Origin of the sequence: Porphyromonas levii, assembly GCF_018206105.1 — a bacterium.
GTDB classification, from domain to species: Bacteria; Bacteroidota; Bacteroidia; order Bacteroidales; family Porphyromonadaceae; genus Porphyromonas_A; species Porphyromonas_A levii.
This window is the reverse complement of record NZ_JADRGN010000009.1, coordinates 1-57671: the sequence shown is the minus strand read 5'-3', so window position 1 is coordinate 57671 and position 57671 is coordinate 1. Positions and strand designations below refer to the sequence as shown.

At 45.9% G+C, this 57671-nt stretch carries 38 protein-coding genes and 1 tRNA gene (1 of these 39 running past the window's edge); 26 read left to right on the top strand and 13 right to left on the bottom strand.

Translation table 11 applies throughout. The annotated features are described in order from the left end of the window. Nucleotides 1–568: the 3' portion of a CPBP family intramembrane glutamic endopeptidase gene (locus IX315_RS03345; RefSeq protein WP_026215527.1), read on the top strand. It extends 158 nt beyond the left edge of the window; 568 of the gene's 726 nt are visible here — the last part of the coding sequence; its start codon lies beyond the left edge, outside the window; it ends in the stop codon at nucleotides 566–568. A 287-nt stretch (nucleotides 569–855) separates the two neighbouring features. Here the strand turns inward: IX315_RS03345 and IX315_RS03340 are convergent, their stop codons facing one another. The 7 genes from IX315_RS03340 to IX315_RS03305 all read right to left on the bottom strand — a co-directional run bounded on the left by IX315_RS03340 (nucleotide 856) and on the right by IX315_RS03305 (nucleotide 13114). Next, the gene (locus IX315_RS03340; RefSeq protein WP_026215565.1) at nucleotides 856–1800 is read right to left on the bottom strand and encodes a PorV/PorQ family protein; all 945 of its coding nucleotides are present in this window, start codon (nucleotides 1798–1800) and stop codon (nucleotides 856–858) included. Between the two features lie 7 nt (nucleotides 1801–1807). Next, the gene (locus IX315_RS03335) at nucleotides 1808–4618 is read right to left on the bottom strand and encodes a S8 family serine peptidase (protein WP_211642381.1); all 2811 of its coding nucleotides are present in this window, start codon (nucleotides 4616–4618) and stop codon (nucleotides 1808–1810) included. 23 nt (nucleotides 4619–4641) lie between these two features. Beyond that, the gene (locus IX315_RS03330; RefSeq protein WP_211837153.1) at nucleotides 4642–6390 is read right to left on the bottom strand and encodes a BACON domain-containing protein; all 1749 of its coding nucleotides are present in this window, start codon (nucleotides 6388–6390) and stop codon (nucleotides 4642–4644) included. A gap of 7 nt (nucleotides 6391–6397) precedes the next feature. Continuing rightward, nucleotides 6398–8005 carry a RagB/SusD family nutrient uptake outer membrane protein gene (locus tag IX315_RS03325; protein WP_211642384.1) on the bottom strand — a complete coding sequence of 536 codons (1608 nt, stop codon included), beginning with the start codon at nucleotides 8003–8005 and terminating at the stop codon, nucleotides 6398–6400. A gap of 45 nt (nucleotides 8006–8050) precedes the next feature. Then, the gene (locus IX315_RS03320) at nucleotides 8051–11050 is read right to left on the bottom strand and encodes a SusC/RagA family TonB-linked outer membrane protein (protein WP_018357797.1); all 3000 of its coding nucleotides are present in this window, start codon (nucleotides 11048–11050) and stop codon (nucleotides 8051–8053) included. A gap of 1002 nt (nucleotides 11051–12052) precedes the next feature. Beyond that, entirely contained in the window at nucleotides 12053–12541 is a 489-nt protein-coding gene (locus IX315_RS03310) for a BT0820 family HAD-type phosphatase (protein ID WP_244973079.1), read from the bottom strand. 390 nt (nucleotides 12542–12931) lie between these two features. Beyond that, nucleotides 12932–13114 (bottom strand): PspC domain-containing protein, encoded by a 183-nt coding sequence (locus IX315_RS03305; protein WP_018357795.1) that lies wholly within the window; start codon nucleotides 13112–13114, stop codon nucleotides 12932–12934. A gap of 326 nt (nucleotides 13115–13440) precedes the next feature. On the opposite strand from IX315_RS03305, the gene IX315_RS03300 reads away from it, so the two are divergent. The 12 genes from IX315_RS03300 to rd all read left to right on the top strand — a co-directional run bounded on the left by IX315_RS03300 (nucleotide 13441) and on the right by rd (nucleotide 31494). Further along, on the top strand, nucleotides 13441–16764 hold the full coding sequence (locus IX315_RS03300) for a SusC/RagA family TonB-linked outer membrane protein (RefSeq protein ID WP_244973078.1): 3324 nt from the start codon (nucleotides 13441–13443) through the stop codon (nucleotides 16762–16764). An 18-nt stretch (nucleotides 16765–16782) separates the two neighbouring features. Continuing rightward, on the top strand, nucleotides 16783–18393 hold the full coding sequence (locus tag IX315_RS03295; RefSeq protein WP_211642385.1) for a RagB/SusD family nutrient uptake outer membrane protein: 1611 nt from the start codon (nucleotides 16783–16785) through the stop codon (nucleotides 18391–18393). 97 nt (nucleotides 18394–18490) lie between these two features. Beyond that, nucleotides 18491–19387: a pseudouridine synthase gene (locus IX315_RS03290; RefSeq protein WP_211640669.1), complete on the top strand. Its 897-nt coding sequence runs from the start codon at nucleotides 18491–18493 to the stop codon at nucleotides 19385–19387. Nucleotides 19388–19397: 10 nt separating this feature from the next. Further along, nucleotides 19398–21392 carry a protein-disulfide reductase DsbD family protein gene (locus IX315_RS03285; protein ID WP_018357791.1) on the top strand — a complete coding sequence of 665 codons (1995 nt, stop codon included), beginning with the start codon at nucleotides 19398–19400 and terminating at the stop codon, nucleotides 21390–21392. A gap of 705 nt (nucleotides 21393–22097) precedes the next feature. Next, nucleotides 22098–22340 (top strand): TIGR04149 family rSAM-modified RiPP, encoded by a 243-nt coding sequence (locus tag IX315_RS09860; protein ID WP_211640879.1) that lies wholly within the window; start codon nucleotides 22098–22100, stop codon nucleotides 22338–22340. Between the two features lie 116 nt (nucleotides 22341–22456). Then, entirely contained in the window at nucleotides 22457–23320 is an 864-nt protein-coding gene (locus tag IX315_RS03275) for a GLPGLI family protein (RefSeq protein ID WP_280527309.1), read from the top strand. Nucleotides 23321–23411: 91 nt separating this feature from the next. Continuing rightward, entirely contained in the window at nucleotides 23412–25931 is a 2520-nt protein-coding gene (locus IX315_RS03270; RefSeq protein ID WP_211642386.1) for a TonB-dependent receptor, read from the top strand. Between the two features lie 10 nt (nucleotides 25932–25941). Further along, nucleotides 25942–27177: a radical SAM peptide maturase gene (locus tag IX315_RS03265; protein WP_211642387.1), complete on the top strand. Its 1236-nt coding sequence runs from the start codon at nucleotides 25942–25944 to the stop codon at nucleotides 27175–27177. Between the two features lie 4 nt (nucleotides 27178–27181). Then, nucleotides 27182–28420 carry a TIGR04150 pseudo-rSAM protein gene (locus IX315_RS03260; protein WP_211642388.1) on the top strand — a complete coding sequence of 413 codons (1239 nt, stop codon included), beginning with the start codon at nucleotides 27182–27184 and terminating at the stop codon, nucleotides 28418–28420. A gap of 10 nt (nucleotides 28421–28430) precedes the next feature. Beyond that, complete coding sequence (locus IX315_RS03255; protein WP_211642389.1) at nucleotides 28431–30638, top strand: peptidase domain-containing ABC transporter; 2208 nt, start codon at nucleotides 28431–28433, stop codon at nucleotides 30636–30638. Between the two features lies 1 nt (nucleotide 30639). Further along, on the top strand, nucleotides 30640–31122 hold the full coding sequence (locus tag IX315_RS03250; RefSeq protein WP_211642391.1) for a hypothetical protein: 483 nt from the start codon (nucleotides 30640–30642) through the stop codon (nucleotides 31120–31122). 204 nt (nucleotides 31123–31326) lie between these two features. After that, nucleotides 31327–31494 (top strand): rubredoxin, encoded by a 168-nt coding sequence (gene rd / locus IX315_RS03245; protein WP_018357789.1) that lies wholly within the window; start codon nucleotides 31327–31329, stop codon nucleotides 31492–31494. An 85-nt stretch (nucleotides 31495–31579) separates the two neighbouring features. On the opposite strand, the gene IX315_RS03240 is transcribed toward rd, so the two are convergent. The 5 genes from IX315_RS03240 to IX315_RS03220 are packed head-to-tail and all read right to left on the bottom strand — an operon-like array spanning nucleotide 31580 to nucleotide 36477. After that, nucleotides 31580–32794, bottom strand: a complete 1215-nt coding sequence (locus IX315_RS03240) for a TPM domain-containing protein (protein WP_018357788.1) — start codon at nucleotides 32792–32794, stop codon at nucleotides 31580–31582. A 4-nt stretch (nucleotides 32795–32798) separates the two neighbouring features. Then, on the bottom strand, nucleotides 32799–33392 hold the full coding sequence (locus IX315_RS03235) for a LemA family protein (RefSeq protein ID WP_018357787.1): 594 nt from the start codon (nucleotides 33390–33392) through the stop codon (nucleotides 32799–32801). A 7-nt stretch (nucleotides 33393–33399) separates the two neighbouring features. Continuing rightward, complete coding sequence (pyrI, locus tag IX315_RS03230) at nucleotides 33400–33867, bottom strand: aspartate carbamoyltransferase regulatory subunit (RefSeq protein ID WP_018357786.1); 468 nt, start codon at nucleotides 33865–33867, stop codon at nucleotides 33400–33402. Between the two features lie 6 nt (nucleotides 33868–33873). Further along, nucleotides 33874–34794 carry an aspartate carbamoyltransferase gene (gene pyrB / locus IX315_RS03225; protein WP_018357785.1) on the bottom strand — a complete coding sequence of 307 codons (921 nt, stop codon included), beginning with the start codon at nucleotides 34792–34794 and terminating at the stop codon, nucleotides 33874–33876. A gap of 3 nt (nucleotides 34795–34797) precedes the next feature. Beyond that, nucleotides 34798–36477 (bottom strand): putative transporter, encoded by a 1680-nt coding sequence (locus IX315_RS03220; protein ID WP_211637146.1) that lies wholly within the window; start codon nucleotides 36475–36477, stop codon nucleotides 34798–34800. A 208-nt stretch (nucleotides 36478–36685) separates the two neighbouring features. On the opposite strand from IX315_RS03220, the gene IX315_RS03215 reads away from it, so the two are divergent. The 13 genes from IX315_RS03215 (at nucleotide 36686) to IX315_RS03155 (ending at nucleotide 56855) form a co-directional block, all read left to right on the top strand. Further along, complete coding sequence (locus IX315_RS03215) at nucleotides 36686–37192, top strand: N-acetylmuramoyl-L-alanine amidase (RefSeq protein ID WP_018357783.1); 507 nt, start codon at nucleotides 36686–36688, stop codon at nucleotides 37190–37192. A gap of 10 nt (nucleotides 37193–37202) precedes the next feature. Then, the gene (locus IX315_RS03210) at nucleotides 37203–37388 is read left to right on the top strand and encodes a hypothetical protein (protein WP_018357782.1); all 186 of its coding nucleotides are present in this window, start codon (nucleotides 37203–37205) and stop codon (nucleotides 37386–37388) included. Then, complete coding sequence (locus IX315_RS03205; protein ID WP_211837152.1) at nucleotides 37357–37854, top strand: hypothetical protein; 498 nt, start codon at nucleotides 37357–37359, stop codon at nucleotides 37852–37854. Before IX315_RS03210 ends, IX315_RS03205 begins: the two co-directional genes overlap by 32 nt. A gap of 20 nt (nucleotides 37855–37874) precedes the next feature. Then, nucleotides 37875–38363 (top strand): HU family DNA-binding protein, encoded by a 489-nt coding sequence (locus tag IX315_RS03200; protein WP_134849721.1) that lies wholly within the window; start codon nucleotides 37875–37877, stop codon nucleotides 38361–38363. Between the two features lie 326 nt (nucleotides 38364–38689). Further along, the gene (locus IX315_RS03195) at nucleotides 38690–40243 is read left to right on the top strand and encodes a PL29 family lyase N-terminal domain-containing protein (protein WP_211837151.1); all 1554 of its coding nucleotides are present in this window, start codon (nucleotides 38690–38692) and stop codon (nucleotides 40241–40243) included. Between the two features lie 8 nt (nucleotides 40244–40251). Next, a complete protein-coding gene (locus IX315_RS03190; RefSeq protein ID WP_167620624.1) occupies nucleotides 40252–41871 on the top strand; it encodes a PL29 family lyase N-terminal domain-containing protein in 1620 nt (539 codons plus the stop codon). A gap of 16 nt (nucleotides 41872–41887) precedes the next feature. Beyond that, entirely contained in the window at nucleotides 41888–43522 is a 1635-nt protein-coding gene (locus tag IX315_RS03185) for a PL29 family lyase N-terminal domain-containing protein (protein ID WP_211837150.1), read from the top strand. 586 nt (nucleotides 43523–44108) lie between these two features. Continuing rightward, complete coding sequence (locus tag IX315_RS03180) at nucleotides 44109–47336, top strand: SusC/RagA family TonB-linked outer membrane protein (protein ID WP_244973077.1); 3228 nt, start codon at nucleotides 44109–44111, stop codon at nucleotides 47334–47336. 18 nt (nucleotides 47337–47354) lie between these two features. Then, on the top strand, nucleotides 47355–48926 hold the full coding sequence (locus IX315_RS03175; protein WP_211837149.1) for a RagB/SusD family nutrient uptake outer membrane protein: 1572 nt from the start codon (nucleotides 47355–47357) through the stop codon (nucleotides 48924–48926). A gap of 191 nt (nucleotides 48927–49117) precedes the next feature. Beyond that, nucleotides 49118–51340 carry a heavy metal translocating P-type ATPase gene (locus IX315_RS03170; RefSeq protein WP_211837148.1) on the top strand — a complete coding sequence of 741 codons (2223 nt, stop codon included), beginning with the start codon at nucleotides 49118–49120 and terminating at the stop codon, nucleotides 51338–51340. Between the two features lie 144 nt (nucleotides 51341–51484). Further along, nucleotides 51485–53233 carry a phospho-sugar mutase gene (locus IX315_RS03165; RefSeq protein ID WP_211837147.1) on the top strand — a complete coding sequence of 583 codons (1749 nt, stop codon included), beginning with the start codon at nucleotides 51485–51487 and terminating at the stop codon, nucleotides 53231–53233. A 79-nt stretch (nucleotides 53234–53312) separates the two neighbouring features. Continuing rightward, entirely contained in the window at nucleotides 53313–55097 is a 1785-nt protein-coding gene (locus IX315_RS03160; RefSeq protein ID WP_134849218.1) for a DNA topoisomerase 3, read from the top strand. 63 nt (nucleotides 55098–55160) lie between these two features. Further along, a complete protein-coding gene (locus IX315_RS03155; protein ID WP_211837146.1) occupies nucleotides 55161–56855 on the top strand; it encodes a tetratricopeptide repeat protein in 1695 nt (564 codons plus the stop codon). Between the two features lie 199 nt (nucleotides 56856–57054). Here the strand turns inward: IX315_RS03155 and IX315_RS03150 are convergent. Then, nucleotides 57055–57131, bottom strand: a tRNA-Ala gene (locus IX315_RS03150). Nucleotides 57132–57671: the final 540 nt, after the last annotated feature.

The window sequence follows — 57671 nt, the reverse complement described above, 5'->3', positions numbered from 1 at the left end:
AAATATCTTTTCTATTGTTTTGGAACTATCCTTTCTCTCTGTAGCAGGGTTGTACTTATGGTGGAGAAGATTCGATTTCTCAGCCCTTAGTTTTTCTGTGAAGTGGTATACTCTTCCCCTTATGCTTCTCCTTATAATAGTTGGAGGAGGTATTCTCGATGTTTGTCTTTACGGGTCTTATTGGATTAAGCATGGTGTCAATCCTCTGAAATACTTCCCTATTTGGTATTCTGATCCCAATGTTGATTACTTCGCTCACATAAATATTTGGCTAGTGCTATTTGCTCTACTTAATGGTTTTTTCGAAGAACTATTCTTTATGGGGCTTACATTTGCAGTAAATGCACAATATAGACTTGTTGCGATCATAGCAAGCATATTTATTCGATTTGGGTTTCATCTTTACCAGGGGGTACTTTCAGCATTCGGGATTGCACTTATGGGGGTTGTCTTTATCTGCATACGCCAAAAATTCACTTCTTTGGTTCCTTTTGTCCTAGTTCACTCTATTTTTGACATTTTTGGAACAGGTATATTACTATGGATATACTTGATTTTCTTTCGTTGAATAAAGGTATAATAGAGCTTGCTGAACCGATCTCAATAACCTTTCACACAATGAACTGAAGTTCTCTCAGTAAACAGCACGAGGGTGTGCCAAAAAATGTACTGGCACACCCTCGTTGTTGAATAATACTTCTTAAATTGTCACATCACCCTTGAGTGCTAACCCTTAGGCACAAAACAGCCTTTCATAAGACTCATTTAATGAGAATGTTGCACGAAGTGCCCATTCTCTTAATGGAGTTGGTTCCACAAAGGCTTGCTACATATCTTTGACAATGGACTATAAATTTAGAATGAGTATCCCACTCCTACAGTGAGTGCATCGACCCCTGCCAATTTAGATAGTCCATACTGATAACTAATGTCCGCTCGGATTCCTTTATAAAACCCTCCAATACCACAAGACAACTGGTTCAAATCTTTCTGTCCATAACGGTAGCCAATACGGGCAGAGATAAGGTTGTTAAAAGAATATTCAATACCACTGCTCACCAGCAGTAGTTGGGCATTCTTAGGAGTGAAATAGCGAGCACTTAAAGCCCAAGCTACCTGATGCTTAGGAGACAATGCCAACTGCCAGTCCCCTCCAAATTGGACTGAAGTAGGTAAGCTGTAAGGGATACCAGTATCACCATATTTAATGGGCTTACCTACGTCTTGTAGTCTTAAGCCTAAGGTAAGCAGCGTAGAAGTCTGGTTAATCTTAAATAGTTTTTGGTATCCTGCTCCCACAGAAAACCCAATTCCACTGGTGCTTCGTCCCATATCGCTTTTAAAGTAAGTGGTAGTGGCGTATGCAACTACCGATGGGATTACCTTAAACGCATATCCAAGATCTAAAGTCCACTCGAAAGGACGCACTACTCCCGCATCACCAGTAGTAGCAGTGATTGGGATCGTCTGTCCTCCTCTCCACCTACTTCCAAAGAGCAAAACACGATTCGGATCAAGTTCAATATTCGTGCCTAAGTTGAACTGCATTATCCTGCCTACCTCTACCGCTGGGAATATCTGGCTACTCAAGTCTATGCTCATCCTTTCATCCGAAAATACTGCAGCCGCAGGATTAGAATAAATATGCATCTGCTTTGTATCACCCAACATTGCTCCCCCTAGGGCTGTACTGCGAACATCCGGTGTAGACTCAAGAATGGGAAGTATACGCCCTTGAGAAAAGGCAAGAGTACTCGAAATGAAGGCTACGAAAACTGCTGATAATAATCTTATTCTCATGGTGTAATTAGTTCTTAATAAATGTACGATAATCCTTTGAACGACTGGTCTCTACTATCAGATTGTATACTCCAGTCACTAACTTATCCAACTCTAAAGTTGCCTCGTGCGTCATAGGATTGACCTTTAGTTTATCCTCTATCAGCTTCTCTCCTGTAGAAGATGTAACAATAACATTGATAGTTTCATCGTCAGACTTCACGAGTATTTTCAGATAGCTATGTGCAGGCATAGGATAGAGAGCCTGGATTTCAGAGGCTTCAGCTTTAGTCACCCGGACAATGAAAGTAGTAGAAGACTTCCTATAACCATCATTACCATAGACAATAATCGTTGCTACCCCCACCTCGTGAGGTGTAACTATAAGCTGATGATCGCGTACCTCAGCGGTCACTACAGACTTATTATTGCTCTCAGCCTTGAAAGAAATATCTGTAAGCCCTGCTGCCAGTTTAAAAGCAGAACTAAGGTCTATTGTCTGTGCCTGCCCATTCTCCATCAAGAAGAGGTTCTTTATCTTCTGATTTGAAATAGGGGCGGAGTGATCTACCACTGAGAATGGAATGACATACTTTGACTTGCCGTTAAATTGGTCTTCAAGCTCGAGGGTAAATGAGTACTCACCCCTTAAGCCTTGTACAATCACCGACATCTTGAGGTCATCACCAACCCGCTCTACTGTTACTCCTTCTGGAAGATCACTGGTCTTGTAAGACCACGTATGTTTATCTTCATCTTTTATTTTGAATGAGTGAACGAAGTACGGACTCGTATTGAGTATCACTAAGGGTTCAGTAGGTAGGTTAGCTATCACTGGAGAATGGTTAAGATCAGTCTTGAATGTGCCATGTTGAACCTTAGACGTATTTCCAAATCTATCGCATGCGACAATAGCTACATGGTAAGTTTTCCCAGTCTCCAGTCCTTTGAATGCAAAAGACAATTCCTCTCCCAGTTTCTTCTCATGGTTATACACTTCAGCAGCAGGCTTCGTGAGATCCTTAATTTCATTCGGGCTTAGATATATTCGGTATGAAAATGCCACTTTGGTATGTGCATCCTTGTCTTCAGGTACTTTCCATGACACCTCAGCATCGTAATAACCAACCTCCTTAACATCTATCTTATCAACCTGTGCAGGAGCTTCTTTTTCAGGATCACTCAGTGCCAACGCTGCATCTATATAGCCTACACCCATCTTTCCTTTGTAAGAAGGTTTTTGAGACTCATGATCACGAGGCTTAACGGCAGCAAGAAGTCTTTTCTGAAGTTCCTTATTGGTCAAATTACCTGACTTCCCAAAGTGGGAAACCATCAACGCAGCTATACCAGTAACGTGTGGAGTAGCCATAGAGGTACCCATAAAATAAGCATAAAGCCCCTGTTCTGAGTCTAATCCATTATATATTAAGATAGATCCAGGATCATTCCCCACTTTAATCTGCGGAAAGTGCCTAGGCACGGTACTCAATATTCCTCGGTTGATACTAACTCTAGTATCTCCACCAGGAGCCAATATATCGACCCATTTTCCACAACTAGAATAAGAAGACAGCTTAAAATCAGGATTGAATGCCGCAACAGCAATAACAGAAGGATCATAAGCCGGTATAATGTCCACATCCACACTGCTGTCATTTCCTGAAGCGAAAATCACCACCCCGCCGGACATCATAGTCCCTGGCTTAGGCTTACCGTCGGGATCATTTCCTGCATACTTGATAAAGTAGTCAATACCCTCTTGAATAATTGCACCTGCATCAGCATGTTTCTGCTTATAGTACTCGGAATTTATATCTTCTTTTTTTCTAAACTCGAATCCCCATGAGCAATTGGCAATAAGTGCCCCATGATTAGCCGCCCAAATAAAAGCTTTTGCATGTTGATCGTTCGTAGCAGCTTTAAAATGTGGTAAATCCGCACTAAACACCTGACAGCTCATCAGACGAACGCCGCTATCTTTGGTGCCATCTCCTCCTGCCACTCCTGCAACCCCAATATTATTATTGTTTCGTGCAGCCACGGTACCAGCCACATGAGTCCCGTGAAAACCAGGGTCAATAACAAAACTATCATTGAAGAAGTTTTTTCCGTGAATACCCCCTTCACCCGTCCACATAGACTCCTTGAGATCTGGATGATCAACGTCAACGCCTGAGTCAATAATCGCCACAATGACCTTAGGGTCACCGGTAGTTGTTTCCCATGCTTTAAAGAGATTGATATCAGCATCACGCACAAAGCCATCAGTCAGCCCTTCATTGAAGTAGTGCCACTGCTTCCTCAGTAGAGGGTCCGGCGTTTTGAAAGCAGGATAACCATGGTTGGTATCCGGAAAATCACGTGAACGCAGAGGAGTAAATTGGGCATCGGCTTGCTTTAATCTGATTTCTCCATGCACTATCTCCACTGTCTTCTCTGCTCGGAGGTCATCAATAACTTCCTGGACATCAATGCTATCATCAAAGACAACCTTGTACCATCTATCCAAGCCCTCTCGAATCATTGCTGGGGCATATTCGCCACTGATGTCAAAGACTTGTTCTAGCCTTACGCCAGAGGTCGCACTACGAAGAGAAGATGTCCTCAGACTCTGAGAGATATTCTCTCTTGCTTTAGCATCGCCACCTTTTGAGAGTTTAAGATAGACTATACCTGGCTCCCAAACGATAGATTCTTCAGCAGAGGAGTCGTTTCTTTGTTCCGGAGCCTCTGAAAGAATTTCCGAATCAATTTCTCTTTGGCAACCTATCGCTACACTACTAACTATTAGTAACGCCAGTATTGCTACTACAGCTGATAATGTCTTATTTTTCATGATAAAATAATTTCGTTAGTTGATTAATTTTTAGGGAAGTTATCCACATAGCTCTTATTCTTATAGTACTGGAATACCACTTCCCCTTCACCCTTAGGATAAATGTCTACAAGCTCATCTATCCCTCGGTAATAAGTTGTGTAACCACTTCCGTGGTCTGTTCGACCCAATACATATCCTTTTTTCCCGGCGGGGTAATGTAAAGAATTTTTCAGAGAAAAATCAGAACCATATTCTGGGAAGTATGGATTCCCTGGTGTCACTCGGTAAATATAATCTAAGCCTTCATACACGTCCTGTCGCTGTCCCACAGTACCCTTGAGTTTCGAATCTCGGGTAATCTTACCATTCAAATCAGGATATTGATCAAGCGCTTCAATACAATTAAACACATAGTGTACCATTTTTAGTGCACCCTTCTTATTATCCTGTACTTTAGGGATAAACACTAAGGAGTAATATTGTATCTCTGGGTCAGAAGAAGGAATAGACAAATCATGAGTGTAGTCTGGCAGAAATCCCTGAGATGCTTCATACTCCATCACCTCTTTTAGCTTGAATTTTATGTCATGGAGCCTATGAGCTGTACGAGTAGGAAATGTTTCCACATCTTTTCCATTATTTTGAAGCGAAAGATAGTTGCTCGTTTCATTATACTGCATATAGGCGCCATTATAATCGAATGCTGGAATAATTCTAGAATTCTCTGAGTTATGCACTTCAAAATAGCCAGTAACATCATCTTTGGCACGGAAGAATCGCGATGTACTCTTTTCCATCCTCTCCATCCTCGCACTTGGAGTATAACCATTGAACGCCATCCACGAACGAAGGTCTTCTTCCTCAAAACGTTGATTTTCCTTAGCTTTAAGGAAAATATCTCCTGTAGCAAGCTGATAGACTGGTTCTACTTCTCCACGGTCAAATCTATAAATTATCAGTGGAGACTGTTCTGCATCTGTAGAGAAAGCCATATCCCTTTTATCCACATCACCTTTTGGAAATTCGTATCTGAGTTCGTATTCTCTATTGCGCTCATACCCTCTCTCTTTCTCTTGCTCTATGATTTCACTTCGCTTTGCGTGAAATGGAATACTTAGAGGATCAGCGAACTGTATCCACCCTCTTTGAATAATATCCATTCTGAGGTGTTCGGTATCATTGGATATAAACAGAATGCCCTTACGACTTCTTTTCGAATCAGGGTCATCTTTACTAAAATCCTCCACACTAAGTGTCAGCGAGTTATCTTCGTTCTTAACCCAAGATAACCATGGGATTTCGCCGAATGAGCGAACTTTCCAATGCGACGAATTAGAAACTACTTTGATCGTTTTGCTTTCTTTCTCTCGGTCGAATCGAACTTCGGTCAAACCATCTTTTATCTCTATCGAAGGCTTGGTTCCAACCTGAGAGATAGAGAAACTGAACTTACTGCCTAGCAAATCAACAGTCAATGGCGAAGTTCTCATTTCGACTTCAGTATTTTCTTCGGCAGTCACAATAATTCTATTCCCCTCTCTATGCACCTTTAGCCACTTATCCAAAGAGGCCTCATCAATGCTCCAGCTAGAAGAGCTGGCAGAGGTAATAGATATTTCTTTTGTGCCACCAGGCTGCTCAAAGACTAAGCTCTGAGTGTCACTCATAAGAAAGTGTTCAATAGGGTCTCCACTCCTATTGTTGCGGCATCCCATGAGTAATAATGGTAGGATGACCAGTATGTATCGTAATACGTAATTTGTTTTCATCATAAAATCACTATACTTCATTCAATTATTATTCCCATCCTTCATTTTGCTTGACTAGCTTATTGATTTGGTTTACTTCATCCTTTGGGAAGCCCCAAATGAATTTCTTATGATGTGGTTCAATGCCTTCACCCAAGTCAAAGCCGTCAGCAAAGAAAGAACTTGGAACTCTGTGCTCCTTCCTGAGTCCCTGTCGTTCACGCTGCTTAATAGGGAGTCCCCATCTCGACAAGTCCCAAAGCCTGAATCCTTCAAATGCAAGTTCTCTACTACGCTCATCTCTAATAGCCTTCTGTAGTAGCTCTCCCTCCTCTGCTACGGCAGCCAAGCCTCTGGATGCTCTCAGGTCATTCAGCATAGTCTTCGCCACTTCCATGTCACCGACCTCGTATGCTGCTTCTGCAGCGATCAGGTACTGCTCTGCTATCCTGAATGGCTTTGGCGAACAAATCCCATTAGGTACATATCCTCCCCATTGTGGGTTATCTAATGTGCGATACTTAGGATTACCCTTGAATTTTGATATAACACACAACTGCTCTGGAGCATTCTTATCGGTTACAGTAGAGTACACCCACTCAAAATACGCTGGCACACGTCTATCTCTGTCAGTGAAAAGATCATATACCACGGTTCCTGATGGGAGATAAGAGGGTTTATTGAAGTTTCTGTGATCATTTGGGTCTTTAGACTGCCAGTACTTCCAAGTCTCCAAATCAGCTCCATAGAGATTGATGGTGGTTGCAACTTCGTTTTGCTTATCCACAAAGGGCTGCCATATCTGCTCCTTGCCACTATCGTGGTGCCACATCTGGATGAATGGGTTATTCTCTCCTTCTGCGTCTTTGTGCTCTCCTGTAATAGGTGCGATTAGTGGATACTTTCCATTATCAATGAGTTTCTTCGCCTCGATTAGAGCTTCAGGCATCTTATTCATATAGAGATACACACGAGCTCTCAAAGCGATTGCGACATCCGAAGTCAACTCATCCGATCCTTCGGCGCAAGGCACTGATGCGAGGAGCTTTTCTGCCTTCTCCAAGTCATCCAAGATGAGCTTATAGGCTGCACGATTCGAAGCTCGTCCCTCCTTATCTACAGAAAACGGGGTAGTACGAAGAGGAATGGACAAATCTTGTTCCGCAGTCTCCTCCTTATAGGGCATACCCCACCGCATAGCTAAGCTGAAATGATAAAAGGCACGAGCCAAATATGCATTTCCTAGATATACGTCTATCTTATGCTTATCTTGAGGATTCACATTGAGTTTTGGAGCTGACTCTATCACGACATTGACATCCACGAGTGCTGCATAATACGAGTGGTAGACCTGCTTGATGACTTCGTCCTCTGACTTGACATCCCACTTATGGAATGACCCATACAGGCCTCCAAATGAAGCGTGTGCATTGAGCATGTCTGCTTGTACTTCTTGTGGAAGGACATATCCACCTCCGAACTTTCCTCTCAAAGTCGAATAAACTCCATTATCCCACTTGGTAGCATCTTCGAGAGTGAGATATGACTGCTCGTAACGCATATAGTCTAACGGGGCGCGATCCAGATTGCAGCCACCCAATAACAAGAGTCCTGCTACACATGCTACTACTGCATTTAATGTTCTCTTTTTCTTCATGACTTTCTTAATTTCTTTTTCCTGCACGATTCTTTCCATGAGGGATTAAAATGACACTTCCAATCCGAGACTTAATTGCTTAGTATTAGGATTGACTCCCATTGCAATATTATGCCCTACCTCAGGATCGATTCCTCTAAATTTGGTAAAGGTCAGCAGATTACGTCCGACAAAGTATATACGTGCTGAAGTGAAAAAATTCTGAGCTTCTAATACTCGCCTTGGAACGTTGTATCCGATAGTAAGGTTCTTCATACGCATAAATGAAGAATTCTCCAGCATCTTTGAGTCCAAGTATGAGCTTTCCTTATTATTGCGAACATACTCTAAGGATGGGAATTCAGTATTATCGCCCGGTTTCTTCCAATAATCGAATAACAACCTCGATCCATTGAAGTTACTCTTCTTGTCACGGATATAGTAGTCATTCTCATAGTATCGCTTATCCATAGAAATCATATGCTTGCCCAATGCAAAAGCAAAGTCTGCATTCACATAAAATCCCTTCCAGTTGGCTTCAAATCCCCATCCTCCTACCATAGGAGTGTATACTGGGATACCAGTATTTTGCTCCAACTTAATAGACCATTCGTCTGTGACTTTAGCATCATCTCGTGTAGCTACTGATATATCATCTCCAGGGAGGTACCACTCCGGATGACCTGTTTTAGTATTCACACCCTTATATAGAGGTAATACAAATGTGATGGGCTTACCTACAATGAAAGCCTGTTGTGCCCCTGGGTCATACCATTCCTGACGTCCTTCGAAGAGTTCAACCACTTTATCATTATTGTGGCTAAAGTTAATGTAACAGGAAAGACCATAGTCGGCTCTAGGCTTGATGATATCGGCCTTGAGCTGTAAGTCAAAACCATAATTGAGATATTTACCCACATTCTCAAATTTGGTCACATATCCGGCACCCGTTATAGGAAGTCCCGTAGAGAGAGACTGTGGCACTTCAAATAGCATATTGCTAGTGAGCCTATTGTAATACTCGAGATTGAGCTCTAGTCTGTCCCACATCCGAGTCCTGAAGCCAATGGTAAATTTGCTCTGATTCTCCCATGTGAGATCAGGATTGCCGAGACTGATGAAGCCTAAGCTGATCTGACCTTTTTTTTGCCCGACTTTACCAGCATATGAGTCTATTGCATAAGGAGGAATAGAAGCATTTCCCTGAGTACCATAACTAGCTTTAACGTCTAAAGCATCAAGCCACGAAACATTGCTAAGGAAGTCTTCTCGCTTCGCTTTCCAAAGGAGACCTGCTGACCAGAACAGTCCATTTCTGCGAGATCTTGAGAAACGTGAAGATGCATCATTTCGTAATACTAGATCCACGAAATACTTCTCGCTATAGTCATAAGATAGCTGAGTGAAGTAGGATAAAAAAGCATAGCTCAGACCACCCTCAGAGACACGATAATCCTTGGTCACATTATTCAGCGTATACAAGCGGTCATCTAGTATCCCAAAACCACTGGCGTTGAAGCTATCATCAACGTAGTTTATATACTCATGACCTAGAAGTGCCGTGACATTATGCTCACCAAAACCCTTTTGCCACTTTATAGTATTAGTGAAAGACAGATTAAGGGCATTGGCATATCCTCTACTCGAACTTCCTACACCATATGCTTTTCCATAGCTAGGAAGTGTCCTGTTTCTACTAGTTCCATAGCTGGTCTCTATACCACCCATGGATCTTATAGTAACACTCTTAATAGGAGTAATAGTGATCTGTCCATTAGCAGAAAAGATAAAAGATGATGAACCACCAGGATTGGTAGCTATTACATGCTTAGGTGTAAACATCTCTAGCATTGGGATATACTCAAGCTCTTTACCTGTCTCTGGATCGAAAGGAGAGATAAAAGGAGGGTTCATCGCAGCAAGTCCGCCACCCCCAGCGTTACTATTACTAAATGGTGAGACTTGACTCTTGTCTCCCGATACTGAAGTGTTCAACCCACACCGAACATAATCGTTAAATGAAGTATTGAGATTGACTCGCCCGAATACCTTCTGATAGGAAGAACCCATCCTGAGTCCCTTCTGAGATATCCCTCCTCCTGAGATATAATAATTAGTATTGCCACTACCGCCTGACACAGCAATACTTGCACTGTACAATGGCGCAGGCTGATAAATATACTTATACCATTGGAAATCCGTGCCTTTGAACAGCGTTTCTTTGAGATATGTCAATTCATCTGCCTTATAGAGCCCTGTTTCTTCATAGTATCTTAGCAATTCAGGACCAGTCATAAGGTTGTCAAAATACTGGGTATTTGCTAGTGTGGAGACCCCATATTGCCCTCTAAGGGTTATAGTGGCTCGCTTATCAGCCACACCTCTTTTGGTAGTGATGTAAAGCACTCCGTTGGCAGCCCGAGCTCCGTATATTGAAGTCGCTGCAGCATCTTTAAGCATTTGGACACTTTCAATGTCATTGGGGTTCATAGACTGTACGACCGCCATACTCACAGGCATCCCATCCATAATAACTAGAGGCAGAGAGCCTGCTCCCAGAGAGCCTTGACCATGGAGAGCGAAAGATAGTCGCGATGATGGTTCTCCAGAAGATGAATAAACCTGAAGCCCTGTCACCTTTCCTTGTATTGCATCAAGGGGATTGGCTACTGGCTTATTCGCAAGCTGCTTAGCATCCACCTTTACTACTGATGCCGAGGTATTGGCGACCTTTCGGGTCATATAACCTACAACCACAACTTCCTCTAGAGTCTCAGTGTCAGGCTCCATCTTTACCATCATGTTTTCAGACGCCTCCATCTCCACTGGCTTGTAGCCTAGGAAGCTAAAGATAAGGATTTCTCCTTTCTTCACCTTGAGCGTAAAAGTCCCATCTGCGCCCGAAAAGGCACCTTTGGTCTGATCGCTTTTGGCACGTATTGTTACGGCCATAAGTTCGTCATTGTTTTCGTCTACCACCCTTCCCTTGGCTGTAATCGTCTGTGCAAAGACGCTTGTAGCACTTAGGAAGAAAAGCAGGGATAACATCAAGATTTTTTGCTTCATAAATACTGTAATATAAAAGTTGGTTAACTCAATCAGGGATTCCGACACCGTTTCTGCCTAGACAAATCAGGCGTTAATCCTCTATTCAAATGCTATTCGGTACACCAACCAAGTCGCACCCACTGCAAATATAGTATAATATTTAGTTGCATACAACAAATTAACACAAGGTTTTTCTTTAATGTATATTAGAGGTTAATTATTTTCTATATGGCACACATGTGTAGTAATTTTATAAACAACATGTTCCACGTATGACAAATATTTGTATTACAATTGCTTAACAGCCCTATTTACCCCTGCTGAAGAGTAATTCAGCCCCTACAGAGAAGGGGAATCGAGAATATTAACAATTGTGACGCCTCTCGCCCCATTCCAGCCCCCATTAGCGGGGCAATTACGAGCTAAGGTAGGACAAGAGAGAGCCCGCAAGGGCAAATATTACGAACACCCATGACCCCTCTAGGTGTCGGACTAGTTCAATGAGATGAGACAATAGCGCAGTCTTCGTTAGCCTCCCTGAACTTAGGAGCGGAGCCAAGCCCCCTTGCCTATGGGCTACCTTCGGTTTAGGGGTTTGGGGGCTTATAACTCTCCTTTGATTGTTATCCCTAATACGGTTCCACTGATACCCTATATCAGCGAAATTTATTCCTAGGAATAAATTTATTTATCTGTACAAATAAATTTATTTATCTCTAGGAATAAATTTGGTTGCTCAGGCGAGACAAAAAGAGCGCGAGCACAATTAAAATTGACTAAATGTAGTCTATAGGTTTGGGGACTTAAGAGAGCGCACAAAAAAAGTGAGTGGAGCAGCCTCACTAAGAGGCTTACCCCACTCACCATTCGATTGTTTAGACAAAAAATATCTATATCGCAGCCCGAAACCCCGATGCCCTCCAAGAGGTGGTCACGCGTAAGCACATGAGCCCCAACTACACTACAGACTTAAATGATATCCTGAAGATTCACCCCAAGTAGGGGCGGCATGAGGGAGGATTAGAAGAGACCGAAGCGCTTGCGCTTCTTTTTCTGTCCGTAGCCATGGGCATAGCGGTTCATCATCTCTTGCTGCATATCATCGACTACCGTAGGTGCTACCGCAGCAGGCTGGAAAGGCTTCCCGTTACTAATCATCTGGTAGATGGTGTCCCAGTGTGGGAGCTTCCCGAGCGAGCGGTCGTCGATAAAGATATCGGCTTGGAGCTTGCGCGAGAAGTGCCTATCGGCATGGGTCTCCTCGGGAAAATTGCTATTCACAGAATAAAATACCAGTCCCCGCTCCTCGCACCATTGAAGTGCCTCTTGGAGCAATTCGCGTTCGCGTACCGACCATAGAATAAGGCGGTGCCCATCCATCAGCAACTTCCTTAGGTTCCTCACCGCACCATCGATCTCCGTCCCTATCCGTGGGTATTCGTGGGTAACTATGGTACCATCGAAGTCTACGGCGATGGTATATATTTTCTTAGAGGCTGTCTTTATCATTATTAATAATCAAGTCTTAACATCGGCGCAAAGATACCACTAATTACCCTAGCCCGCCAGCCTGCGCACCCTTATGGGGCTATCGCTGTAGGTACCACTTCACCCAAAGCCGTCTTAATAGCCACGATATTTGGAGAGGAAAATCTATTAGTAAGAGCGCTCTTACTAAGAACCTTCTTACTAGGGCGGCATCGGGAGCAAGGGCTTAGAAGGTGACCAAGCCCGAACACTGAACCGAAGGTCGCCCACAAGCAAAGCAACACTTTAGCTTGTAGTGAACCACAGGACCGCGTAATTGCTCATGCGTTTGCCCTTAAGGCGAGCCTCATGGGCGCTCGCCCGATAGCAATTTAGGGGAAAGGTGGTCAATAAGTGGTATGGGGTGGGGGATTAACGGGCGGGGATGATGAGTGCGCAGAGAATGTAGACGAATAGACCGCTGCCTCCGAGGGCGGTGGCAAGCACCCATAACAACCGAATTACTGTGGGGTCGAGATTAAAATACTCTGCGATACCTCCGCATACACCTGCAAACATCCTATTGGTCTGGCTCCTTAGTAACTTCTTCTCCATATTGCTGTGTTATCTATATGTTAATTGTTCATTGTACTCACCTACTACAAAGATACCATTAATACCAATCGGGGGGACTATGGCTCGTCTTGTCGGCTAGTGTGCCCTAAAATATTTGTTACTAGGGATTTCCCGCTCTGGGAGTGCCTTTGGGAGATTATTCGCAATTACTTAGGTGTATGCCCTTTGTTATTATGAAAAAATTACCTATCTTTGGTGGAATTTCATAAAGAATGGGTTTAACTGAGGGCGGAGTAGTATGCCCCAATAGCCCTTATCTATGGATGGATTTTAGAGTTTTTGTAAGATTATTAATACTAAGGTTTATGAAAAAAATCGTATGTCTTAGGGCGCTTCTTCCCCTGAGTCTTGGCGCCTCTCTTTTGATAGGGGGGGGTATTGAGACTCAGGCAGTTACGACAAAACAGGGCGTATCTGAAGTAGTTGCTCAGTCTAAAACAATTACCGTGAAGGGCGTGGTTGTAGACGCTACCCACAACGAGCCTGTGATCGGTGCTACCGTGATGCTCAAGGAGGATAAGTCTAAGGGCACACAAACCAATCTGGATGGTGAGTTTACGCTCGCCAATGTCCCCAGTAACGGCACCCTTGAGGTCTCCTACATAGGCATGAAGACTGTAACGGTCGCTATCAATGGGCGCACCACCATCAATATCTCACTTCAGGAGGATAACGAGCTCCTGCAGGAGGTGGTTGTCACTGGTTATGGTGGTAAGCAGAGCCGTGTCAAGGTGACCAATTCTATTGCCAATGTAGATACTGAGAAGCTAACCGTCGGAGTGTACTCTAATCCTGCTCAAGCTCTCTCGGGGGCTATATCAGGTCTTCGTGTAGTACAGTCTTCAGGTAATCCAGGGGCTACACCACAGATTATCCTTCGTGGTGGTACCAATTTCAATGGAAGTGGTTCTCCCCTCGTGCTTGTGGATGGTCAACTCCGTGGGAGTCTCTCCGACATCAACCCCAATGATATCGAGAGCATGAGTATGCTCAAGGATGCAGGTGCTACTGCGCTCTATGGTGCTCGTGCTGCCAATGGTGTAATCCTCGTGACCACCAAGAGTGGTAAGGCAGGGATGGGTGAGATCAATGTGAAAGCACGTGTAGGTCTCAACTACGCTGTCTTCCCTCACAAGTTCCTCGGTGCTAAGGACTATATCACGTGGATGCGTAGAGCTTATGACATCACTCCTTGGGCACCAAAGAACAACCTCAATGGCGCTCAGCCAATGGGTATCGGCAATGTATATGGTCCGGGTATGAAGTGGAACCTTATGGAGTACAATCCTAAGTACGATGAACTCCTCGCCAAGGGGTGGCAGAAGATGAAGGATCCACTCTCCGATAAGATTCTGATGTACAAGGAAACTTTTCCTCAGGACTACAACTTCGTAAACCCATCTATGACCCAAGACTACAATGTGAGTCTCTCTGGAGGTAACGATAAGGGTACCTACTATGCAGGTTTAGGTTATAACCACTCTCAGGGTCTGCCTGTAACTTCGTTCTACAAGCGCTACAGCTTTGTGCTCAATGGTAGCTATAATATCAAGCCTTGGCTTACTTCTCGCAGTAGCTTCAACTTCAACCGTGCCAACTGGAACTCTATGCCAGGTTCACAGGGCAGTGAGGAGAACTACTTCGGTCGTATCAATTCTGTGCCTACTACCGCTCGCTATACAGATGAGGATGGGAACCCTCTCTTGGGACCAAACACAGGTGATGGCAACCAGATGTTCCAGCCACAGAAGTGGATCCGTGACAACCAGACCGATAAGTTTACGATGATTCAGGCATTTGATGTCAAGTTTACCGACTACCTCAAGCTTACTCTTACTGGTAACTGGTACTATAGCGAAGGATTCTACGAAGGCTTCAATAAGGATAGAGTCACCAACCAAGAAGGGACTAGTTGGCAGCGTGGTCGTGAGACTTGGGCAAAGTTCGACCGCGGTCTCGCACAGACCTACAATGGTGTATTCAACTTCAGCAAGTACTTTGGTCAGCACTCTGTAGATGTTATGCTAGGTATGGAGTACTTCCAGGATGCTAGCAAGGGCTTCAGTGCTGAGGGTAGTGGTGCTCCTACTGATGACTTTATGGACCTTGGTCTTACGCTCACCGAAGAGGGTAAGCGCAAGATTGATAGCTACCACAGCAAGTACCGCATCCTCTCTTACTTCGGTAGGCTCAATTATGAGTTTGCTGGTAAGTACTTGGCAAGTGCCGTATTCCGTGAGGATGGTTACTCCTCTCTATTGGATAACCGTTGGGGCTTTTTCCCAGGAGTGTCTGGTGGTTGGATCTTTGGTAATGAGGACTTCGTGAAGGAGGCACTGCCATGGCTTAGCTTTGGTAAATTACGTGCATCTTATGGTGTCAATGGTGATGCTTCTGGAATCGGTGCTTACACCTTACAGGGTAGTTACAACTCTGCTAAGTACAATGGTAATACAGGGTTTCTAATTGGCAACCTGCCTAATCCTACGCTGCGCTGGGAGAAGACCCGTACATTTGAACTCGGAGCTGATATGAGCTTCTTTGCTAATAGGCTCAACACAAATATCACATTCTACGACCGTCTGACTTTAGACAAATATGCAGCTTTCGACCTCCCTCCTACAGGTGGATTCTCTAGTATCCAAAATAACAATGGTAAATTCCGCAACCGTGGTGTGGAGCTCGAGATCTCTGGTACGCCTATAAAGACCCAAGACTTTACTTGGCAGGTCGGTGGCAACATCACTTACAATAAGAATACCATCATCCAGCTCCCAGATAATGGTCTCGATCGCAACCGTCAGGGTGGTCAGCAGATCTACACTGGCAAGGGCGACGAACTACAGTGGGTTGGTGGCTATCAGGAAGGTCAGGAGCCTTGGGTGGTAGTTGGCTATAGGTCTATGGGTATCTTCCAGAGTGACGAGGAAATCAACGCTGCTTATCCTGGTGGTACTGTAGAAGGTAATGTGCAGGGTAAGAAGTCTTATACCCCAGCCGCTTGGGCTAAGCTCACCGATGCGCAGCGCAAAAATGCCATCCTCCTTACCCCTGGTGATATGAGGTGGAAGGATATCAATGGCGATGGTAAGATTGACTCCTTCGACCAGGTGGTGTTCGGCAATGCTATGCCACACTGGACTGGCGGTCTTACTTCTACCATGAGTTGGAAAGGTCTTCGCCTCTACTTAGCCGTAGACTATGCTCTTGGTTTCTGGAACTACGACAACACCACTCCTTGGTATATCGGAGCAGCACAGGGGACCTATAATACCATCGATATGGTATTTAATACATGGACACCAGAGAACCGCAATGCTAAGTATCCTAAATACGTCTATGCAGATATGCTAGGCGCAGCTAACTTCCATCGCAATTCAGATCTATTCGCTTACAAGGGCGATTATCTAGCCTTCCGAGAGCTATCGCTCTCTTATACACTGCCACAAAACATCTCGGAGATGGTTGCAGCTAAGAGGATAGAATTCTCTGTAACGGGTCAGAACTTAGGTTACCTCGTAGGTGCTAAGGTGGCTACTCCAGAGAGAATGCGTACAGGTGGTGTAGCATCAGGTACAGGTTATTCATTGCCACGTACGGTGCTATTTGGGCTTAATGTTACATTCTAATCAGTGACTAAATAGTATATGAATAAGATAAAGTATGCACTATTGCCAGTGGCTATGATAGCACTGGTAGGGATGTCTTCCTCATGTAAAGGCGTCCTAGACCTCACTCCTGAGGATTACTATGGTAGTGGTAACTACTGGAAGACCGAGGCGCATGTTGTGGGCTATGCCGATGGTTTGCACAATCACCTCCGCAGCTATTACGTCGACCATACCATCAACTTCGGTGAGCTTCGATCAGGTATCTATGTTGATGGTACTAGCTCCGATGGTATGACTACTTCTGGAGGTGATATCCGGCTACAGAATTTTAATGCCGACCACACTGGTGTCTCCAATTATGCTAATATCTATGGTCGTATCATCAATTGCAACCTCCTTATCTCACGTGCTCCAAGTGTGGAGATGGACGAGGCTAAGCGCAACTTCTTCATGGCACAGGCGTATGGTCTTAGGGCGTTTTACTACTATGACCTATACCGCAACTGGGGTGGTGTGCCGCTTCGCCTCGATGTAGCCGTTATTGATGGTGAACTCGACCCTCAGAAACTCTATCTACCACAGGCTAAACCAAGCGAAGTGATGGCTCAAATCAAGAGCGATATTCAGAAGTCACTAGAGCTATTTGGCAATCAGAAGGAATTTGACCCCTATGGACGTGGTGCTAAGAAGAGCTACTGGAACAAGGCGGCTACTGAGGCTCTTGCTGCAGATGTATATCTATGGAATGGTAAGGTAAGCATTGGCGATAATAAGTCCAATGCTGCTGACCTTGCTATCGCTAAGCAGCACCTCACCAGTCTCACGAATAACTATGGACTAGCCCTCGAGGATGAGTTCGCGAGTGTATTCTCTACTAAGAATAAGGGCAATAAGGAGGTGATCCTAGCTATCCGATTCCTGGATGGCGAGGCAACCAACTTCAATGGCTACTGGACTTACTCTGGCGATACTGGTGCTGTGGGAGCTAATGCTTACCGTGCTGATGGCACCAAGTGGAACGACCCACTCGGTGTGAAGAAGGGCTTTACCATGGCCTATGAGTATATCCACCCATTGTATAAGCAGTTTGACGCCGACGACACTCGCCGTGATGCGACCTTCTATCCATCTTTCCTAAAGAATAAAGAGACTGGCGCACTCGAGCTTTACGGTCTGCATACTCAGAAGAATATCGGTAGTATCAATTCCTCTGGCGACCGTGTGTTTGATGGCGATTACATCCTATATCGTCTCCCATGGGTATACCTCTCTCTTGCTGAGATTGCCAATTATGAGGGCAATGGCACTGAAGTAGCTAAGTATATCAACCTCGTGCGTAAGCGCGCTTATGGTAGCAAGTGGAATGAAGCTACCCATGGTTACAAGTCAGGTGACTTTACCGCGAATGAGCTAGCTATCCTCAAGGAGAAGGATAAGGAGTTTATCCAAGAGGGACAGCGCTGGTGGGATCTCCGCCGTATGACACTCACTAAGGATGGTACACCACTCGTATTCACTAAGGAAGGGAACTTTGGCAATACCCCACTACTCGACCAAGCTACTGAGAGCTACAAGCTCCTATGGCCGCTCGATAAGACCCTTCTAAGCAAGGAGAAACTACTCGTGCAGACTCCTGGTTACAAGTAATAGGAGACCATTCCCTGTAATAAAAGGTGGCTACACATGCCGTGTAGTCACCTTTTTTGTATATTTGCGTGATAATAACTAATATACAAGTATAATAGTGGAGCAGAAAAGAGAGGAAAGAGGGAGCAATCCGACACCAGTACAGGAGCGGTATAAGGCACAGGAGGAGGCTCCTTTGCTAGATTTGGTTATGCTCAAGTCGAGCCGCAATCGTACCGCTGCCAAGCAGGTTATCTCCTCGGGGCGAGTGTCAGTAGAGGGCGTGCCCACTACTAGAGCCACCGATACGGTGCGCATCGGGCAGGTGGTCACCGTGCACAAGGGTGCACCGCCAGCTCCCTTTAGCCACGACAAGATAGAGATAGTGTGGGAGAATGAGGCGTACGTAGTGGTCTACAAGAAAAATGGTATCCCTACCGTCAATACCTCGCACCAAAACCGACAAGCCACCGTTATCTACCTCCTTTCCCAGCACTACAAGAAGGGCGAAGAGGGTGCAAAGCTTTTCATGGTCAATAGGCTCGACCGCAATACCGCTGGCTTCGTGATATTCGCTAAGACGGTAGAGGCCAAGGAGACCCTCGTGAAGGAGTTTAGCCGTAGGGTGAAGCACCAGACCTTTATCGCCTGTTTAGAGGGCGAGATCACCGAGAAGCAGCAGGTACTGAGCGCCACTTCGAGCGACGAAGATAGCAAGAAGAGCCGCATCATCAGTGCCGACGTGAAGGTAGATAAGAGCAGTGCCAATGGCGGCATGCACGTAGTGCAAGCCGACGTAAGCGGCGCTAGGATATTCTCGCTCCGCAAGCTATTTGGCGACAATGGGCTGAGCATAATGGGCGACATCCGTTCCAAGAGCCAGTTCAAGACCAATAAATCGATTGCCTTAGAGCAGATCGTACTCGAAATGACAATCCCGGGTGAGGGACAACCACGTAGGTGGCAACGCCCTTTCCCGACTCATTATTTTACTTACCTAAAGGAAGACAGATAGACGACGAACTATGAAGAGAGTTTTATTCCTTCTCCTAGTGCTCCTACCATTGGTTGGTATGGAGGCACAAATGGTCACCGATGCCGTGGTGATCAATCAGAGCTACACCAATACCGAAGATGGCGTGGTGACGCTCACTTTCGATGCTAAGCTCAAGAAGGGGTGGCATATTTACGATGTGGATATCCCTGAGGGCGGTCCTACAGCTACGCAAGTAGAGCTCGATGGTGCCAAGGCTGTGAAGCTGATGGGCAAGTTGGCTGCCAATAAGGATGCCCACAAGGTATTTGACCCTAACTTCGATATGGAGCTCGCTTGGCACAATGGAGAGGTCACCTTTACTCAGAAGGTACAGATAGAAGACCCTACCAACTTCGTGCTGGCTGGTGACTTTATCTATATGATCTGCAACGATGAAACTTGCCTCCCACCTACGCGTGAGAGCTTTAAGATTACCGCTGCCGATCTCAAGACACCACTCACCATGACCGCTATCGCTACCACCACTACAGAGGAGGTAGATAGCACCGCTGTAGCTACTACAGCACCTGCCACAGAAGCCTTCTCTGGTGATATATGGGCGCCTGTTACCGAGGAGCTCAAAGCCTATGGCGATGAGACCCTCTCGGCTACCGATAACTCCCTCTTTATCATCTTCCTCCTAGGGTTTGGTGGCGGACTCATTGCGCTCCTCACCCCTTGCGTGTGGCCGATGATTCCAATGACCGTGAGCTTCTTCCTCAAGCGCTCTAAGAGTCGCAGCGCTGCCATTCGTGATGCGCTTATCTATGGTGCAGCAATTATTATTATCTACCTCACCTTAGGTCTCCTTATCACAGGTATCTTCGGTGCGAATGCGCTCAATAGTTTAGCGACTAATGCGATATTCAATATCATCTTCTTCTTGATGCTGGTAGTCTTCGCTGTCAGCTTCTTTGGTGCTTTCGAAATCGTATTGCCACAGTCATGGACTAATAAGATGGACGCTAAGGCAGAGAGCACAGGCGGACTCATCAGTATCTTCTTCATGGCGTTTACCCTTGCGCTCGTGTCCTTCTCATGTACCGGTCCTATCATCGGTACCCTTCTAGTGGAGGCAGCGACCTCGGGTAGTCTACTTTCTCCAGCGATAGGAATGTTTGGTTTTGCCCTCGCATTGGCGTTGCCATTTACCCTCTTCGCTATCTTCCCCAACTTCCTTCAGAGCATGCCAAAGAGTGGTGGTTGGATGACGAGTGTCAAGGTTACCCTCGGTTTCCTCGAGCTAGCCCTCTCCCTCAAGTTCCTCTCTGTAGCCGACCTCGCTTATGGTTGGGGCATCCTCGATAGAGAGACCTTCGTAGCTCTCTGGATTATCATCTTCGTGATGCTGGGTATCTACCTACTAGGCAAGCTCAAGCTGCCACACGATAGCGACCTCCCATTCGTAAGTATCCCAAGGCTCTTCCTCGCCATTATCTCGCTTGCTTTCGCAGTGTACATGGTGCCAGGTCTATGGGGAGCGCCACTCAAGGCGATTAGCGCATTTGCACCACCACTGTATACCCAGGACTTCAACCTCTACGATTCTGAGGTACACCCTAAGTACCACGATTACGAGAGCGGTATGCGTGCAGCTCAGACTGATCACAAGCCTGTGCTTATCGACTTCTCGGGTTACGGCTGTGTCAATTGCCGTGAGATGGAGGCTTCTGTCTGGACCGATCCTAAGGTCAAGAGCATCATCGATGACAAGTTTATCCTCGTTACTCTGATTGTCGACGACAAGACCCGCCTACCTGAGTACATCGAGGTGAAAGATGGCGACAAGGTGAAGACCATCAAGACAGTAGGCGAGCGCTGGAGCCACCTCCAGACCGTCAAGTTCGGTGCTAATGCACAGCCATTCTACGTCATGCTCGATGGCAATGGGCTCCCATTGGGACCAAGCTACGGCTTCGATAAGAATGTGGACAACTATGTGGCATGGCTCAAGGGCGGTCTCGCCGAGTTTGCCAAGAGATAAATAGACCCCAACAAGTCCATTTACAGCGAGAGGGTACGCCAGCTATATGGCGTACCCTATCCTCGTATTTATATATGGTCTTAGCGTTCGCAGATATATGGTCTCCAAAGTTGCAGGGTTCGGTGGCAATATTTATCGGGGTTGTCTTGTTGTTGCGCTACGACCTACCTGTAACGTGGGTTCGATGTAAGCAAAGGTGATTTCGTTAGGCTATCTGATAATTTCTAAATTCAGAATAATCTTCTTAGATATTGGTTGTAAGTAATGTATAATTACTTGTATTCTACACTATTAAAGCACCTATCTATGACTAGCCTTATTGCATTTCTTATATCAGGCTCACATTGATAAATAAATATTCCATACTAGCTGAAGAATTAAAGCTTGTTTGTGTTTTAGAATTAGTACCACAAAATATTTCAAGAATACATTTATATATATTGTTATTTAGAAATAAATTGTTTTTTTTTCGTTCTTAATGCTCCAAGTCTCATAAAAAATACATACATTTGTAGTCCTTGGTCGACTGTGGATAAGAGGTTGTATGCCTCACAAGCAAGGAGGATGTTCCTACTGTTATGAGATGGGTTTGCTGATCACTCACCGATATCATAAAAGAAGTGGTTTAGGTCAATTCTAAAGAGAACTCCTCAAAGAAGTTTAACCAGATTTTGTCATTAGACGAAGTCAATAAGCAATTACACTATGAGTAAAATTAATCTAGCATCCTTGCATGCAAACAGACTAGAGGAAAGAGAACTATCTCGTACTAACGGAGGACATGACTCTTGGACATGTTCTTGCTCTTGCTACTATGAAAATAATGGTGGCTCAAGCACTCATGACAATGCTCATGCCAATGCCCATTACAGGGGAGGAAAAGACTCAAAAAAAGGCGACACAAAAATAGAGGTTATAGTAAGTTGCCCTGACTGCGATCCTCGGTAATTAATAAGCACTTAGAGATAGATGTGTTGAATTTTACGGCAGTAGAGTAAGGTATATTTATATCTATTGGTTTGTAGAGTTTGACACACCTATCTTCACTAATAAATAGAAAAGAAATGAACTTCAATAGAAAGATAATAGCGACTGTGGTAATCGGCCTAGTGTGTATATCTAGTATGAAGGCACAGGATCACCACACACCACGCTTTAGAACAGATAGTTATGAGCTCTTGGATCAAGCTCATTATATGGTGATGTATGAGCTTAAGTCGAAGTACCTGAGCGACCAGAATAGTCATTTCACCTCTGAGAATATGCTACTTATAGGAAAGAAAATTAGTAAGTTTTTCAATCCAGAAGTACTTAAAAATCAACAATATTACGAAAGCGCTCTAGATGCAATACCTAGTATGCCTTCTCGTGGTTTGGGTGCTATTGAAGTTTTTCAATGCAAGGGGGAAAATAGAGACGTGGTCATACATTATCCTTGTAATTCTTTTTTTGGTGCTCAATTGTATGAAGATCGCCCGAACTTTAACTGGCAGATAACTGCAGAGAGTAAGGAATTGCTCGGTTATCCATGCCAAAAGGCTACTTGCCGGTTCAGAGGGCGCAACTACGAAGCTTGGTTTACGATGCAATTGCCTTTAAACAATGGTCCTTGGAAGTTTCGCAACCTCCCAGGGTTAATTCTTAAGGTCAGCGATGAAAAAGGGGACTTTATCTTTACGGCAAAGCAAGTAAACCGGCTGAAAGAGCCAATGCCAATAGTAAAGTATGACCTAGGCGGCTATGACAAAGTAACTCGAAAGGAGGCCAATGTTTTTGTAAAACGTTATATCGAGGATACATATGATGTTCTCAAAGCAGCATCTGTAGGCACTGGAGTGCAGGTAGAACAATTGACCATCAATAGTGATGGAACCAAATCTAATGCTCAATCCCCCAAAATAACTTATGTCGGACTGGAATTGGAATAGTTTTCGGTGTTTTTTGCTTCTTGTTATTCTAACACTTCCCAATTTATCTTCTGCACAGCAGAAAGGGATTATTAGGGGCGTAGTACGAGATATGAGTGGCAATCTTCTACCAGATGTATCGGTCAGTTTGTTGCAGTCACCAGATCGTCCAGTAGTTATTGCCTATACTTTAACCGATGAAGAAGGGAAGTATTCACTAACTTATAAACCAAGTGGAGATAGCTTGACCCTTTCTATAGGAGGGTTTAATATACCGCCACAGATAAAGCAAGTGCCGAGAGATTCTGAAATAGTGGACTTCTTGGTAGATGTAAAGCCTTTTGAGCTTGAGGAGGTTAGTGTTAAGGCTGATAAGATCTCTTTGCATGGGGATACGCTTAATTACTATGTTGGTTCATTTATACATCCAAATGACCATACAATAGAGGATGTCCTTAAGCGAATGCCAGGAATAGAGGTCCTGAATGGAGGTCAGGTCAAGTACAAAGGGAAAGCGGTAAGGGGAGTATTGATAGAGGGGATTGATCTGATGAAGAATAGATATGGTATTGCCACGAAAAGCCTCTCCGCCGATGGCATTGCTGCAGTGCAGGTGTTCGAAAATCACCAAGAGATAAAGGCGCTAAAGGATCTAGAATTCATAGACCAGGCAACTATTAACCTGAAACTAAAAGAGGGAAGAAAGGGTGTACTTGGTCTTTCTGCCCTTGCTTCAGCTGGCTGGAGTAAGGGTTTCGCAGGACAAGAGGAACTAGTAATGACCTACTTTGCAAAAAGACACCAGCATCTAGGAACACTAAAATGGAATAATGTGGGGATTGGCTTGGATCAGCAAATCCTTTCCTACGGTAGCAATGTCGAAGATCAAGGCGCAAGGATGACCATGATACTTCGTCCAGCACCTCCCAGTATAGAACGAACTAAGCACCTATTTAATAGTGATCTCTCAGCGACACTAAACAACGTATTCATCACACCAAAAGACCATCAATTATCACTCAATCTTCACTACCTCAGGGACAATGAGGAGAGAAGAGGTCAGAGCATTAATACGATATTTCTACCAGATAGGGAATCGTTGGTGATAAAAGAGGAACTATTCTCACATGACACACGTGAAAAGTTTGGCGGGGAGGTAGGATACAAGGTAAACAATGATCGTTTCTATCTTAATAACGAACTGATTTATAGCGGAGTAATTGACAATGGGAATGGTTTGGTAAGCCAAACTAAGGGTCATGTACATCAGCTACGCAATGAAGATGGACACTTCGCAAAAAATCGCCTAGATCTGATATATAGAGGAGCAAGAGGTAAAGGAATCAGAATAATTTCCAATACAGAATTTATCCAGAGAAATGAGCAACTGAAAATATCTCCTGACGGTTTAGAAATCTTTGGTTCTTCATCCCACACACCTCACCAGAAAAGCAGTCTCACCTCTATTTCTACCTATAATAGTTTTCATCTATTACAGACTCTAAAGAGGAAAGAGTTCTCCTTCAACCCCTATCTATTTGTGCATCATAATGTTGAAAAGCTTGCCTCCGATCTAGACCTATCAGGATTTAGCCAATTATCCAATCAACTACAACGAACGGATACTCAGCTGGGTATTTCTCTCGAGTCGGTATATAATGGTCGAAAGGTCAAAGCTACACTAACTTTGCCGATTGGACTAGAACTGCTAACGCTCCATGATGCGGTCAGCAATGAGAATACTCCTCTAAGGGAATTGCTCTTCAAGCCCTCCTTCTCTCTTAATTGGAAGGTCTCCAATCGCTGGAATACCACTCTATCGGCAAGGTACTCTACGAACTATAGTGATATCTCTTCCTTATACAGTGGATGTATTTTAACGAATTACCGCTCAATAGAAGCTTATGCTCCGCAAATTGATAAGAGTAGATTGTTTTCGGCTTTATTAAGCGTGGGGTATAGGTGGGTACAAAGATTGTTTTTTGCAAGTGCTACACTTTCCTACTCCAATCGTCAGAGCCATTATCTTCATTCAAGTGAATATGATGGTATACTCCTCAAAACGAATAGTGTAGCGATGCCGAATATAGAGCAAAATCTTAATTATGATTTCAATCTTAGCAAGGGATTCGACTGGAAAAAGCTTAATATATCACTAAGTGGAGGACAATTTATCAGCAGGTCACCGCGCCTTGTACAAAATAAGTTTGCTTACCTAAAGTTTTTACAGAGCCGTGCTACTTTGAAACTGAATATTATGCCTACTCACTGGTTATCACTAGAGTATGATTCTGACTTTAACCTTTCGAAAAACTTAGCGCGGGAGGGTAAGAGTCTAATGCTTTGGACAAATAAAATTGGGTGCGCTGTGGAAATCATAAGCCATCTCCACCTAAACGCAAGCGGATATCATCAATACAATAATCAAGGGAGTAGTCCACAGAATACGGTGTTGGTAGATGCCTCTTTATCTTATAAACTAAAAGGATTGCATCTGAGTCTTGAGTGGAATAACATCTGTAATACTAAGTACTTTTACTACCGAGACCTAAGTAGTGAGCGGCTATTTGAAAGTCACTATAGAATACGCCCATCGAGCATTATACTGAAAGCCAGATTTAAAATACTATAGAGCTATGAACATGGCAAGATTTACAGAAGACGATATCAAAAGTTTTTTTGTCAACACACCACAGATTACCTTTGAGGTTACAGAAACATGTAATCTTAATTGCACCTATTGTGGTTACGGGAAGTACTATTTAGCAGATAGAACAAACAGCAAGAAGTCGTTATCTCAAGAGAAAGCCATTACTTTTTTGAATGAGTATATTGAATTACTTTCTAGCCATTATAATAAATATTATAACAGAGAGTTAACTATTGGATTCTACGGAGGTGAGCCACTAGTGAACTTTGAACTAATAAAAAACATTGTTAACCACATAGAGGATTCAAAAGTTCCTCATAGAATCGTAAAATACAATATGACGACTAATGGAGTACTTCTTGACAAATATATAAGATTTCTAGTAGAGAAAGAATTTCGCATACTCATAAGTCTAGATGGTGATGAAAAGGGAAATTCATATCGTATAGATCACAATGGTCGTCCTTCATTTAAAAAAGTGATAGAAAATGTAATGCGTATTAAGGCAGAGTACCCTAAATATTTTCATGATAATGTTCAGTTCAATGCAGTTATTCACAATCTAAATTCGACTACAAGAACAAAAAGTTTTATTGAAGAGACCTTCAATAAAACCCCAACAATGGCAGAGTTAAATCAGAGTGGCATCAACCCTAAATATTATAATGAATTTCAGAAAATGTATCGAAGCATTTACGAAGAAACGACATCTGACTCTATTGATTCTAAAGCTATAGTAAAACCCAAAGCCACAGACCCTATGTTTAATGAACTTGTAATGTATCTTAAATTAAACTCCCCTTTTAGTTATAACACTTATCTTGAACTTCTATTTGGAAAAAGCATATCAAGTAAGAAAACTCCTTCTGGAACATGTTTGCCATTCTCTAAGAAAGTCTTTATTACTGCCAATGGAGATATTATGGCTTGTGAAAAAATTTCATTTGAGAACAAACTAGGGGTTATTGCTCACGATAAAGTTCAACTTGATTATCAGAGTATTGCTGAAAGATACAATAGACTTTTTGAAGATTTAGAGAAACAATGTAAGCTCTGTAGTGAAAAAGAAAGTTGTTCACAATGTGCTTTTTTTATCCCTAAAGGTGCTCGGTGTCCTGCATTTTCTTCGAAAGAAATTGAGTCCCATCAAAAATCTAAAAAAATAAAAATACTCAGCGATTACCCTGAGATTTATTCCGATATAATGACTAATATTCACGTTGATTAATCCTATGAAAAAAAAAGAAATGCACTGGCTATTTATCCAGCCGTCAGTTTTCGTTCACAACTATAGAACAGAGATGTTATTGTACAATACAAAAAGCGGAGCTAATCTTGTAACCGATAATAAATGGTTAATAGACTTAGTGAAGGAGTTGTATTTTCCGGAGTCTTTAGGAGTTTTATCTGTAGATCAAGATGATATTTTTGATAAGTTAGACCAAATAAATATCTCTCACTTGTTTTTTGGGGATTTCTTTGGTATTATAAAAAAGGACTCCTCAACAAAACCTCTAAATCTATTACCTATATTAAGTCTAAATCAGGATTTAGAGCGAAATAGTAATATTCCAATAGAAGCATTAAATAATCTTATTCAACTAAATATATACATAACTAACGAGTGTAATCTTGGATGTAATCACTGCAAGGATATTCACAATCAAATGTACTCATGCACAAAGTACATACCGAATGGAATTCTTCCTATGGAGATCTTCAATAAAATCTTATCACAATGTGAGTTTAGTAACCTCTCACAAGTATCTCTTTCGGGTGGTAACGTGTTTCTGCATCCATATTTAGAAGAAATGGTGTCTGCTCTAAATCAGAAATCCATTCATGTCCAAATCGTCACTTCAATAACTCATTACTTGGATAATGTAGACAGAATTAATAAATCTGTTCTATGTGAATCTAATTTCCTTGTGATCATTGACGACTCTTCTATAGGATTGTTAAGTTTCATGAAAGACAGGTCGAAAAATAGGCGAGAAGTTTTTATATATATAGTGAGCAGCGAGGAGTCTCTAGCGAAATATAATAAACTAGCTAATGAATATGAGGAATTGGAATTAACACCCTATCCAATCTACAATGGAAACAATTTAGACTTCTTGATTAATAATGTATATATTACTACTGAAAGTGTGTTTAACTGTAAGCATGACTTTAGATCTATATTTTGTAATCAAAAAATCAACTCGAACTTTTATGGCAGTCTGATAATTTTCCCCGATGCTTCTGTCAGATCAGCATTAAACTCAAAAGTCATAGGAAATTTAGAATATGAAGATCTTTCTAAGATGATAGATCAAGAAATTAGAAAAGGAAATACTTGGAGATTAGTGCGAAATAAGCAAGAGCCATGTAAAGATTGTTTGTTTAGAGATCTATGCCCTCCAATATCAGATTTGGAAATGTGCGTGGAACGTTATGATTTATGCACTTTAAAGCACATCCCAAACTAATCTAATTTTGATGATGGTAATTAAGCAACTCGATGCGATGGATTGCGGTCCTGCGTGCTTGGCTATGGTGGTCAAGTACTATGGTCGCCATCCTGATCTTGAGCAAATTCGAGAAGATTGTGCTTTAGGGAAGGAGGGGGTGTCTCTGCTGGGTATTAGTAAGGCGGGAGAGAAAAGAGGGTTGCACTCGCTAGGTGGTCGTATTACTTTTGAGACACTAACGAATGAAGCTCCACTTCCCTGCATTGCACACTGGGATCAGAATCACTTTGTAGTGGTCTATAAAGTCAAGAAACTCCGTAAGGGGCACTATAGGGTGTATGTAGCAGATCCAGGCAAGGGGTTACTGACTTATACCAAAGAGGAGTTTTGTGAGCATTGGGTCAGTACCAAAACTCATGGCGAGGAGAAGGGCATTGTACTACTACTAGAGCCGACAGATGAGTTTTACAGTCAAGAAGTGACTGATGGCGGAAAGCTCGAGAAAGGTAATCGGCTGACCTTTCTCTGGGGCTATGTCAAGAAGTATCGTAGGTACTTTGGTCAGATTATCTTGGGGCTATTGCTTGGCTCGCTGATACAGCTCGTTTTCCCATTCCTCGCCCAGGCAATAGTAGATACGGGTATTGGAGGGCGAGACATTGGTTTTATTTGGCTGGTGTTGCTGGCTCAGCTAATGTTGCTCTTTAGTCGCACCGCCATCAGCTTTATTCGCTCTAAGCTGCTGCTTCACATTTCCACTCGTATCAATATCTCCCTCATCAGTGACTTCTTCATCAAGCTGATGAAGTTGCCGATGAAGTTCTTTGATACCAAGCTACTTGGTGATTTACTGCAGAGGATAGAAGATCATAGGAGAGTGGAGCAATTCTTGACATCCAATAGCTTAAACCTACTATTCTCGTTCTTTACCTTTATCATTTTTAGTGTCGTTCTTGCTTACTACAACCTACTGATATTCGGAGTATTTATCATTGGGACCCTCCTCTATGCTGTGTGGATTACCTTGTTTCTCAAAAGGCGAAGGACACTCGACTACAAGTACTTCGAGCAAGCTGGTAGAAATCGTAATGTGACCTATCAGCTCATCAATGGTATGCAGGAGATTAAGCTACAAGGGTGTGAGCAACGAAAAAGGTGGGAGTGGGAGGATGTGCAGGCAGACCTCTTCAAGGTCAATCTTCAGAATCTCAATCTCCAGCAAGTACAGCAGGCTGGGAGCATCACCATCAATGAAGTCAAGAATATCCTTATCACCGTACTAGCCGCCACAGCTGTGATACAGGGCGACATGACCCTAGGTATGATGCTAGCGGTGCAGTACATTATTGGTCAGCTCAATAGCCCTGTGGAGCAATTAATCCAATTCATCTACTCTTGGCAGGATGTCAGCATCAGCCTTGACCGTATGAACGAGATCCATACCGAAGCGAACGAAGAGAATAGTGACCGACCTGTTACTAGTTTTGCGCAGGACAACTTAGATATCAAGGTAGAGAACCTCTCATTTAAGTACGATATCTACAGCCCAACTCCTATCCTAGACAACCTAAATCTCACCATACCCAATGGTAAAGTAACAGCTATAGTGGGGGCTAGTGGAAGCGGAAAGACCACTTTGATTAAGCTACTGCTTGGTTACTATTCACCACTAGAAGGTGAGATAAAAGTCTCAGGAACTGATCTAGAAAAATACAATCTAAGTTGGTGGAGAAATCATTGTGGAGCAGTAATGCAGGAGGGGTATCTATTTAGTGACACGATTGCTCGAAATATCGCTATAAGTGACGATACTCCAGATATTGAACGGATTAGATTTGCTGCTCTGACTGCTAATATCGCAGACCATATAGAGAGCCTCCCTCTTGCCTACAACACTATGATTGGGCAAGATGGTCAAGGGATTAGTCAAGGACAAAGACAGCGCATACTGATTGCTAGAATGGTTTATAAAGACCCTACATTTGTCTTCCTCGACGAAGCTACGAATGCTCTGGATGCGAATAATGAGCGAGCGATTACTGAGAAGCTAGAAAACTTCTACAAGGGGAAAACGGTAGTGGTAGTAGCTCACCGCTTATCCACCGTACGTAATGCCGACCAAATCGTAGTACTGGACGAGGGGAAGATTGTAGAAGTGGGCAACCACGAGAGCCTGACGGCCCTCCGAGGCAAGTACTACGAACTCGTCAAGAACCAATTGGAACTAGGCAACTGATATGAAGCAACAAGAAAGAAGCTACGAACTGAGGAGCGAAAAGGTGCGGAGCATTGTGGGACAAATCCCTCCCGCACTTGTCAGATACGGTACCATCATCCTATTTGCAGTATTGCTGATTATATTTGGTATCGCCTACTTTATGCCCTACAAGCAGGTCTATTCAGGCACCATTACCTTTTACGACCTTTCTGAGCCTACGACAACTGCTTATATCTCTTTCGCCAATGATAAAGCTCTGACAAAGATTGAAGAGCCTACTCCTCTTGCCATTCATCTAGAGACAGGAAGCTTGGATGTTCAACTGAGAAGCATAGAGAACAGGCGAGATACCCTTAATCGCTATCCTGCAATTATTGAAGTGAGAATGAAGCCTCTAAACAAATCTGCTCTTCAAAATAGCACATTTGACTTTACCTTAGTAGAGAGTTCAGATAATTTATTGTCCCACTTTCTACCAAGAATAAAAATAGTGCACATGTAAAAAAGAAATGTCAAACCAACATATGTCTAGTTTATGGGGAGTGTTATACTACAAAGATTATTCGCATAACTAATACCATCCTAAATTATCGTATGTGTCCGTTTGGAGGAAAGGAACGCTAATACATTTTATTTTTGTATCTTTGAGCATTGCCTAATTGGTGATACGACAGTAGATGTTTAATGTTTTAATGAATATGTGATTATGCAGAAGTGGATTTGCGAGCCTTGTGGCTACATTTACGACCCTGAAGTGGGAGATGCTGACGGTGGTATCGCACCTGGTACAGCTTTCGAGAATATTCCTGAGGATTGGGTGTGCCCAGTTTGTGGCGCAGCTAAGGAAGATTTCGCACCATACAACGAGGACTAACCCATTTAGTCTCCCGTACAAAGAGAGTGGCTATGCAGACCTCTAGGCGCTGCATAGCCACTCTCTTTGTGTGTATGGGTTGTCTTTAGAAACGGGTAGTAGAACCACCTCCGCCCGACATTCCGCCACCAAAACCACCACCGAAGCCGCCTCCACTGCCCCCGAAGCCGCCTCCAAATCCACCTGATGACCCTCCAGATATGCGTGTACGGCGGATGTCGCTCTTGCCACAATGCAGGCAGGTAAAGGTCTGTGTCAGGAATCGGCTATCCTGTGTCTGATCCTTCATAAAGTAGGTCTTGGCACCGCAGCGGGTGCACCGCTGATAACTCGTGAGTAGTGCTGGCTGCTCCACCACCTTGTGGTAGCCACATACCGAACAGCTATACACGGGATAGGATACGGAACCCACCTGCTCCTCTGCCCTCTGTGCGCTATTGAGGTAGGGGTAGTTGTCGGGCTTACGGAGTAGCCGCACACTCCCTTTGGTATGGCAGGAAGGGCAGTTGGTAATATGCTTTTGGGTTCTGCTTTTTAGAATCAGATAGAGGGGGTACAGGAAGAGGAGCGCAGGGAGGATAAAGATAAGCCACCACTGGTTTTTGTACCTACGGAAGAGGACACCCTCTTGCTCGGCAGGCTCTTTTGCCCGCCTCCATAAGGTGACTAGCCCTGCGCCATAGAGGAGCCCAACGAAAAGGGCGAATATCAGATACGCAAAGCCCATCTCCCTAAGCTCATTTCCACTATTGCCACGACTGTAGTCTTGGTTCTCACCCTGAGCTACATAGCCCTCAGTGAGTAGGTTGTCTATCTCACTAAAAGTCTGGAGAAAACCCTCCGCATCACGCCCCTCTACGATGGCGGGCACGATAAAGTGGTCTGTGAGCCGCTTGGTGGTAATATCGGGCAGCACCCCTTCTAGCCCATAGCCGACCTCGAAGCGCACAATGCGCTGACCTGCTTCGCCATACTTATAGAGGATGAGTAGCCCATTGTCGTCGACCGCTTTGCCAATGCCCCAAGCCTCGAATAGCTTCACGGTAAAGCGCTCGGGATCATCGTTTTCAATCCCTGGCAATACCACGAGTGCTACTTCTGCCGTATGCTGCTCCCGTATGTTGTAGAGTGCTGCATTGAGCTGCACCAGCTCTTCTGCCGTGAAATGTCCTTCGGGGTCACTCACAAACTGCCGCGCATCCTGTAGTTGCACATTAGGCACTTCGCTAGGGGTGTACTCCCTAGCGTTGCCCGCTAGCGAGAGCAGGCAGAGTAATAGCAGAGCTATGTGGCGGTGCATGGTATCAGAATTCTACTACTGGAGCAGTTTCTGCACCTGGTGCCGACTCGAAATAGACCTGAGCATCGAAGCCGAGTAGCTTAGCCACGATGTTGCGAGGGAACATCTTGATATAGGTGTTGTACTCCTTGGCTGTATCGTTGAAACGCATACGCTCGGTGGTAATCCTATTTTCCGTACCCTCTAGCTGCGTCTGTAGCGCCATGAAGTTTTCATTGGCCTTCAGGTCGGGATAAGCCTCCTTGAGCGCAATTAGCTTACCGAGCGCTTGGGTGAGGTTATTTTGTGTAGCCATATAGGCTTCGAGAGCCTCAGGCGTCAGTTCATCGGCATTCACCGTAACTTGAGTAGCCTTGGCACGTGCCTCTACCACGCCCTCCAGCGTAGCTTGTTCATGCTCGGCATACCCCTTGACCGTAGCCACTAGGTTGGGGATAAGGTCGGCGCGGCGCTGATACTGGTTCTCCACTTGGCTCCAAGCCGTACGCACACCCTCTTGCTTCAATACCATCTCGTTGTTGGACTTGATGCCATACCTAGCGCCCACTAATACGAGTACAATGACCACCACTAGGGCGATTAGACTACCTTTCTTCATACTTTCTTTATTCACTAATGATTATCTCTTCTCTCTCTATCTTGCGATTGCAATAGTGGCACTTGAGCGTACCCTTTGCCTTGTCCGTCACGTGGTACAGTCCCTGCATCGGCTCGTTGTTGCTGATACACTTAGGGTTGGTACACTTCACTAGCCCCTTCACTTGGTCGGGCAAAGCTACCTTAATCTTCTCCACCACCTCGTAGTTGCGTATCACACTGATGACCACTTCGGTAGAGACCAGTGCTAGTCTATTGACCTCCTCATGGGTGAAGTGCTTCTCCTCCACCTTGATGATGCCCTTGCGTCCTAGTTTCTTGCTCAGATAGTTCTGCCCTATCGTGAATGGGTAGGGGAGGTCGAATAGCCCTAGGAGGTGCACCACCTTCTGTAGCTGATCTACTGGAATATGATCGATGACCGAACCATTCTTAATTGCCTGTACCCTTAGCTCTCCTTTTTCAATACGTGCCATATCCTCTTACTCACTAACCTCAATACCTAGCGCACGGCAGATTAGAGCCTCGCGCACAAACATCCCATTGACCGCTTGCCTAAAGTAGTAGGCATACGGCGTATCATCCACCTCCTGAGCGATCTCATTGACCCTAGGGAGTGGGTGCAGTATCTTCATCGTAGGCTTTGCCTCCTGTAGCAAGCTATTATCTAGGACAAAGGAGTCCTTGACCGCTTGGTAGTCCTCCTCATCTAGGAAGCGCTCTCTCTGGAGGCGCGTCATGTACACGATATCGCTCTTGGCAATAACTTCGGAGGTCAGTTCGTTGTGGTAGTCTGCCTCTATCCCATGCTCTGCACAATAGTCTACATACTCACGAGGGAGCTCCAGCTGACGTGGTGCCACGAAGGAGAAGGTAGGATTGAAGTGCGAAGTGCCCTCAATCAGCGAGTGTACAGTGCGCCCGTACTTGAGGTCGCCTACCATAGTAATATGTAGGTTGTTGAGGTCGCCCTGTGTCTTACGGATAGAATAGAGGTCGAGCATCGTCTGCGAAGGGTGTTGGTTGGCACCATCTCCTGCATTGATGATAGGCACCCGCGATACCTCACTGGCGTAGAGGGCAGCGCCCTCTAGGTTATGCCGCATCACGATAAGGTCGGCATAGCCCGAAACCATCTGTATGGTGTCTCTGAGGGTCTCGCCCTTTACCGAACTCGTGTTCTTGGCATCGGAGAAGCCTATGACCCTACCTCCAAGCCTATTTACCGCCGTCTCAAAGCTCAGGCGTGTGCGTGTGGAGGGCTCGAAGAAGAGGGTTGCCACCACTCGACCATGCAGGAAGTCCCGATTCGGGTTTTGCTCAAAAAGCTCCGCAGAGTCCAGTATCTCTATGATCTGCTCTGCCGTCAGCTGCTCAATGCTATAAAAGCTCGCTTTATTCATGCTTTAACTTAGTAATATAGTGATGGTTATTTGCGCTAGCACTACTCGGGCAAACATTCCCAGCGGATACACACTGGCGTAGCCCACGGTAGCCGTATCCTCCTCTATTTGGTCATTGATATACTCCAGAGCGATAGGGTTGGCCATGGAGCCACAGAGCAAACCACTGATGGTACCATAACTGAGGCGTGAAAACTTCATTGCCAATATGCCTATGATGAGTGTAGGTACAATCGTGAGTAACACCCCTAGCCACAGCCACATAAGTCCGCCCCCTTGGGTAAGGGTCGATACGAACTTTGCTCCCGATGCTAAGCCTAAGCAGCCGAGGTATAGCGTGATACCGAAGGTGCGCATCATGAGGTTGGCGCTCTGGGTGATATAGGTAGTCATGTGTAATCTAGGGCCATAAGCACCGAACAAGATACCGACGATGATAGGGCCTCCTGCCAAGCCCAACTTGATAGGGGTGCCTAGTCCGGGGATAACGATAGGGAGGATGCCTATGAGTACGCCCAATGACATCCCCACGAATATACTAATCAGGTAAGGGGTATCGAGCGGCTTCAGCTGGTTGCCTAGGTCTTGAGCCAAGCGCTCCACACCCTCCTCTTCGCCTACTACCGTAACCCTATCGCCGAGCTGTAGCCGTAGCTTAGGGCCAGGCACTAGGTCTATCTCGGCTCTATTCACACGGGTGACATTCACCCTATACTCATTTCTTAGCTTCAGACTCGCTAGGGTAGCTCCGTTGTACTCCGATCTCGTTACGAGTAGTCGCTTCTGCACCAGATTGGTATTGCCCTTCTCCCAATTATCATCGTGGTGCACCTTTTCGTGTGGGCTACCGAAGAGCGTGGTTATCGCAAACTTGTCGTCTTCGTTATACACCACACTCATGAGGTCGTTGAGCTGTAGTACGGTATCGGCATCGGGCTGGAAGACATCTTCGCCACGCCTCATCCTAGAGATCAGGAAGTCTACATGGAAATTCTCTTGTATCTCTCTGAGGGAGTGCCCTATAATCCCTTTGTTTTCTACTACGAAATCTCCCACATGGTGGCGTGTGGTATTCAGTTCGGGCTCCTTCGCCTTGCTCTTCTTGGGGAAGAATACCTTCAGTAGCTCTAGTACCACAATCACGCCCACCACACCTAGGGGGTAGGTAATGGCTGTAGCGAGCGCCATATTATTGAGCTCCGACTGTAGGGCTGGGCTATGTCCGTGCAATTGCTCTACCCCTTGCTGCGCAGCGGCGAGTGCAGGCGTATTGGTCACCGCACCACTAAGCACCCCCATGAGGTTACTCACGCTATCCACGCCAGCAAGTGCCAGCACGATGGTGCAAAATAGCCCAAGTAGTGCCAATGCCATGCTCCACGCATTGAGCGCCAAGCCGGTCTTCCTTAGCGAAGCCACGAAAGAAGGACCCACCTGTATGCCTAGGGTGTAGACAAAGACAACGAGACCGAAGTTCTGACAAAACTGTAGCATCACGGGATCTACCTGAACCCCGAAGTGCGCCATAAATATACCGAAGAAGAAAACACCCGCTCCAGCCAAAGAGAACTTCCCCAGCTTCAGCTTACCTAGAAATAAGCCGATACCACAGGTGATAAAGATGATTACTAATGTCTGTGGCAAGGTCTGTGCCACCCAAAATGTCTTCAAAGCATCTATCATATACTACACAAAACCCTCCACGGCAAACTTACCAAAAATCCTCGATTTGATATAGGGCGCAGGAAGTCTCTATCCCTCCCCTCAGGGCGCACGAGGAGGCAGCTAAGCGCAAGCCCGAGATCACGGGGCGGTACCTTTGCGTTGTGGTTGGGGGAGAAGGCATCTCCCGCACAACAGCCACCAAAATCTACTAAATATAATTAGGTGTATGAGAAACACTATAGCAACTCGGGAATGGCGGGAGATAAGTAACCCTAATGATCTGGTGACTACTAAGCGTAGGATAGACCTTCTGGTGGTGCACTGTAGCGCTACTCGTCCGCAGGATAGGTATCTGCCGCCCCAATTGATTCAAGACCACAAGCTGAGAGGTTTTGCCACGGCAGGTTATCACTACTATGTCACGCTTGAAGGTCGGCTCTATGCCCTACGACATGTGGATGAAGCGGGGGCTCATGCGGCGGGGTACAATAAGTTCTCTATCGGTATCTGCTATGAAGGCGGACTAGATACACAGTATCGACCTCGAGACACACGTACTCCAGAACAAAGGCAGACCCTTTCGCAGCTGATGTGGAACCTTAGGCGACGCTATCCCGAAGCGATGGTGGTGGGGCATAGAGACCTCAGCCCCGACCGTAATGCCGATGGCAGTATCACGCCCGATGAGTGGCTCAAGTCGTGCCCTTGCTTCAATGCGCAGGTTTACAATTAACCCTCAGCACATGAGGCTATGGTTGGCCATCGTCCTCGTCCTCTGTGGTATGGCGCTCCTCTTTATGGGCTTTTGGGTAGCACCTCAGGGAGAGATTCACTCTAGTGTGCTGGTTGCCTTTGGCGAGGTGATGACCTTTGTAGGCGCACTTATTGGGATTGACTATGCTGCACGAGATTACCACGGTAGCCGATAGCTGCAGCTGTGTAGCGGTCTTATTACTCCTCTTGGGGATAGCTCTGCCTAGCTGTGGCGCTGGGAGACAGTCGGTGCGTGAGACCCAAGCCACAACACACACCGTGGCTCAGGATAGTAGTGCGCAGGCGACACAAATCCATCGCCACTTGGCAGTAGAGTGGTGGGGCGAACCACCGCAAGTAGAGCGCTGCCTGCAGGATACCCAGAAGCTGCCGAAGCATGTGCCTATCGACCCACTACCTTTGCGTAGGGGAGGCTACTCGATAGATCTAGTGTCTGAGGAGCGAAGCCAAAGCGTTGGTCGCGACACGCTAGAGCAGACCTCCTCTACTTCTTACCTCGCTCGAGAGAAGAGCGGGCCCAACCGAAAGATGTTTTACCTAGGGCTTGCCCTTGGACTATCGCTCTTCGCCCTCTACATACTCATGAGGGTGCGGAGCAAGACTAAGCGAATGTTTAACTAACCAACAAACTATTTATTACTATGGCTTTGATTTACAATGTTTATGAGAGAGCAAACAAGATGCCTAACGCCAAGATGCCCCGTGTGGCTGTGGCGTACAACCGTCAGATACGCCAGATAACCACCAAGGAGCTGGCGGAGGATATCGCAGACCGTTGTACCGTGCACCGCGCAGATGTCAACGCTGTATTGGATGCCCTATCGTTATCTGCCACTCAGTTTCTACTGAATGGTTTTGGGGTAAAGCTCGGAGAGCTCGGTAGCTTCTCTATGAGGATTCGTTGCAAGGCGGCACCTTCGATTGCGGAGTTCAAGCCCGAGATGATCACTGGTGCTAGGGTGTACTACAAGCCAAGTGCGGAGATCCTTACTAAGGTGAAGGCGAATGGATATGTCCAAGCTAGTACACTTGTCGACACCAGCAAGAATGCGAAGACGACTATCCCAGGTAAGACTGAGGAAACAGGTGGCAAGTCTGATACAGGTAGTTCTACTGACGACAATATTTAATTTTGTTCGACCAGATGTGTGATAGAGGGTGTGCCCAAGCTAAGCTGGGCACACCCTCTTCGCTTATTGTCACTGCCGTCTTTCTTGTGTTTTCTTAAAAATTTATTTAATATGCTAATCCCGCTTCTGTAGCGCTGTATTTTGTTGAATCTGATTTTTAACAATAAAAATCATACACTAATAAAATATTTTTGTGTATGTTTGCCGTCGAGGTCTTTTAGATCTAACTAAAATGAAATTAGTGTGACTGTTTTTTTTAACCTGTGAAATTAATGCAAATTATGAGAAAAGTAAGGTGGTACTTGTACCCATTAATGATCTTATTTATGCTATCATCCTGTACCAACTTGGATGAGGTCAATGGCAGAGTAAACGATCATGAAAAACGCATCAAGGCTCTCGAGCAATTGGTGAAGCAAGGCAACGACAACACGGCTGCTCTGCAGGCGCTGCTGGTAAAGGTTGGTCAGCAAAATACGATTAGTAGCTATGAGCCTCTAAAGGATGGTTCTGGCTATGTACTCACCATGTCGGATGGTAGTAAAATTACGCTGAAGAATGGCAAGGATGCGCTGGTACCTGCCATAGGTGTCAAGGAGGACAATGGAGTCTTCTATTGGACACTCAACGACAACTATCTTTTAGATGCCGCCGGCAATAGAGTCATAGCTAAGGGAAGTGATGGCAAGGCTGGCGTCACTCCTAAACTGCGAATCAATAGGAAGAAGCAATGGGAGGTAAGCTACGACAATGGTGCTAACTGGACGCCTGTGCTGGATGAGGAGGGCAAGCCTGTATTGGCTGTAGGTTCGTCGGACAATACCAATCTCTCTATCGAGAGCGATGACACCTATGTGATCATCGTGTACAATGGTAAGACCTACAAGATTCCTCACTCAGGGATGGCTAAGCCTACCAGTATTACGCTAACACCAAAGGAAATGGTGCTGGAGGTAGGTGCTACTATGTCTTTCACTCTTAAGTTTGAGCCAGCCAATACAACCAATAAGGAGGTGACTTGGACATCGGACAACGAGAAGATAGTTACCGTAAAGGATGGCGTAGTCACTGCGCATGCCGTAGGTACCGCTATCATCTCTGTGGTATCCAAAGCCGATGTCAAGGTGCGAGCTACCGCTACAGTACGTGTAAGGGGTGCAGCACAGAAGTTGGCTCTAGAATACGTTACTGAGTATAATGTCAATCCCGAGGGGAATGGCTTTGTAAAGACTCATCTAGGGAAGAGTAGTGGCTACTATACATGGGATGAGGCTATGGAGCGCTTCAGCCGAGAAAAGAACTTTAAGGTCAATAATGTAGGCTACCACTTGCCAAGCTACGAAGAGTGGTGCTCTATTATCCCTAAGGAGTATGTCTACCTTGGGATGCCCAACTCGGACAGACTAGACAGCAAGGAAACCGTTAGTATCGGCGGTCAGATTCAGGAACTTACATGCGACTATAGGTTTCTAGGACAGGGTATAGCCTATGCCATTAGATTCAAAGATAGTAACTCCCAAAAGAGTGCTTGGCGCTACCAGTTTAAGGATAACCCAGCTGGAGCAGGAGAGAAAATGCTCGAAATTACCGTACGATCACTCGTGGGAGTGAAAACACCTATCAAGCTAGACGATATTTCTAAGGAGAGTTACTGGCAAAATAACAATAGCAATGACATTGTACGTCGCTTTCCTGCTGCGGGTTACCTCAACAGAGTAATTGACAGTTATTTATTCTACAACGAATACGGTCATTATTGGTCTAGTAGTGAGGAGGGTAATTTAGCGAAGTTTATGATTTTTAGTGACTTTTTCTCCTATTCTGACTATGCTCATATAAAGAGTTTTTGTATCACAGTAAGATTATTTACCAATAACTAATGCGAATTATGAAGAATATCAGGAATTTCATGCTATGGTTCATCCCTCTCTTTCTAATTGGGGGGTGTACTAACCTAGACTCTATCTATAAGAGTCTTGATGACCATGAGCGCAGGCTCAATGAGTTGGACAAGGTAGTCAAGGTGGTCAACGACGACGTCCAAAGGATCCAGAAACTGATAGATGCCGAAAAGACGAAGGTGAAGATCGTAGGCTATCGAAAGGCTGCCGACGGGAAGGGGTATATCCTCACCATGAGCGACGGCACCACTATGATTATCGGCAATACCAAGGATGGGACAACCCCTGTCGTAGGTGTGAAGCGCTATAGCGATGGTGTCCTATATTGGACTATCAATGGAGAGTTTATGACGGATGCCGATGGCAAGATGATTGTAGCCGAAGGGCAGGATGGCGAGGCTGGTGCTACGCCAATGCTACAGGTGAATGCCGATGGTTTTTGGGAGGTAAGCCTCGACGGAGGTAAAACCTATACCCTTATCCTCGATGATCAAGGACAGCCTATCCCAGCAAAGGGCGAAACGCCTAAGGTAGACTTTTCTATCGAGGAGACCGATGATAGCATCATCATCCACTACAACGGCAATACATTTGTGCTCCCTAAGAGCGATACCATTCCGATCGTTGGTATTAGCTTCGACCCAGCTACTTACACGCTAGCTCCGGGCAAGACACTTACACTCAAGCCTATCCTCAATCCAGCCAACACTACCGAGAAGGAGATGGTATGGAAGAGCAGTAGTGATGCTATCGCTACAGTGAGCCAAGAGGGTGTAGTCACGGGTGTTGCCGTCGGTAAGGTAACCATCACCGCTACCTCCAAGCGTGGCGACGTGAGGGGCGAAGCCATTGTTGTGGTACAGTCGGGTGTTGTTTCCCAAGCTAAGCTTCCTATTGAGTTTGTAGCTGAGTACAATATGAACGATGCAGGTACAGGGTTCGTAACCTCTCATGCCAATAACAAAAGTGGCTACTTCGACTGGGATCATGCTATGAAGCTCTATAAGAAGGAAGCTAGGTTTAAGCTTGAGGGTCAGGGGTACTACCTCCCGTCCATGTATGAGTGGTCAGCAGTGATCCCATTTAGGAATGTCTACTTTATCGAGAAGGATGATGTCTTAGACCAGAATGAGACCTTCGAATTCCAAGGCAAGACAAGAAGCCTCAGGGGCGATTATAAGTTCCCCGGCAATAACGTAGCCTATGCTATTCGCTTCAAAGGTGATGGCGATCTTATCCGCAGTGCTTACCGATTTGAGTACACTGCGAACCCCGACGGCGTAGGGAAGGCGCTCATCATTACTGCCCGCTACCTAGGACCAGAGCAGACCGGTGTAACTATCGAAGATATCGCGAAGTCGGAGTATTGGTCTACTGATAATGATCAAAATATCGTGCGAGTATTCCCTTGTGCTGGATATAAGTTATTTGACAGCGGAGAGATACAGACTGCAAATGTATGGGGAAGTTATTGGGCAAGTACGGAGCATGATTGGGAGATGGCTCGTCGCGTGCTAATTGGTCCAAGAGATGCATCTTCAAATGATGGAGCAAAGAAGATAGATAGCCGTTCTATACGACTTTTTAAGATAGAATTTAGTAACTAAATCTACACAAAACAATATGAAAAAGCTAATATCACTACTATTTATCATACCTCTTCTATTCGCTTCCTGCGTGAACCTAGACGAGGTAAATGAACGCCTCAATAAGCATGAGGAGAGAATTAAAGGGCTAGAGACGCTTGTGAGCAATGCTAACAACTCTATCGCTACACTTCAGAAGCTCATAGATGCTGAGGCAGGCAAACTCTCTGTCGTAAGTTACCAGCCCCTCGAAGATGGTTCGGGGTACGTGCTTACCATGTCGGACGGCTCTAAGCTCACCCTCAAAAATGGGGGCGATGGCGTAATGCCTAATATAAGTGTCGTAGAGAAGGATGGTGTGCTCTATTGGGCTATCAATGGTGAGATCCTTAAGGATGCAGATGGGAAGCCCATCCAAGCAAAGGGCAAGGATGGTGCTCCTGGCGTGACCCCTAAGATTAGGGTGAATCGTAATGGCGAATGGGAGATGAGTACCGACGGTGGTAAGACATGGCAAAAGATTTTGGATAAAGATGGCAAGCCAGTGAAGGCGGTCGGCTCCGATGCTAAGATTGACCTCAATATCACTGAGACAGAAGACACCATCACCATCAAGTGGAATGGCAAGACCTTTGTCATTGCTAAAAAGGGTAAGGTCGCAGTCAAGAGTATATCCGTCGAGCCTGTCACCGTACAGCTCAAGCCTAATGGCACTGTCACCCTTAAGGCAGTCGTACTTCCTGAAAACGCTACAGATAAGTCAATAAAATGGACTTCTGATAAGACCGAAGTAGCAATCGTAGATGGTCATGGCGTAGTAACGGCTGTAGCCGCTGGTACCGCTATCATCACAGCTACCACTAATGATGGCGCGCAGAAAGCTACTTGTACGATCATGGTTAAGAAAAGCAGTTCAACAGGCCCCAAGTTGGCTATAGAGTATGTAGCAGACTACAATATTAATAGTGAGGGGATAGGTTTTGTCACTAGCCATAGTAACTCCATATCAGGGCTTTTTAATTATAGAAAGGCTATGGAAAAGTTTGGTGTTGGCAAGGGGTTCATGGTCAACGGTATTGGCTACCACCTCCCCTCCATTGAGGAATTTAGGGGCATCGTTCCAGATTATAGAAGCAATGGAGTTAAATTCGATGAGCAAATAAGTAGCAAAGATGTTTCTGAGGAGATTGAGATTGCTGGCACAAAAAAGACTTACAAGGCAGACTATATTTCAACAGGAGACGGCGTCGCTTACGGACTACGCTTCAAGAGTGATGATGCGAGTCAAAAAAGTGCCTGGAGGTATGAGTACGTAGATAACCCTTTGTTGCCTGGAACAAAAAAGGCTCCTCAGAAGATGCTTCGAATTACGGTGCGTCGCCTAGGAGGAACAAATGAGGAGCTTACTGTAGAGACAATTGCTGATCCAAAGTGGTGGGCTAATAATAATGATGAAGACATTGTGAAAATCTTTCCCGCTTCAGGTTTCTTCTATTATGCAGATGATGAAAAGAGGACCAATGCAGGGAAGAATGGTTACTTCTGGTCATCTACAGAGTATAATTCTGGCACCTCAAGGGCTATGGATTTCTCTTCAGGAGGAGCTTATACGTGCTACTACTGGAATAGTAAGTCTTATCGCTATTCGGTTCGTCTATTCTCTGACGAGTAATATTAGATATTGTTTGTTTAAACAATCGGATGGTGAGTGGGGTAAGCCTCTTAGTGAGGCTACTCCACTCACTTTTTTGTGCGCTCTCTTAAGTCCCCAAACCTATAGACTATGTTTTAGCCAATTTTAATTGTGCTAGCGCTCTTTTTGTCTCGCCTGAGCAACCAAATTTATTCCTAGAGATAAATAAATTTATTTGTACAGATAAATAAATTTATTCCTAGGAATAAATTTCGCTGATATAGGGTATCAGTGGAACCGTATTAGCTATCCCAATCATAGGAGAGATATAAGCCCCCAAACCCCCTCTAGCCCCCCAACCCCCTAAAGGGGGCTTCCCCATTGCTCATCTAGCTGCCTGACGTTCAAGCCCCCTTTAGGGGGTTTGGGGGCTACGGTAAGGTAAATTCTAGTTTTCTTTGGCGTATGAGTGGCGAACTCAAAAAATTAGTATATATTTGTGGTCGCAACGATTTTAATCAATACATTTTAACAGTAGGCGGCACTTAGCACTACTCTACACTATTTATTGCGGTATATAGAGGAAGAGCGTGCCATCTACAATTTAACTAACTAACGTTTAAGTATGAAACAAAAGATTCTGATGCTTATCACTTTCCTACTTATCGGAGTAGGGACTGCGCTAGGGCAGACGATTACAGCAAAGGGGCGAGTTGTCGATGAAAATGGCGACGGAGCTATCTCTGCTACCGTTCGCCTGAAGAGCGATGCTAAGAAAGGCACCTTCACCGACATGGATGGTAACTTCTCGCTAGAGGCTAAGCAAGGTGAGATCATCATCATCTCCTATGTCGGGTACAAAGAGGTGGAGGTAGCAGCTAAGGCAGCTATGGGTACTATCAAGCTTACACCCGACTCTGAGGTGCTTGACGATGTTGTCGTAGTGGCTTATGGTACCGTGAAGAAGCAATCGCTCGTCGGTGCTCAGGCCTCTGTCTCAGCTAGGCAGATAGAGAAGCGCCCAATCACCAACGTGTCTAACGCACTAGCGGCAGCCGCACCAGGTGTGCAGACCATCACTTCTTCCGGACAGCCAGGTTCTTCTACCTCTATCCGTATTCGTGGTTTTGGTTCGGCAAATGCCTCTTCAGCGCCTCTATTTGTAGTTGATGGATCAGTTTATAATGGTAATATCTCGGATATCGCTACTCAGGATATCCAGAGCGTGAGTATCCTTAAGGATGCGGCTTCCACAGCTCTTTATGGATCGAGTGCAGGTAATGGTGTTATCCTTATCACTACTAAGAATGGGTCTCGTGCCGACAAGGGCAAGCCTAGCTTTACTTTCACGACTAATGTAGGTGGTAGTGTAAAGGGTGCAGCCAACTACGAGACCGTTAATGCAATGCAGTACGCTCCTCTCCTATGGCAGCAGTGGTTCAATGAGTATAAGTACACGAAAGGGATGCCAACAGAATTAGCTGCACAATGGGCTAATTACTATCTGATGGATGATATGAAGTACCAGCCCTATGCCGGAGTAAAGACTTACCTTAAGTATGAGAAGGATCATTTTGTTACTACTAATGATGGTGCATCTGCCGATGCACCATTACTCGTAATGCCTAATGGCACCCTAAACCCAGAGATTACAGGTCTTCTTTGGGCGGATGATACCAATTGGGAGAAAGCATTTTTTCGTACAGGTCTACGCCAGGAGTATGTACTTAGTGGGGGGCTTAATACCGAGAAGATGAGGAGCTTCATTTCTTTGGGTTACCTCAGTGAGGAGGGTTATAAGAAGTACACTTCTATGAACCGCTTCTCAGCTCGTGCAAATCTTTCTTATGATATCACCAAATGGCTTACAGTAGGTTCTAATATCTCTATTACCAAGGGACACAGCGAGTCTCCCAAAGTAAGTGGTAGTGCTGCCTCTAATCCATTCTCTTGGGCAAATAGAATTGCTCCTATCTACCCTATCTATCGCCACAATGCGGACGGATCATTTGTGCTAGATGGAAATGGGGCGAAGGTATTTGATTATAGCTTGGGTAGACCTTATGCAGACCGATTCAATCCTGCCTATGAGCAGATGATTGATAAGTCTTACAGTGACCGTGATGCAATTACCACTCGTACTACTGCAGCTGTTAAGCTATATGATGGACTAACTTTCCGTACCAACCTCGGCTATGATTTGCTAAACTACAAGTCTAAGAGCCGCTACAATAATATCATGGGTAACCAACCTCAGGGTAATCTCAAGATCGGTAATAGCAGGTATACGACTGTGACTTTCAACCAGATTCTTGAGTACAACAAGATTTGGGGCGACCATCACCTCAATACCATACTTGGTCATGAGGCTTATATGTATATGAAAGAGTCATTTAGTGCTGAGAAGGAGAAGATGGCTATCTTGGGCATGGACGAGATGAGCAACTTAGCTAACATGAGTGATATTAGTTCTTCTTCTAGCAACTATCGCAAGGAAGGTTACTTCGGTCGTATCAATTACGACTATAGTGATCGTTACAATGTCTCTCTATCTTACCGCTACGATGGCTCTTCAGTATTTGCACCTAATAAGCGTTGGGGTCACTTCTGGTCTGTAGGTGCGGGTTGGAATATTGCCAATGAGAAGTTCATGACAAGCACTAAGGATTGGCTAGATATTCTGAAGCTAAGAGCTTCAATCGGTCAGACTGGTAATGATGCCATCAGTACCTACTATGCATATCAAACACTATTCGGCTTCGGTTCTAATAACTACGATGATATCGGTTTCCGTGTATCCAACCTTGGTAATATGGATCTAATATGGGAGAAGCAGACCGCTTATGACTTGGCTCTAGAGTTTAGTGTCTTTAGGAAACTAAGAGGTACCATAGAGTTCTTCAATAAGGAGTCAGATGATCTTCTATTCGAATTCCCACTACCAGCATCTACTGGTGTTGGTTCTATGGACATGAACCTTGGTAAGATTCGTAACTATGGTCTGGAGTTTGACCTTAACTACAATATCCTACGCACTAACGATTGGGATTGGAGTGTATCTCTCAATGGTACTGCTTACAAGAACCTTATCGTAAGACTGCCAGAGGAGAATAGAGAAGACGGTATAGAGCAGGGTACCAAGAAGTGGATGGAAGGTAAGAGCATGTACGACTTCTATCTTAACGAGTTTATTGGTGTAGATCCTGATGACGGACTTGCTATCTATCGCCTAGACCCAGAGCAGGCAGGCGAATTGGCTGATCCTAAGAACCCAGACTTTATCGGTATGGCAAAGGAGGGCGATAAGGCTACTTGGACTAAGAATGGTAAGTACGTTAAGAAACACTATGCAGGCTCTGTAATTCCAGATCTCTATGGTGGTTTCTCTACAGAACTAAGCTATAAGAACTTAGACTTCTCTGTCCTCTTCGCATACCAGCTAGGTGGAAAGGTATACGATTCAGCTTATCAGGAACTTATGGGTCGTCGACTCAGTGCAGGACGAACCTTCCACGTAGATATGCTCAATGCTTGGAAACAACCTGGAGACACTAGTAATATCCCTCGCCTTGATTCTACGAGTACCAACTATGATAATCTTACTTCTGACCGCTACTTGATTTCTGGTAGCAGCTTGATGCTTAAGAATATCAGCCTAGGCTATACACTGCCAAAGAGCTTCGTAAATAAGCTCGATTTGAAGAGCGCTCGTATCGGTATCTCAGCTGAGAACCTATTCCTATGGAGCAAGAGAAAGGGTCTCAATCCTATGTCGGGCTACTCTGGAATTTCTTCAAATACATCTTATGACTATGCTAAAGTATTTAGTGCTAGCCTAAGTATCTCATTTTAATTAGCAATACAGGTAATTATGAAAAAGAAAATTATAGGATTATTGTCTCTCCTCATATTAGCTGGAGCTGCAGCAGGATGCCGTAAAGATTTCCTGAATACTGAGCCATCCTCTTCTCTATCAGATAAGAGACTCGCTCAGAGCAAAGAGGGTATCACAGGAGTGACGAATGGTATCCACAACATGTTTTACATGTATAGCTTTGGTCAGGGCTTTGGCAACGGTGCTCTATCGCTGAGTACACAGTTGGACTTCTTGGGTAATACTGTTGTTAATTCTCTGCCCGCTATTTACATGAATAATTATCGCTGGACTGAACACAGAGACCCTCATGGGACACTCCCCTACTATGCATGGGACTATCACTACACTGTGATTCAGCACTGTAATACTTTGCTCAAAATGACGGCAGAAGATAGCAAAACTATTGAGTCTAAAACACTTCAGGCACTACGTGGTGAAGCTAAGGTAGTTAGAGCTTATTGCTATAATGTGCTTACTTCTCTTTTTGGTCAGAGATATGTTCCTGGGACCTCTAACGATACTCCAGGTGTTATCCTACGACTTCTCCCAACTATCGATCCTATGCCTAGAGCTAGTGTAGCAGAGTGCTATGCTCAGATTGTCAAGGATATTGAGGAAGGTATTTCAGACCTAGAGAAAGGCACTCCTCAGACCAAGAAGAATCGTATTACGATCCCAACGGCTTATGGTATTGCTGCTCGTATTTATCTGATGATGCAGGACTATGCTAAGGCTGAAGCATATGCTGGAAAGGCAATCCAAACATTCAAGGGTAAGCTACAGTCAGGCCAAGCGCTTCTAGACGACTTCAATAATCTTGATGCTACCGAGTGGATGTGGGGCTATACCCAAGCAACGGATCAAAATAATTATTATGCTGGTTATGCTGCCCACTATTCTTATAACTTCAATAGTAACAAAGTAAGTTCGTTGAGGTTTGCCGTTAATCGTTCTTATTACGATAAGATGGGCGAAAAGGATGTGCGTCGTAAGTGGTTCGTTGCCCTTGACCGAGGCGATAAGATCCCAGCTACTGGTTCAGCCAACTACTTTAAGGGTGGTACAAAGAAGCCAAATTGGGAAACTACTGGTCAGTGCATTAAGTTTGGAGTGAAGACGCTCGGTTTCACCTTTATGGATCATGTGATGATGCGCCTAGGTGAAATGTACTACATCAAGGCTGAAGCACAGGCTCGCCAAGGAAAGGTAGCAGAGGCTGCTGCTACTCTCAATACAGTGATGAAGTCTCGTGACCCAGAGTATGTAGCTGATACTAAGTTGTCAGCCGAGGATCTAGCGAAAGAGATTATGCGTAATAAGAGGATCGATATGTATTTTGAAGGTCAGGAGTTCTTCGATATCAAGCGCCTTGGTGAGGTGCCTAATCGTCTAGCTGCGGGCAATGATAAATATATGACTGAAGTTGCGGCTGCAAAGTTTAGAGATCGTAACTCTGGTAAGAATGCTGAGGCTATGCCTAAGGATGCCAATGATAAGGTATGGCAATTCTTGATCCCTTACCAGGAATTGAAGGGTAATAAGCTCTGTAAGCAAAACCCACAGTAAGGGCTAATAGAAGCGTTTTACATATAAGGAGGTGTGCCGAAAGGTGCACCTCCTTTTTTGGTACTCTCAGTAGGGGGAGGGCAAACAAATAGTGGGGAAAGGAGGTTTATTATAAGGAGGAGACCTTGAGCCCCAACACCAATAGGCTAGGGGGGAGTCCCTCGCATGGATACTATACTAATCGTAAAGAGATGGAAAAAAAGATATTCACCGTGACGGGCATGAGCTGTGCTGGTTGTGTCGCAGCTGTCCAATCCCAACTCAACAAAGCTAAAGGCGTATCGAATGCAGAGGTGCACCTCCTAGAGGGGCGCACGGTAATCACCTACGACGAGCGCAAGACCTCGCCCGAGCAGTTGCGTGACGAGGTACGAAGCCTTGGCTACGATATGCTCATAGAGGAGCGCACCGAGGTGCGGGAGGCACTGAGGACCGAGCGGGAGCGTGCCGAGCTTTCGCATGTCCGCACCAGGCTCATTGTCACCGTGCTTCTTACCATTGTTATGATGGCGGTGTCGCACCTAGGGGTGCCCGAGCGCCTCACACACTTGGTGATGCTCATCCTTGCCACCGTCATTATGTTTTACTCCGCTGGGGGCTACCACAAGCGGGCGCTCAAGCAGCTCACCCACCTCACATTCAGCATGGATACCCTCATCAGTATGAGCGTAAGTGTTGCCTACTTCTTCAGCCTTATTCGCTACACCATCTTGGGCACTATAGAGGAGGGTGGTCTCTTTGGTAATAGTTACTTCGATGTCGTGGGCATGGTTATGAGCTTTGTATTGCTGGGTAAGTATATAGAAGAGCGTGCCAAGTACAAGACCAATGACGCACTCCGCAATCTTATGGCATTGACCCCCGAGACGGCACTGGTACGAAGGGGCGATGAGTGGGTAGAGCTTCATGTGGACGAGATACAGATAGGCGATTATATCCGCCTGCGCAAGGGCGACCGAGTACCTGTAGATGGGCTTCTCCAGGAGCATGGGACCTTCGACGAAAGTAGTATCACAGGCGAACCTCTGCCAGTGAACAAAGAGAGCGGTAGTGAGGTCTTCTCTGGTACCGTATCGGTAGGAGCAGTCACCACCCTACAAGCTACCAAGGTGGGTAGTGCCACTCTCCTAGGGCGCATTATAGATGCCGTACGACAGGCACAAGCCTCCAAGGCCCCTATCCAGCGTATTGCGGATAAGGTGTCGGGCGTATTTGTCCCCTTTATCCTTGCTATCGCACTATTTACCCTCGTGGCGTGGGGCGTGGGTGGCATAGAGCAGCCTTGGCTCCACGGTATCTACTTCGCCATCAGCGTGCTCTGTATCGCCTGCCCTTGTGCACTCGGACTGGCTACCCCTACTGCCATTACTGTGGCTATGGGCAAAGCCTCAAAGGAAGGCTTGCTCATACGCGATGCCGTGGCGCTCGAACGCCTTGCGAAGGTCTCCGATATCGTCTACGATAAGACCGGTACCCTCACGGAGGGTACTTCCGAAGTGATTGCCTATGCTGGCGATATGAGCCAAGAGCAAGAGGCGCTCCTCGTGCGTGCGGAACTGCAGTCTAGTCATCCCCTTGCAGCCGCTATCCTCTCGAGGTTCAGTATGATGCAGCATACTGCTGAGCCACAGCATGTGGAGGAAGTGGCGGGCGTAGGGCTTCGCTTTGAATACCAAGGTGACTCCTATTTTGTGGGTAATAAGCGCCCTGCTACCCTCCCCGAAGCACACCCTCTCGAGGAGGCGCACCCCCTTGCCACCTTTGTGTACTACACCAAGGGCGAACAGCTCCTTGCGCTCCTCGTAGTGGAGGATAAGGTGCGCCCCGATAGTAGGGAAGCCTTGCAACAGTTGCACCGAGAGACTGGTGCTACCATCCATCTCCTTTCTGGCGACCGACTCGAACGGGCTCAAGCCCTTGGCCAGGAGCTAGGTATTGCTGAGGTGCGTGGCGGACTATCCCCACTGGATAAGAAAAGCTACATCGAGGCACTTCAGCAGCAAGGCAAGGTGGTAGCCATGGTAGGCGATGGTATCAACGATTCGCCCGCGCTTGCCACTGCCGACCTCAGTATCGCCATGAGTAGCGGTAGCGATATCGCCAATAGCGTCTCCCAAGTTACTGTTATAGGCGGTTCGCCCTATGCTCTAGAGCGCGCCATACGGTTGTCTCGCAAGACCGTGCGAATTATTCACCAAAACTTCTTCTGGGCATTTGTGTACAACCTCCTAGCCGTACCTATTGCCGCAGGAGTCTTCTATCCCAACCTATTTGTGAGCCCTATGATTGCCGCTGCTGCCATGGCGTTTAGCTCGGTCTGCGTCGTGCTCAATTCCCTCCGCCTTCAAAACTCCTCTAGCCCCCAAACCCCCTATCTAGCCCCTCAGCCCCCCAACCCCCTAAAGGGGGCTTGAACCTCAGGTAGCTAGATGAGCAATGGGGAAGCCCCCTTTAGGGGGTTGGGGGGGCTGAGGGGCTAGGTAGGGGGGTAGGTTTCCTATTTTTTTGTAAGTTTGCATATCACAGATGGATAACGTATATACACTAAAAATAAAGGTATGGCGACAGAAGATTTATTGAAAACGATTAGGGCAAAGGCTGAGAATTGGACTACCTCTCAGTATGATGAGGCAACTCGCCAAGAGGTGCAGGCGCTTCTGGATAATTCGGATACGACACAGTTGGTAGATGCATTTTACAAGGATCTAGAGTTCGGTACAGGTGGTCTGCGTGGTATCATGGGGGCTGGTACCAACCGCATGAATAGGTACACCGTGGGCACAGCAGCCCAAGGGCTTGCCAATTATCTGCTCAAGGAGTTTGGCTCTGAACAGGAGATTAAGGTGGTGATTGGCTATGACTGCCGCCACCACAGTTCGGAATTCTCTCGTATGGTGGCAGGCATCTTCGCCGCCAATGGTATCAAGGTGTATCTCTTCGAGGCACTCCGCCCCACGCCTATGGTATCGTATGCCATCCGTACCCTAGGTTGCCAGAGTGGTGTGATGCTTACGGCTTCGCACAATCCTAAGGAGTACAATGGCTTCAAGGCCTATTGGAGCGATGGCGCTCAGATGATTGCGCCACACGATCGTAATGTTATTTCGGAGGTCAATGCGATTCGTTCGGTAGACGAAATCAAGTTCGATGGTCCTGCAGAGCTGATTACGATGCTCGGTAAGGATATGGACGATAAGTTTATCTCCGATGCGCTTGCTAAGCGTCTCTCCCCTGAGGTTATCAAGCGCCAGAGTCAACTCAAGATAGTCTTCACCCCACTACATGGTACCAGTGGTCAGGTATTACCACGCACCCTTAAGGAGGCTGGTTTCGAGAATGTCCACCCTGTAGAGGCGCAGATGCTCGTGAGTGGAGACTTCCCTACCGTGGTTTCTCCTAACCCCGAGGATCCTGCTGCCCTCAAGATGGCGATAGACCAAGCGAAGGCTATCGATGCCGATATTGTGATGGCAACAGACCCTGATGGCGACCGTATAGGTACCGCAGTAAAGGATAAAGAAGGCAATTGGGTGCTACTCAATGGTAATCAGACTTGTCTGCTCTACGCCTACTATGCGATAGAGAAGCGCCGTGAGTCAGACAACCTCAAGCCTAACCAGTACTTGGTCAAGACGATTGTGACCACTGACCTCATCGCTGCTATTGCTAAGCGCAATAATATCGAGCTCTACGATACTTACACTGGTTTCAAGTGGATAGCCGATGTTATCCGTAAGAATGAGGGCAAGAAAGAGTACCTCGGTGGAGGAGAGGAGAGCTATGGTTACCTGTGGAGCGACTTCGTACGCGATAAGTGCTCGGTAACCGCTTGCCTTATCTTCGCAGAGATAGCTGCATGGGCTAAGGACAAGGGGCAGAGTGTCTACGAGCTCCTAGAGAAGATCTACCTACAGTACGGTTACTCACTAGAGCAAAATGTGTCGGTCGTCCGCCCAGGTAAGAGTGGTGCAGAGGAGATAGAGCAGATGATGCGTGACTTCCGTCAGAACCCACCTGCCAAGCTAGCTGGTTCGAATGTAGTGGAGATTCTCGACTATGCTACACTAGAGGGCAAGCTACTAGAGAGTGGCGATACCTATACACTAGATATGCCTACCACGAGCAATGTCCTCCAGTACCGTTGTGCCGATGGCACCAAGCTATCTATCCGCCCTTCTGGTACGGAGCCTAAGATTAAGTTCTACATTGAGGTACACTCCGAGCCAAAGACCCTTGAGGAGCTTGATGCTGCTCGGGTGAAGAGCGCAGAGCGTGTACAGCAGATCCGCACTCAATTGGGTATCTGATATTCAATAGGACTAAGGGCGGCAAGGACACTAATGGTCTGTGTCCTTGCCGTCCTTAGTGTCTTTGTAGAAGAGTAGAATGATTCTCTGTATCTGTGAGAAACCCTCCGTTGCCCGTGATATAGGGGCGGTGATAGGGGCGAATGTACAGCGTCAAGGTTATCTCGAGGGCAATGGCTTTTGGGTCACTTGGACGTATGGACACTTCTGTACACTTAAGGAACCAGGTGACTATTACCCCCATTGGCAGCAGTGGAGCTTGGTACACTTGCCCATGATACCGGAGCGCTTTGGTATCAAGGTAATGGAGGATAGTGGGGTACAACAGCAGTTCGGGGTCATCAAGCAACTGGTAAGCCAAGCTACAGAGGTGATCAATTGCGGCGATGCAGGGCAGGAGGGAGAGCTCATCCAGCGCTGGGTACTACAGATGGCGGAGTGTAGGGTGCCGGTAAAGCGCTTGTGGCTATCGTCGATGACCAATGAAGCCATTGTGAAAGCCTTTCAGGAGCTTAAACCCGAGAGCGAGTACGTCAACCTCTACCACGCAGGGCTTGCTCGCGCTATCGGCGACTGGGTGCTGGGGATCAATGCTACCCGTCTGTATACCCTCAAGTACCGAAAAAGCGGTGAGCGTAGGGTGCTCTCCGTAGGGCGTGTGCAGACCCCCACGCTTGCGCTACTCGTGGATCGGTTCGAGGAGATTCGCGACTTCGTGCCCGAACCTTATTGGGAGATTAAGACGCTCTATAGGGAGGTGCTATTCGCTTCCACCAAAGGTCGCTATAGCACCGAGGCAGAGGCCAATGAGGTAATTGCGAAGATAGCCTCAGAGGAGCTCACCATCACCAAGATAACCAAGAAGAATGGTAAAGAGGGTGCGCCTAGGCTCTTCGACCTTACGAGCCTACAGATAGAGGCGAATAAGAAGTTTGGTCTTACCGCTGAGCAAACTCTCGCAATCGTGCAGACGCTGTACGAACAGAAGCTGGTCACTTATCCTCGTGTAGATACCACCTATCTGCCCGATGATGTCTACGACAATTGCTTGCCTACGGTGCAGCAGCTCTATCCCGCCTATGCCCAGCAGTGCAGTCCGCTTCTCCAAGGGGGCAAGCTACGTAAGCTCAAGAAGTACTTCGATAGCTCCAAGGTGACCGACCACCATGCGATTATTCCTACAGGGATGCTCCCAAGATTCCTCGACCAATCGCACGGACAGATATACAATATGATTGTCCTCCGCTTTCTCGCTATCTTCTACCCCGACATGGAGTACGAGCAGACCACGGTCTTGGCAGACGTGGCTGGGATAGAGTTTAAGGCGACAGGTAGAGTCGTGACCGCCGAAGGGTGGAAGGCTCTCTACCAAAATCAGGAAGAGGAGCGTGAGGAGGAGGGAGAGCCCTCCGACAAGCAGGTGATGCCTACTTTCGCCAAAGGAGAGCATGGTCCGCATAAGCCCGATCTCCTGACCAAAGAGACCCATCCGCCTAAGCAGTATACCGAGGCCACCCTCCTCAATGCCATGGAGACGGCAGGAAAGATGGTGGATAGTGAGGAGCTGAGGGAAGCTATGAAGAGCAAGGGGATTGGACGACCTTCCACCCGAGCCGCTATCATCGAGATACTCTTCAAGCGCGGCTACATAGAGCGCAAGGGGAAAAGTGTCATACCCACTGACTTGGGTATAGACTTGATTCACACCATCACCAATGAACAGCTCAAGAGTGTAGAGCTTACGGGAGAGTGGGAGTATAAGCTCCGATTGATAGATCAGGGCGAGTATCAGCCCGGTCAGTTCCTCTCCGAGCTCAAGCAAATGGTCTATGAGCTAGTGCAAGAGGTAATCAGGGCTTCCTGAGCCCATGAAAATATGTATCTTTGTGCTTCAGAATATTATTCACTATTATAAATTATTGATTATATGAAGGTCAAACATCTCGTATTTGGTGCGCTATTTGTTGCTTTCGTGGCGCTGATAAGCTCTTGTGCGGGTAAGCTCAAACCGCTGGAGGCTCGCCAAGTAGTGGTCGATCCACAGCCACTTGTACTACAGGGCGGTCGTGTGCCGGTAACGATTACCATCACTTTCCCAGCTAAGTGGTTCAATAAGAACGCTGAGCTACGCGTGACGCCAGTCCTCAAGTATGCAAGGAGCGAGGCTTGGGGTACTACCTACAACTTCCAAGGAGAGAAGCTCCGAGGCAATGCTACGACGATTGCTTATAGCACTCCTACGACCGTTACAGTGTACTCCGACTTTAAGTATAAGCCAGAGATGTCCGAAAGCGAGCTAGTGCTCCTCTTCGATGCACGTATCAATGGTAAGCAAGTGGCGCTCCCCGTGCTCAAGATTGGCGAGGGCGTGATTGCCACCGAGGCACTCGCTAGCGCAGAATTTGCTACCCCAGCGATTGCCCCAGATATCTTCCAGAGGATTATCAAGGAGAAGTACGATGCCGATATCCACTTCCTTATCCAGCAGGCTAATGTACGTAGCTCGGAGCTCAACTCTGCCGATGTGCGTGAGTGGAAAGATATCGTAGAGAGTGCCGATATGACGCCTAACCAAAAGGTGGATGTGGAGGTGCAAGCCTATGCTTCGCCCGATGGCGGTCGTGAGCTGAATGAAAAGCTCTCTGCTCAGCGCGAAAAGAATACCTCCGCACAGATTGCCCGCGACCTGAAGCGTGCCAAAGCGGATGTGCCTATGAGTGCATACTATACCGCTCAGGATTGGGAGGGTTTCCAAAAGCTCGTGGAGCAGTCCAACATCCAGGATAAAGAGCTTATCCTCTCGGTGCTTTCTATGTACAAAGACCCTGAGACTCGCGAGCGCGAGATCAAGAATATCTCTTCTGTATTCAGCCAGTTGGCAGATGATATTCTGCCTAGGCTACGTCGTTCACGCCTTATCGCCAATGTAGAGATTATCGGCAAGAGCGACGACGAGATTATGAACCTATCTCAGAATAATCCAAGTAAGCTCAATGTGGAAGAGCTCCTCTACTCCGCAACCCTTACGGATAAGGTGGCAGAGAAGAGTCGTATCTATACCCAAGCTACAGCTCAGTTCCCTAGCGATGCCCGTGCGTATAACAACCTCGGTGTGCTGAGCTATCAGGCAGGTGACTACGATACCGCTAAGAGCTACTTCGATAAGGCAGCATCCATCAGCAAGCTTCCTGAGGTGAAGATGAACCTCGGGCTACTACAGCTTCTTGATGGCAAGCTCGCAGAGGCAGAGACCCTTATCGGTCAGGCAACCAATGTGCCAGAGCTGGGCGAGACAATGGGTTTGGTGTACATGCAGCAGGGTAAGTATGCCGAGGCAGCTAAGGCACTGTACGATGTGGCTACCAATAATGGTGTATTGGCTCAGATCCTCAATAAGGACTACAGCCGTGCATCAGATCTGTTCGAACTCATCGATCACAAAGATGCCACCAGCTATTACCTACAGGCACTCATCGGCGCACGTACGTCGCAACCCGCTATGATGGCTGAGGCTATCCGCAAGTCTGTACAGCTCAATCCTAGCATGGCAGCCCGTTTCCTCAAGGATAGGGAGTTTGCCCGTTTCGCTAGTCAGAGCTTCTTCCAGAGCGCTCTCAAGTAAGCCGAGGTACATACATAGCTAGATAAGAGAGGCTGGCGTAGGTTAGATAGACCTATGCCAGCCTCTCTTATCTATATTATCTATAAAAGGAAGATGTCGTATTATACGGAAAAAATGAACGCTCCGAACCTGTCTCAGGTTCGAAGCCTTCTGGAAAATCAATGATCTTAAACTAGTGTTCTTAGAGATAAAATTTAGTTGGTGGAGAATACCGGACTCGAACCGGTCGCCTCGACAATGCCATTGTCGCGCTCTAGCCAGATGAGCTAATTCCCCATGTCTGTTGCAAACCTAAATAAATTCTTTCAGATGACCAATACATATTCTCAAATTAGGACAAAAATAGTTTGAAATCGGTATTATAGCACAATCGATAGGCTAAAGTGCCATTTCCATGGTCTCCTTTATGACTATGCGCTGAAATTTAAGTGCCCTTACGATGATGATAGAGCATAAGGGACGGGGGAAAGGCCTTAGGTCATGGAGCTTATGCTTACACGCTATGACTCATATCTTGTTGCCAAAGGGAGCACTCACCGAATTACATCATCGCCTTTGTCCACTACTTGAGTAGCCAAGCGGGCTCGCCGTCGTAGGCAGTGCTACGACGGCGAGCACCCAAATTTATCTCTAGGAATAAAAATATTTATTCCTAGAGATAAATATTTTTATTTGTACAGATAAATAAATTTATTCCTAGGAATAAATTTGGCTGCTTGCGCTCGTCACGGATCCCATGATGGGGAGGAGCGACAACGAGAAGGTAGCCCATAGGCAAGGGATAAGCCCCCCAAACCCCCTAAAGGGGGATTGAAC

Coding starts and splice junctions, on each gene's coding strand:
- IX315_RS03155 (WP_211837146.1), top strand. CDS start 55,161: ATGAAGGTCAAACATCTCGTATTTGGTGCGCTATTTGTTGCTTTCGTG.
- IX315_RS03325 (WP_211642384.1), bottom strand. CDS start 8,005: ATGAAGAAAAAGAGAACATTAAATGCAGTAGTAGCATGTGTAGCAGGA.
- IX315_RS03275 (WP_280527309.1), top strand. CDS start 22,457: ATGAACTTCAATAGAAAGATAATAGCGACTGTGGTAATCGGCCTAGTG.
- IX315_RS03300 (WP_244973078.1), top strand. CDS start 13,441: ATGAAAAAAATCGTATGTCTTAGGGCGCTTCTTCCCCTGAGTCTTGGC.
- IX315_RS03190 (WP_167620624.1), top strand. CDS start 40,252: ATGAAGAATATCAGGAATTTCATGCTATGGTTCATCCCTCTCTTTCTA.
- IX315_RS03250 (WP_211642391.1), top strand. CDS start 30,640: ATGAAGCAACAAGAAAGAAGCTACGAACTGAGGAGCGAAAAGGTGCGG.
- IX315_RS03220 (WP_211637146.1), bottom strand. CDS start 36,477: ATGATAGATGCTTTGAAGACATTTTGGGTGGCACAGACCTTGCCACAG.
- IX315_RS03205 (WP_211837152.1), top strand. CDS start 37,357: ATGCTGCACGAGATTACCACGGTAGCCGATAGCTGCAGCTGTGTAGCG.
- IX315_RS03330 (WP_211837153.1), bottom strand. CDS start 6,390: ATGAAGTATAGTGATTTTATGATGAAAACAAATTACGTATTACGATAC.
- IX315_RS03160 (WP_134849218.1), top strand. CDS start 53,313: ATGATTCTCTGTATCTGTGAGAAACCCTCCGTTGCCCGTGATATAGGG.
- IX315_RS03185 (WP_211837150.1), top strand. CDS start 41,888: ATGAAAAAGCTAATATCACTACTATTTATCATACCTCTTCTATTCGCT.
- IX315_RS03175 (WP_211837149.1), top strand. CDS start 47,355: ATGAAAAAGAAAATTATAGGATTATTGTCTCTCCTCATATTAGCTGGA.
- pyrI (WP_018357786.1), bottom strand. CDS start 33,867: ATGGCACGTATTGAAAAAGGAGAGCTAAGGGTACAGGCAATTAAGAAT.
- IX315_RS03215 (WP_018357783.1), top strand. CDS start 36,686: ATGAGAAACACTATAGCAACTCGGGAATGGCGGGAGATAAGTAACCCT.
- IX315_RS03260 (WP_211642388.1), top strand. CDS start 27,182: ATGAAAAAAAAAGAAATGCACTGGCTATTTATCCAGCCGTCAGTTTTC.
- IX315_RS03195 (WP_211837151.1), top strand. CDS start 38,690: ATGCTATCATCCTGTACCAACTTGGATGAGGTCAATGGCAGAGTAAAC.
- IX315_RS03165 (WP_211837147.1), top strand. CDS start 51,485: ATGGCGACAGAAGATTTATTGAAAACGATTAGGGCAAAGGCTGAGAAT.
- rd (WP_018357789.1), top strand. CDS start 31,327: ATGCAGAAGTGGATTTGCGAGCCTTGTGGCTACATTTACGACCCTGAA.
- IX315_RS03200 (WP_134849721.1), top strand. CDS start 37,875: ATGGCTTTGATTTACAATGTTTATGAGAGAGCAAACAAGATGCCTAAC.
- IX315_RS03235 (WP_018357787.1), bottom strand. CDS start 33,392: ATGAAGAAAGGTAGTCTAATCGCCCTAGTGGTGGTCATTGTACTCGTA.
- IX315_RS03265 (WP_211642387.1), top strand. CDS start 25,942: ATGGCAAGATTTACAGAAGACGATATCAAAAGTTTTTTTGTCAACACA.
- IX315_RS03255 (WP_211642389.1), top strand. CDS start 28,431: ATGATGGTAATTAAGCAACTCGATGCGATGGATTGCGGTCCTGCGTGC.
- IX315_RS03170 (WP_211837148.1), top strand. CDS start 49,118: ATGGAAAAAAAGATATTCACCGTGACGGGCATGAGCTGTGCTGGTTGT.
- IX315_RS03180 (WP_244973077.1), top strand. CDS start 44,109: ATGAAACAAAAGATTCTGATGCTTATCACTTTCCTACTTATCGGAGTA.
- IX315_RS03335 (WP_211642381.1), bottom strand. CDS start 4,618: ATGAAAAATAAGACATTATCAGCTGTAGTAGCAATACTGGCGTTACTA.
- IX315_RS03285 (WP_018357791.1), top strand. CDS start 19,398: ATGAAGAGAGTTTTATTCCTTCTCCTAGTGCTCCTACCATTGGTTGGT.
- IX315_RS03340 (WP_026215565.1), bottom strand. CDS start 1,800: ATGAGAATAAGATTATTATCAGCAGTTTTCGTAGCCTTCATTTCGAGT.
- IX315_RS03240 (WP_018357788.1), bottom strand. CDS start 32,794: ATGCACCGCCACATAGCTCTGCTATTACTCTGCCTGCTCTCGCTAGCG.
- IX315_RS03295 (WP_211642385.1), top strand. CDS start 16,783: ATGAATAAGATAAAGTATGCACTATTGCCAGTGGCTATGATAGCACTG.
- IX315_RS03310 (WP_244973079.1), bottom strand. CDS start 12,541: ATGATAAAGACAGCCTCTAAGAAAATATATACCATCGCCGTAGACTTC.
- IX315_RS03305 (WP_018357795.1), bottom strand. CDS start 13,114: ATGGAGAAGAAGTTACTAAGGAGCCAGACCAATAGGATGTTTGCAGGT.
- IX315_RS09860 (WP_211640879.1), top strand. CDS start 22,098: ATGAGTAAAATTAATCTAGCATCCTTGCATGCAAACAGACTAGAGGAA.
- IX315_RS03320 (WP_018357797.1), bottom strand. CDS start 11,050: ATGAAGCAAAAAATCTTGATGTTATCCCTGCTTTTCTTCCTAAGTGCT.
- pyrB (WP_018357785.1), bottom strand. CDS start 34,794: ATGAATAAAGCGAGCTTTTATAGCATTGAGCAGCTGACGGCAGAGCAG.
- IX315_RS03210 (WP_018357782.1), top strand. CDS start 37,203: ATGAGGCTATGGTTGGCCATCGTCCTCGTCCTCTGTGGTATGGCGCTC.
- IX315_RS03270 (WP_211642386.1), top strand. CDS start 23,412: ATGAGTGGCAATCTTCTACCAGATGTATCGGTCAGTTTGTTGCAGTCA.